This window comes from Plantactinospora sp. ZYX-F-223, from assembly GCF_039649625.1.
Classification (GTDB): domain Bacteria; phylum Actinomycetota; class Actinomycetes; order Mycobacteriales; family Micromonosporaceae; genus Plantactinospora.
Genome location: NZ_JBDJAV010000002.1, coordinates 283,833 through 329,663 on the forward strand (window position 1 = coordinate 283,833; position 45,831 = coordinate 329,663).

42 protein-coding genes (1 of these 42 cut by a window edge) are annotated in these 45,831 nt (G+C 72.8%); 28 read left to right on the plus strand and 14 right to left on the minus strand.

The annotated features are described in order from the left end of the window. Positions 1-212, plus strand: the 3' portion of a protein-coding gene (locus AAH979_RS03560) for a helix-turn-helix domain-containing protein (RefSeq protein ID WP_346256532.1). It extends 202 nt beyond the left edge of the window; 212 of the gene's 414 nt are visible here — the last part of the coding sequence; its start codon lies beyond the left edge, outside the window; the stop codon is at positions 210-212. Between the two features lie 48 nt (positions 213-260). Here AAH979_RS03560 and AAH979_RS03565 read toward each other — a convergent pair whose 3' ends face one another. Then, on the minus strand, positions 261-1,838 hold the full coding sequence (locus AAH979_RS03565) for a restriction endonuclease (RefSeq protein ID WP_346256533.1): 1,578 nt from the start codon (positions 1,836-1,838) through the stop codon (positions 261-263). A 279-nt stretch (positions 1,839-2,117) separates the two neighbouring features. Between AAH979_RS03565 and AAH979_RS03570 the strand changes: the two genes are divergently transcribed. Next, entirely contained in the window at positions 2,118-2,627 is a 510-nt protein-coding gene (locus tag AAH979_RS03570) for a hypothetical protein (RefSeq protein WP_346256534.1), read from the plus strand. 64 nt (positions 2,628-2,691) lie between these two features. On the opposite strand, the gene AAH979_RS03575 is transcribed toward AAH979_RS03570, so the two are convergent. Next, a complete protein-coding gene (locus AAH979_RS03575) occupies positions 2,692-3,573 on the minus strand; it encodes a DUF1775 domain-containing protein (RefSeq protein WP_346256535.1) in 882 nt (293 codons plus the stop codon). 192 nt (positions 3,574-3,765) lie between these two features. Here AAH979_RS03575 and AAH979_RS03580 point away from each other — a divergent pair, with 192 nt between their 5' ends. The 5 genes from AAH979_RS03580 (at position 3,766) to AAH979_RS03600 (ending at position 10,045) form a co-directional block, all read left to right on the plus strand. Further along, positions 3,766-4,962 carry a monooxygenase gene (locus AAH979_RS03580; RefSeq protein ID WP_346256536.1) on the plus strand — a complete coding sequence of 399 codons (1,197 nt, stop codon included), beginning with the start codon at positions 3,766-3,768 and terminating at the stop codon, positions 4,960-4,962. 202 nt (positions 4,963-5,164) lie between these two features. Further along, positions 5,165-6,298 carry an NAD(P)/FAD-dependent oxidoreductase gene (locus AAH979_RS03585; protein ID WP_346256537.1) on the plus strand — a complete coding sequence of 378 codons (1,134 nt, stop codon included), beginning with the start codon at positions 5,165-5,167 and terminating at the stop codon, positions 6,296-6,298. A 201-nt stretch (positions 6,299-6,499) separates the two neighbouring features. Then, positions 6,500-7,858, plus strand: a complete 1,359-nt coding sequence (locus AAH979_RS03590; RefSeq protein ID WP_346256538.1) for a ferredoxin reductase family protein — start codon at positions 6,500-6,502, stop codon at positions 7,856-7,858. Positions 7,859-8,115: 257 nt separating this feature from the next. Further along, positions 8,116-9,018 carry a DUF2726 domain-containing protein gene (locus tag AAH979_RS03595; protein WP_346256539.1) on the plus strand — a complete coding sequence of 301 codons (903 nt, stop codon included), beginning with the start codon at positions 8,116-8,118 and terminating at the stop codon, positions 9,016-9,018. Between the two features lie 100 nt (positions 9,019-9,118). After that, on the plus strand, positions 9,119-10,045 hold the full coding sequence (locus AAH979_RS03600) for a hypothetical protein (RefSeq protein WP_346256540.1): 927 nt from the start codon (positions 9,119-9,121) through the stop codon (positions 10,043-10,045). 33 nt (positions 10,046-10,078) lie between these two features. Here the strand turns inward: AAH979_RS03600 and AAH979_RS03605 are convergent, their stop codons facing one another. The 4 genes from AAH979_RS03605 to AAH979_RS03620 all read right to left on the minus strand — a co-directional run bounded on the left by AAH979_RS03605 (position 10,079) and on the right by AAH979_RS03620 (position 13,993). Further along, positions 10,079-10,495: a hypothetical protein gene (locus AAH979_RS03605; RefSeq protein WP_346256541.1), complete on the minus strand. Its 417-nt coding sequence runs from the start codon at positions 10,493-10,495 to the stop codon at positions 10,079-10,081. A 16-nt stretch (positions 10,496-10,511) separates the two neighbouring features. After that, positions 10,512-11,645: a hypothetical protein gene (locus AAH979_RS03610; RefSeq protein WP_346256542.1), complete on the minus strand. Its 1,134-nt coding sequence runs from the start codon at positions 11,643-11,645 to the stop codon at positions 10,512-10,514. A gap of 186 nt (positions 11,646-11,831) precedes the next feature. Next, positions 11,832-12,902: a lytic polysaccharide monooxygenase gene (locus tag AAH979_RS03615; RefSeq protein ID WP_346256543.1), complete on the minus strand. Its 1,071-nt coding sequence runs from the start codon at positions 12,900-12,902 to the stop codon at positions 11,832-11,834. Between the two features lie 353 nt (positions 12,903-13,255). Further along, positions 13,256-13,993, minus strand: a complete 738-nt coding sequence (locus tag AAH979_RS03620) for a hypothetical protein (RefSeq protein ID WP_346256544.1) — start codon at positions 13,991-13,993, stop codon at positions 13,256-13,258. A 128-nt stretch (positions 13,994-14,121) separates the two neighbouring features. Between AAH979_RS03620 and AAH979_RS03625 the strand changes: the two genes are divergently transcribed. From AAH979_RS03625 to AAH979_RS03645, 5 genes are all read left to right on the plus strand, one after another. Beyond that, the gene (locus tag AAH979_RS03625; RefSeq protein WP_346256545.1) at positions 14,122-14,565 is read left to right on the plus strand and encodes an Hsp20/alpha crystallin family protein; all 444 of its coding nucleotides are present in this window, start codon (positions 14,122-14,124) and stop codon (positions 14,563-14,565) included. A gap of 591 nt (positions 14,566-15,156) precedes the next feature. Then, complete coding sequence (locus AAH979_RS03630; protein WP_346256546.1) at positions 15,157-15,660, plus strand: metallophosphoesterase; 504 nt, start codon at positions 15,157-15,159, stop codon at positions 15,658-15,660. An 18-nt stretch (positions 15,661-15,678) separates the two neighbouring features. Beyond that, positions 15,679-16,533 (plus strand): phosphotransferase, encoded by an 855-nt coding sequence (locus AAH979_RS03635; RefSeq protein WP_346256547.1) that lies wholly within the window; start codon positions 15,679-15,681, stop codon positions 16,531-16,533. Positions 16,534-16,607: 74 nt separating this feature from the next. Further along, a complete protein-coding gene (gene sthA / locus AAH979_RS03640; protein ID WP_346256548.1) occupies positions 16,608-18,011 on the plus strand; it encodes a Si-specific NAD(P)(+) transhydrogenase in 1,404 nt (467 codons plus the stop codon). A gap of 124 nt (positions 18,012-18,135) precedes the next feature. Next, positions 18,136-18,702, plus strand: coding sequence for a CHRD domain-containing protein (locus AAH979_RS03645; protein ID WP_346256549.1), 567 nt, complete (start codon positions 18,136-18,138; stop codon positions 18,700-18,702). Between the two features lie 27 nt (positions 18,703-18,729). On the opposite strand, the gene AAH979_RS03650 is transcribed toward AAH979_RS03645, so the two are convergent. From AAH979_RS03650 to AAH979_RS03675, 6 genes are all read right to left on the minus strand, one after another. Then, the gene (locus AAH979_RS03650; protein ID WP_346256550.1) at positions 18,730-20,919 is read right to left on the minus strand and encodes an MMPL family transporter; all 2,190 of its coding nucleotides are present in this window, start codon (positions 20,917-20,919) and stop codon (positions 18,730-18,732) included. A gap of 232 nt (positions 20,920-21,151) precedes the next feature. Next, the gene (locus AAH979_RS03655) at positions 21,152-21,814 is read right to left on the minus strand and encodes a response regulator transcription factor (protein WP_346256551.1); all 663 of its coding nucleotides are present in this window, start codon (positions 21,812-21,814) and stop codon (positions 21,152-21,154) included. After that, entirely contained in the window at positions 21,811-23,010 is a 1,200-nt protein-coding gene (locus AAH979_RS03660) for a sensor histidine kinase (RefSeq protein WP_346256552.1), read from the minus strand. Before AAH979_RS03660 ends, AAH979_RS03655 begins: the two co-directional genes overlap by 4 nt. Before the next feature lie 192 nt (positions 23,011-23,202). Continuing rightward, entirely contained in the window at positions 23,203-23,604 is a 402-nt protein-coding gene (locus tag AAH979_RS03665; protein WP_346256553.1) for a hypothetical protein, read from the minus strand. Continuing rightward, positions 23,601-23,852: a hypothetical protein gene (locus tag AAH979_RS03670; RefSeq protein ID WP_346256554.1), complete on the minus strand. Its 252-nt coding sequence runs from the start codon at positions 23,850-23,852 to the stop codon at positions 23,601-23,603. The genes AAH979_RS03665 and AAH979_RS03670 overlap by 4 nt, the downstream gene beginning before the upstream one ends. Beyond that, a complete protein-coding gene (locus tag AAH979_RS03675; RefSeq protein ID WP_346256555.1) occupies positions 23,849-24,028 on the minus strand; it encodes a hypothetical protein in 180 nt (59 codons plus the stop codon). Before AAH979_RS03675 ends, AAH979_RS03670 begins: the two co-directional genes overlap by 4 nt. Positions 24,029-24,331: 303 nt before the next feature. Between AAH979_RS03675 and AAH979_RS03680 the strand changes: the two genes are divergently transcribed. The 8 genes from AAH979_RS03680 to AAH979_RS03715 all read left to right on the plus strand — a co-directional run bounded on the left by AAH979_RS03680 (position 24,332) and on the right by AAH979_RS03715 (position 32,979). Beyond that, positions 24,332-25,051 carry an XRE family transcriptional regulator gene (locus AAH979_RS03680; RefSeq protein ID WP_318393970.1) on the plus strand — a complete coding sequence of 240 codons (720 nt, stop codon included), beginning with the start codon at positions 24,332-24,334 and terminating at the stop codon, positions 25,049-25,051. Further along, positions 25,048-25,518, plus strand: a complete 471-nt coding sequence (locus AAH979_RS03685) for an NUDIX domain-containing protein (RefSeq protein ID WP_346256556.1) — start codon at positions 25,048-25,050, stop codon at positions 25,516-25,518. Before AAH979_RS03680 ends, AAH979_RS03685 begins: the two co-directional genes overlap by 4 nt. A 490-nt stretch (positions 25,519-26,008) precedes the next feature. Further along, positions 26,009-26,800 carry an ABC transporter ATP-binding protein gene (locus AAH979_RS03690; protein ID WP_346256557.1) on the plus strand — a complete coding sequence of 264 codons (792 nt, stop codon included), beginning with the start codon at positions 26,009-26,011 and terminating at the stop codon, positions 26,798-26,800. Further along, positions 26,797-27,678 (plus strand): ABC transporter ATP-binding protein, encoded by an 882-nt coding sequence (locus AAH979_RS03695; protein WP_346256558.1) that lies wholly within the window; start codon positions 26,797-26,799, stop codon positions 27,676-27,678. The genes AAH979_RS03690 and AAH979_RS03695 overlap by 4 nt, the downstream gene beginning before the upstream one ends. Then, positions 27,675-29,630, plus strand: coding sequence for an AMP-binding protein (locus tag AAH979_RS03700; RefSeq protein WP_346256559.1), 1,956 nt, complete (start codon positions 27,675-27,677; stop codon positions 29,628-29,630). Before AAH979_RS03695 ends, AAH979_RS03700 begins: the two co-directional genes overlap by 4 nt. Further along, a complete protein-coding gene (locus tag AAH979_RS03705) occupies positions 29,627-30,517 on the plus strand; it encodes a branched-chain amino acid ABC transporter permease (protein WP_346256560.1) in 891 nt (296 codons plus the stop codon). The genes AAH979_RS03700 and AAH979_RS03705 overlap by 4 nt, the downstream gene beginning before the upstream one ends. After that, positions 30,514-31,641 (plus strand): branched-chain amino acid ABC transporter permease, encoded by a 1,128-nt coding sequence (locus AAH979_RS03710; protein ID WP_346256561.1) that lies wholly within the window; start codon positions 30,514-30,516, stop codon positions 31,639-31,641. The genes AAH979_RS03705 and AAH979_RS03710 overlap by 4 nt, the downstream gene beginning before the upstream one ends. Before the next feature lie 21 nt (positions 31,642-31,662). Further along, complete coding sequence (locus tag AAH979_RS03715; protein WP_346256562.1) at positions 31,663-32,979, plus strand: ABC transporter substrate-binding protein; 1,317 nt, start codon at positions 31,663-31,665, stop codon at positions 32,977-32,979. Positions 32,980-33,045: 66 nt separating this feature from the next. Here AAH979_RS03715 and AAH979_RS03720 read toward each other — a convergent pair whose 3' ends face one another. Further along, positions 33,046-34,344, minus strand: a complete 1,299-nt coding sequence (locus AAH979_RS03720) for a glycosyltransferase (protein ID WP_346256563.1) — start codon at positions 34,342-34,344, stop codon at positions 33,046-33,048. A gap of 158 nt (positions 34,345-34,502) precedes the next feature. Between AAH979_RS03720 and AAH979_RS03725 the strand changes: the two genes are divergently transcribed. The 8 genes from AAH979_RS03725 to ispH all read left to right on the plus strand — a co-directional run bounded on the left by AAH979_RS03725 (position 34,503) and on the right by ispH (position 45,104). Further along, the gene (locus tag AAH979_RS03725; protein ID WP_346256564.1) at positions 34,503-36,011 is read left to right on the plus strand and encodes a glycosyltransferase; all 1,509 of its coding nucleotides are present in this window, start codon (positions 34,503-34,505) and stop codon (positions 36,009-36,011) included. Positions 36,012-36,113: 102 nt separating this feature from the next. Further along, positions 36,114-36,956 carry a DMT family transporter gene (locus AAH979_RS03730; RefSeq protein ID WP_346256565.1) on the plus strand — a complete coding sequence of 281 codons (843 nt, stop codon included), beginning with the start codon at positions 36,114-36,116 and terminating at the stop codon, positions 36,954-36,956. A 229-nt stretch (positions 36,957-37,185) separates the two neighbouring features. Further along, entirely contained in the window at positions 37,186-38,115 is a 930-nt protein-coding gene (hpnC, locus tag AAH979_RS03735; RefSeq protein WP_346256566.1) for a squalene synthase HpnC, read from the plus strand. After that, a complete protein-coding gene (hpnD, locus tag AAH979_RS03740; protein WP_346256567.1) occupies positions 38,112-38,990 on the plus strand; it encodes a presqualene diphosphate synthase HpnD in 879 nt (292 codons plus the stop codon). The genes hpnC and hpnD overlap by 4 nt, the downstream gene beginning before the upstream one ends. Then, on the plus strand, positions 38,987-40,414 hold the full coding sequence (hpnE, locus tag AAH979_RS03745) for a hydroxysqualene dehydroxylase HpnE (RefSeq protein ID WP_346256568.1): 1,428 nt from the start codon (positions 38,987-38,989) through the stop codon (positions 40,412-40,414). The genes hpnD and hpnE overlap by 4 nt, the downstream gene beginning before the upstream one ends. A gap of 150 nt (positions 40,415-40,564) precedes the next feature. Further along, positions 40,565-41,596, plus strand: a complete 1,032-nt coding sequence (locus AAH979_RS03750) for a polyprenyl synthetase family protein (protein WP_346256569.1) — start codon at positions 40,565-40,567, stop codon at positions 41,594-41,596. Then, positions 41,596-43,593 carry a squalene--hopene cyclase gene (shc, locus tag AAH979_RS03755; protein WP_346256570.1) on the plus strand — a complete coding sequence of 666 codons (1,998 nt, stop codon included), beginning with the start codon at positions 41,596-41,598 and terminating at the stop codon, positions 43,591-43,593. Before AAH979_RS03750 ends, shc begins: the two co-directional genes overlap by 1 nt. Further along, positions 43,590-45,104, plus strand: a complete 1,515-nt coding sequence (ispH, locus tag AAH979_RS03760; protein ID WP_346256571.1) for a 4-hydroxy-3-methylbut-2-enyl diphosphate reductase — start codon at positions 43,590-43,592, stop codon at positions 45,102-45,104. The genes shc and ispH overlap by 4 nt, the downstream gene beginning before the upstream one ends. A 14-nt stretch (positions 45,105-45,118) precedes the next feature. On the opposite strand, the gene AAH979_RS03765 is transcribed toward ispH, so the two are convergent. Then, positions 45,119-45,831 (minus strand): RNA-guided endonuclease TnpB family protein (locus AAH979_RS03765; RefSeq protein ID WP_346256572.1); only part of this gene is annotated, 713 nt, incomplete at its 5' end.

Consider the following 45,831-nt stretch of genomic DNA (forward strand, 5'->3'; position numbering starts at 1 on the left):
TCACCCTCACCCTGCGCAACCTCGAACGTGACGGACTGCTGGTCCGGACCACCTATCCCACCGTCCCGCCCCGGGTCGAGTACGTCGCCACCGAGATGGCCCGGGAACTCTACGATTCCCTGCTCGTGCTGACCGGCTGGGCGGAACGGCACCGGCAGGCGATCGCCGCCGCCCGGGAGGCGTACGACCGCCGCAACGCCGGCACGGACTGACTCCCGGCCGACGCTCCTACTGCTGCGGATCCGGGGCCGACGGGCGGGTCAGCGCTCGTTCGGGTCGATCCGGGCGCGAATCTCGGCGTGCTCGGCCAGCAGGTGCAGCAGGTTGGAGCCGTCGATCAGTTCCAGCGGCTTGCCGGAGGCGAACTCGAACGATTCCGGGCCGTAGCCGCTGGTCGTGACCAGGATGCCCTTGGTCGCCCCCTCGCCCAGCACCGTGCCGAAAAGGTCCCGCACCGCGGACACGTCCATGGTGCCGCGGTCCCGGCGGGCCTGGATCACCACCTTGCCGCCGAAGATCGGGCGCGGGTCGAACGCCACGCAGTCGAGGCCGCCGTCCGGCGCCGTCCGGGTCGTCCGGATCTCCAGGCCGAGCTTGCCGAAGAGGCTCCGGATCACGTCCTCGAACTCGGTCCGGCTCAACTTGTGCAGGTTGGCACGATGGTCCAGGTCGGCCAGCACGTCCACCTCGTCGACGAAGCGCTTGTCGACCACGTCGAACTCCAGCACCGGGCGTACCTCGACCAGATCCTCCGGCCGGGGCGACAGGGTGGCCCGCAGGTGCCGCAGGCAGGCCGCCGGATCGACCTTGGCCAGGTTGATGGCGGTGAAGGCGTCCCGGCTGGTCCGCAGGGTCACCAGGCAGGGCCGGACCCCCTGCCCCGTGCCGGGGTGGGTGGTCTCGACGATGCCGTTGAAGACGATCGTCTCGACCAGCCCGGTACGGTCGGCCTCGAAGAGCTCGTGCACGGTACGCAGCGCCACCTGGGTGATCACGTCGGCGTACCGCTGCCGGATCTCGTCCGCCGAGCGGGCCACCGTCTGCACCTCGTCGCCGGCCTTGACGTACCGGTATTCCCGGACCCTCGGCACCACCGCGACGGTCGGCAGCAGGTATTCCACCACGATCAGCCGGGAGTCCGGGACGTAGGCGAGCCGGTAGCGCTGCGGGAAGTCCTCCGGATAGACCGAGTTGCCGAGCACCAGCCCGAAGTACTTCACCACGGCGTTCGGCTCGGCGGCGGCCAGCGCGGCACCGAATTTGTCGATCTCGGCGTTGTGGCTGGCGACCTGGGCGTCGAGCTGCTGGCAGTGCTTGTCGTACTTGCGCCGGGCCTGGGCGAGCCGCTGCTGCCGGGCCGCCTCGCCCGCCGCGTGCTTGGCCTTGGCCTTCTCGAACGCCTGCTCCGCCTCGGTCAGTAACTGCTGGTAGCGGGCCTCGCCGCCGAACATCTTGCCGAGCGCGTTCGGCTCGGGCGGCGCGAAACGTCGCCAGTCCGGCGCCCGCAGCGGCATGCCCAGCTCGCCCGGCGTGAATTCCGGATAGCTGGCCTGCTTCTTCAGCCGTTCGAGGTCGATGTGGTCGTCGATGGCGAGGGTGGTCCGCAGCAGGGTGTCCAGCTCGTCCAACTGGGACTGGAGGTTGGCGTTGGCGGCCTTGACCCGGGCCGTCCTGGCCTCCACGTAGAGTCGTCGGCGCTCCCGCTCGTCCGCCTCCGCCGCCCGCTCGGCGGCCTGCCGGGCGCGCTCGGCCTCCCAGAGCATCTGTTGGTGCTGCTGGTACGGGGTGGTCGATGCTCGTTGCTGCGCGTGCACCTGCTGTGCGTGCGCCCGCTGCATCTGCCCCATGATGCCCATGTACGTCCCCGATCAGCTTCCAGCACCGTTCACCATCGGTGACCGGTGGCGTCCCGTCCCCCCGAGCTGACGTCCCTTCTCCCGACATGCCGTCGACCGCCATCGCTCGATGCACATTTTGGTCCTAGGGCGCCGGGTGCGTCCAGCGGGGACCCCAGGGTAGCGTGCGGGGCGAACCGCCGATCCGGGTCGGAAACGCCCCTGGTGACGGCAGGGGTGGCCGGGCTACCCGCCAGGTCGGGCGGTGCTAGGGTGCCCCGGGTGACCGACGCAGATGTGCACCTCGTCGCCCAGCCGCGCCTCGACACCGTCGTGACGGAGTTCGCCACCGACGCGCGGCGGCTGCGCAGCGACTATGCCGGGATGGCCTGGATCGGCGACCGGCCGGATCCGGAGAGCGGCCAGTTGGGGCCCGACTACCGGCAGCGGGGCGTGGACTCGCAGCTCTTCCTGCCCGACACCCACTGGTACGACGTGGACCGGCTCGACGACGTCGAGGTGCAGGTCGGCGCGGGTCTGCTCCAGGTGGCCAGCACCGCGCTGCGGACCCAGGGCCTGGTGGGGGCAATCGCCGAGCCGGTGGTCGAGTTCTTCGAGCACCCCGAAGGGCTCCCCGGGGTGGGGCTCTGCCTCGGCCTGCGCGGCCAGATCTTCTCCAACCTCGGCGTCTCCTACCGGGTGACCGTGCTCTGCGCCCCCGAAGCCGTACTCCGGCGCGGCGAGACCGCACAGCCCGACGAGCGGACCGAGGAGAGCGACACCGGCGACTGAGCCCTTCTCAACCTGAACACCGTTCAACCTGAACACCGTTCAACCTGAACGCTCGTCGGGAGTTTCACTCGCGCAGCCGCCAGGCCCGTCCACCGCTCGCCGCCCGCTCGCCGGGCGGTGCGTCCGAGGCCGCCGCCGGGTCGGCGGGACTGCCGGACGCCGGCTCCGCCGGGGAGGCGTCGCCGTCCAACCCGGCGGGCGGCGCCTCGGCCCGGTCGGTGCCGCCGGACCGGGGGCGGCGCAGATACAGCCAGGCGGCGACGGCCAGTCCGAGGACCAGCCCGGCGACCAGGCCGGTGGTCAGCGAGCCGAAGCCCTGGTCCGGGTCATCGGCCGCGGCGCCGCTCTCCGGCGCCTCCGCCCCGGCTGCCCCGGGCGCCGCCGCGGTCGGGTCGGCCGCGGCGGCCGGCGGGGCCAGGGTCAGCACCGGCGCCGGGAACTCCGGCTGCGGGACCTCGGACGAGGGTGGCTGGTTCCAGTTCGTGACATGACCGTCCGAGTACGTCTGCACCAGCTGGAACGTCATCCGGTCGGTCTGCGGCAGCGGGCCGAGCGAGACGACCAGCTCGGCCGGGCCGGCCCCCGGCGCGGGAGCGCCGGCTCGGGTCCAGACGATGCTGGCGACCACCTCGGTGACCTGTCCGTGGTGGATCCCGCCGAGCGTCTGGTCGACCTTCCGCATCGTCATCCGGGGCGCCCACTGCGGATCCGACATCGGGTACGTCTCCGCGACCGGAGCCGACTCCGGCATCAACAACTCGATCTTGGTGGTGTACGCCGGTGCCCGGTCCTCGGTGACCCGGAAGGTCAGCTTCGCCGCCGCACCCTGTACGGCCTGTCCCGGCGTCAGGGTCACGTCGGCGGCCGCGACCCCGGCACCGAGGGTCGTACCCACGACCGTGGCGGTGAGCAGGGCGACGACCCAGCACATTGCCCTGTGACGCACAGCGAAGTCCCTTCGTCCGGCCGATACTCCTGTAGTTCGGCTGTCGAGCGAAAATGGTTCAATCAACGGGCCGGTATGTTACGCCGTCCACTCGGGGTGACTTCGCGACCGCTTAAGAGTTATCCTCGGAAAGTTCCGATTTTCATCTGATAGTTGCGGATCAGCCCGGATCCTGTGCGGAGGCCCGGCGTTATGAAGAACATGCACCGACGCGTACGCCCTCTCGTCATCGTGGCCGCCTCGTTGGCCGCCACCCTCCTCACCACCTCCTGCGGGGCCGACCCGGACGCCGGCTCGGAGCCGGCGGCGGCGACCACCTCCGCCAGCGGCCACGGCGGACCGCACGGCACAGTGGATATTCCACCGGCCGCACCGCTGCGTTCCGGCGAGCGGTTCGTCAACCTGAACATGGCGCAGCCGTACCGCCCGTCGGCGCCGAACGGCGGCACCGACGAATACCGGTGCTTCCTGGTCGACCCCGGCCTGACCGAGCCCGCGTTCCTGACCGGCAGCCAGTTCCTGCCGCAGAACGGCGACATGGTGCACCATGCCATCTTCTTCCGGCTCGATCCGGCGGAGGTGGCGCCGGCCCGCAAGCTCGACGCGGAGACCCCCGGTGACGGCTGGACCTGCTTCGGCAACGCCGGGGTCGGCGACGCGGCCTGGGTGGCGCACTGGGCGCCGGGCGCGAACGAGACACTGCTGGCACCCGGCCTCGGCTACCCGATGCCGCCCGGCAGCCAACTCGTGATGCAGGTGCACTACAACCTGATGGACGTCCGGGCCGGCGGCAACGACACCGACCGGTCCGGCATCCGGCTGCGGCTCGTCGACGGCTCCGAAGAGGTGAACCCGCTCTCCACGGAGCTGCTGCCGGCCCCGGTCGAGCTGCCCTGCGCACCCGACGAGCGTGGCGAACTCTGCCAGCGCGACGCCGCGGTACGGGACGTGCGGCACCGGTTCGGCGCCGAGGCCGGTGGGCAGGTGGAACAACTCAACCAGCACTGCAACCAGGGGCGTGCCCCGGCAGCCGGCAACACGCAGCGCTGCGACCACCAGGTCAGGCAGGCCGGCGTGGTGCAGGCGGTCGCCGGTCACATGCACCTGCTGGGCAGCGCGATCAAGGTCGAGCTCAACCCCGGTACCCCGAAGGCGCGGACCCTGCTCGACATTCCGACGTACAACTTCGACGAGCAGGCCAACCGACCGCTGCCGCAACCCGTCGCGGTCAAGCCCGGCGACGTCTACCGGGTCACCTGCACCCACGACGTGACGCTGCGGCAGCGCCTGCCCCAACTGCGCAACCTGCCGCCCCGGTACGTCGTCTGGGGCGAGGGGACCAGCGACGAGATGTGCCTCGGCATCGTCATCCTGTCCCGGCCCGCCTGACACATCCCGGATCCCGCCGCACGGCGGCCGCGGCGCCCTCCCCGAACCACGGGCGGAGCGCTGGGAAACCTAGGAAGGCACCGGCGCGGCAGCAGCGACGGCACTCCTTCGGCAGAGGGAGTGTGACGACGGTGTGGAGATGCCGGGCAGATTGTGTGCACACCGCCGTACCGGCCGGGTAGCGCCCCTATCGTCGCAGGGTGTGCAGACAGTGGATGTACTGGTCGTGGGTGCGGGCCTGGCCGGTCTGCACACAGCCCGGCTGCTCGCGCAACGGGGACTGGACGTGATGGTGGTCGACCGCCGCCGGTCGCTTTCGACGGGCATCCGGACGACAGGGATCTTCGTGCGTCGTACCCTCGACGACTTCGATCTGCCGGATCATCTGCTCGGGCCCGGCATCCGGGATGTGCTGTTGTATCCGCCGTCGCGGCGGGCACCGATCCGGCTCACCAGTGACCGGGACGAATACCGGGTGGCGGACATGGCGGCCGTGTATGAGCACGCAGACCGTGCGGCGGCGTCGGCCGGGGTGCGGGTCCTGCTCGGCGTGCGGTATGTCGACGCCTCGATGGGACTCGTACGGTTCGCGGGCGCAGACCCGGTGCGGACCCGGTTCATCGTCGGCGCGGACGGCGCCCGCTCCCGGGTGGCCCGTGATCTCGGCCTCGACGTCAACCGACGCTTTATCGTCGGCGCCGAGATCGTCCACCCGATCGCGCCGGGAAACGCCACCCCGGCGTTCCACTGCGTGCTGGACCCCCGAGTTGCCCCCGGGTACCTGGGCTGGGTCATCGACGACGGCCGGCATGCCCACGTCGGCGTCGCGGGATATCCGGCCGCGATGCGTACCGGCATCCGCCACCTGCTGAATACCTTCGCCGCGGACGCTCCCGGCCGCACCGCGCCGACCGGTCCGGTCGAGCGTCGAGGTGGTCCGATCCCGGTCGGCGGTGTGCTACGGCGGTTGGCCTGTCCCGCCGGGCTGCTCGTCGGAGATGCGGCGGGTGCGGTATCGCCGCTGACCGCCGGCGGGCTGGACCCCTGCCTACGCATGTCCGAACTGGCCGCGGCGGTCGCCGCCGGATATCTGCGTACCGGCGATCCGAGTATCCTGCGTCGCTACGACGGGAACGCGCTGCGGACCCGGTTCCGCGGCCGGCTGTTGCTCCGCCGCGCGTTCGCCGGCATCCGGTACCCCGCAGCCGCAGAGGCGGCGGTCGCCGTGCTACGCCGCCGTCCCGGTCGCGTCCTGGCAGCGCGGATCCTGTTCGGCGACGGCTCGTTTCCCGATCTGGAACCACGGCTCGCGGACCCGGCGTTCGACCACCCGTAGCGGCACCGGCCAGCCAGCTCGGCCGGACAGACCAGACGCGGTCCGCGTTCTCCACGTCGTCGTCTTTCCGACAGTCCCAGTCTCCCGGGCCACCGGATCCGTGTCGGCGGTTGTACGCCGTCGCGTACGGTGCCACCGCCGGGTCCGGCGAACCGTCCCCGGTCCGTCGGGCACCGGTTTACCGGAGGAGGGATCGCCCGAGTGACCACCACCCCCGCCGTCCAGCACATCGCCATTCCCCGGGTACGCCCCGGGATGGTCGGCCGCCTCACACTGTGGTTCGTCGTCGCCGCCAACGTGGCCGTGGTGAACACGCTATTGGTGCTGTCCCCGTACCCGGGGTCGAACGTCTACTTCGTCCTCGGCCGGTTCTTCGGCCTGCATGCCGCCATGATCATGGCGTTGCAACTGCTGCTGGTCGCGCGGCTGCCGTGGCTCGACCGCCGGATCGGGATGGACCGACTCACCGCCTGGCACCGGTGGACCGGCTTCACCCTGCTCTGGACGATCCTCGTCCACGCCACGTTCACGGTGGTCGGTCTCGCCATGATGTCCGGGACGTCGATCGGCGGGCAGGTCGTCGACCTGGCGTCGACCTGGCAAGGGGTGTTGTTCGCGATGATCGCGGCCGGCCTGCTGCTGTCGATCGGACTCGTGTCGGCCCGATTCGCCCGCCGCCGGCTGGCCTACGAGACCTGGCACCTGCTGCACCTCGGCACGTACGTCGCGGTGCTCCTCGCCCTCACCCACCAGATCGCGGTGGGCACCACCTTCACGGCGTCCGCGTTCGCCACGGCGTACTGGTGGACGCTCTGGGGCGTCGCGCTCGGCGCCGTGCTGGTCGGCCGGGTGCTCCTGCCGCTGTGGCGCAACCTCCGCCACCGGTTCCGCGTCGAGCGGGTCGTACCCGAGTCCGACACCGTCTTGTCGATCTACGTCACCGGGCGCCACCTCGACCGGTTGCCGGCCCAGGCCGGCCAGTTCTTCCTGTGGCGCTTTCTCACCCGTGACCGCTGGTGGCAGGCCAATCCGTTCTCGCTCTCCACGGCGCCCGACGGTCGATCGCTGCGGCTTACCGCCAAGGCGGTCGGTGCCGGCACCACCGCGCTGCGCCGGGTCCGGGTCGGCACACGGGTGTTCGCCGAGGGACCGTACGGCGCGTTCACCGGCATGCACCGGACCCGGCCGGCAACCCTGCTCGTGGCGGGCGGGGTCGGGGTGACCCCGATCCGGTCGCTCCTGGAGAGCCTCGACGGTCACATCGTCGTGCTGTACCGGGTGCGCGCCATGGCTGACGCCGTGCTCGTGGACGAACTGCGGGCGCTGGCGGACGCCCGCGGCGCCGAGCTGCGGCTGGTCACCGGCCCGTCCCGGCCGGTACCGCCGACGGGCCCGATCTTCGGGCCGGACCACCTGCGAGAGCTGGTACCCGACATCCACGAGCGCGACGTCTTCGTCTGCGGCCCGGCCGGAATGACCGCCGCCGTGCTGCGCAGCCTCCGGCAACTGCGCGTGCCGCAGCGCCAGGTGCACACAGAGCGGTTCGGGCTGGCCGGCTGATCCGGGGGTACCGGGACGTTACGGGTACGGCAAACGGATCCAGTTCGCGGAGCAACTGCTCCGTGGGGGTGGCACGCTGATCCATTCTGCCGACCCGTCCGGTCCGCCGCGCCCGCATTTCCGGACGCCACCTTCGTCGGCCCGGGTGACCCGGACCGGCGACGCGGGGCCGGCGGCGACTTCCTAGCATGGTGGGGATCTGCCGCCGGACGGGCGGTGTCGGAGGCGGCGAGCGGATGTTACGGACCAAGGAACAGATGGCAGCGACCGGTGGCGGCGGACGCCCGTCGGCACGATCCACCCGGCTTCCGGCCGGGCCGGGGGCGTCCGGCGGGATCATCGAGCGGGCCGGTCGGATCGCCCGGCCCGACCAGCGGCTCGGCCAGCTCGTGCCGCGCCGTCCCGAGGGGATCACCGGGAACCAGTGGAACGCGGCCAGCCGGGGCCGCTTCGACTTCGTGGTCTCCGACCCGGGCGGCCAGGCGGCGCCGTTCGCGGTCGAGCTGGTCGACACCAGCGTGCAGACCGCGCAGACGCAGCGGGACGACCGGATGAAGCACGCCGTCTGCGACGCGGTCGGCCTGGAACTGCTCCGGATCGAGTCGGCGACGTTGCAGCCGGCCACGCACGGCCGGCGGATCGTCGAGTACGTCATCGACGCCCGCGCCTTCCTGTCGGCGACCGGCGACCCGGCCGAGTACGCCGAACTGGCCCCGGACGCCCCGGGTAGCTACCGCGACATCGTCGGTCGGCTGCCGGACGGCAACAGCGGGCACGTCAACGATCTCGGGGCGGTCGCCCGGGCGGCCGCGGTGGACGCGTACGTCAACCGGGAACTGGTCGACCCGATCCTGCGCAGCCTGCACCTGGACTGGAAGGACGGCCCGGCCGAGGGCTGGGCCTGGCTCCAGGTGCGGCCCGGGGCGTACCTCTTCGAACGGGTCCGGATCCGGCAGTACCGCTTCTCCTGCGGCATCGAGCCGGGCCGGCTCGCCGAGGACCTGGCCACGATGGCGGTGGGGGAGCGGCTCCGGTTGCGCGAGACCGTCGAGTTGCCGTTGACCGGCCGGGAGCGGCTGGCCGGCGAACTCGACGGGTTGCGCCGGCGCCGGGAGGAACTGCTCAACCCGTACGCCTTCGAGCACGTCTCGTTCGACTAGGCGTCCAATCCCACCCTGCCCCGACAGCGGGTGCGCCGGGACGGGGATCTTGCCGCGATTGACTACCGTGGAGTCGGGACGATCAAGAGAGGGGGCGGTCGTGGCGGAGCGGACAGGCGCCGACCAACCCACCGAGCCGGCGGAGCCGGAACCGGGGCGCGGCGGCGGTGGACGTCGTACCCGATCGGTCGCCACCGCGCTCGGCGCCGCGTTCATCGCGCTCGCCTCGGTCGCCACCGCGTACATCGACCACCGGGCCGAGTCGTTGGACGCCGAGCAGGAGGCGCGGGACCGGGCCATGTTCGCCGAGGTCTGCAACGACCCCGTCCGGGCCGCCGCGCTCGTCATGCACACCCCGTCGCTCGCCAGCACCTGTCCGACGGGCCTGCGGCACCTGCTGTCGATACCGGCGGACGAGGTCGAGCCGGGACCGGAACTCCTGGACGCCTATCTGGACCGGCTCTTCACGTTGCTGGACGCGCGGATCCCGAGTGACGTCACGCCGTACCTCCACGCGCTGCACCGTGACGGCGCCTACAGCGCCGCCCTCAACGAACTGCACCGCAACGCCCGGCGGTGCGAGGTGCTCCTGCCGACCGGCACTCCGCCGCCGGCGGCGCCCCGCCCGACCGGGAACTTCTGGGACGACTGGCAGCGGATCGAGGTCGCCCCGCAACCCCGGTCGGTACGGACGACCGAGGAGCCGGACGGGCACGTCGTCGTCACGGCCCGGGTGGTCGACACGACACCGGCGTGCCTGACCCAGCCCACCCTCGAGTCGGCCCCACCGCCCCGGTACGTCGGCACCACGGCGCTGACCCTGTCGTTCGGTACCGGCACCGGCCCGAGCGGCGAACGGGTGTGGCTGCTCGAACGCCTCGATGCCTGCCCGGTCCGACCGGACCCGCTGGCCGCGGAACCGGTGGTCAGCACGTACTCGCTGACCCGGCGCCGGTCGATCCGGAACGACGTCACCGACTCCCTCTTCCGCTACGCCGGCAGCACCTGTCCGGCGGCAACCCCCTGAGCCGGCGGCACGCAGGGCTGACGGACCAGGCGGTCACCATCGGTCCGGTCCGGGCCGCGGCTCCGCCGGACCCGGCCGGTACGGCTCGGTCCGCTCGGGACCGTCGTCCCGGCGGGCCCGCTCCCGCTCCTCCTCCTGCTCGCGGCGGCCGATCTCATCGATCTCCGCGACGACCTCGTCCAGGTCGGGGCCGTTCTCGCCGAGCCGCTGGCACCCGCTGCGCAGCGCCTCCGCGTAGCCGGGGACCGACAGCAGGTCCCGGGGGCGGGCCAGCCCGTCCCGGAGCTGCTCGCCCATCTCACGCAGCATCGGGTCCCGGCTGTCGGCCATCATCCTGAACAGCTCGTGCCGGCGTCGCTGCTCGTCGTGCAGCAACTCGCCGTAGGACGTCCTGGCAGCCGCGTCCAGCAGTTGGTCGAGGGTGGTCGAGGGGTTCCGCTCCTGCGTCATGGCACTCCTGTGCGGGTCAGGCCGGCAGCGCCGGCACGGCCGGCAGCGTGGGCAGCGGGAAGTTGCCGTCGAGGCGGCCGAACTGGTCACCGGAGGACTTGAGGCTGGAGGTGAGCGCGTCGAGCTTGCCGACGATCTGGATGATCTCCCGGCAGGCGCGTACCACCGTGTGCACCTCGCTGGCGAACCAGATGCCGAGGATCACCGCCACCGGAGCGCCGACGCCGGTGGACGCGGAGCCGGTGGCCAGGCCGGCCGCCATCGCGCCGGTTATCGCGGCGTCCGCCGCCTCGGAGATCAGGCTGCCGATGGTGTCGCTGAAGTCGAACGCTCCCTCGGCCGCGCTCGAATACTCCTTGCCCATCTGGAGCATCGCCAGGTGTGCGTCCTTCAGCGCCTTGTTGATGGTGTACATGGTGGTGACCGCCGCGTCGGCGGCGTTGCCGCTCCACGCGCTCGGCGTGCACTGCCCCGCCCAGGTGAGGTTCGACGACAGGTCCAGCAGGCAGTGGGCGGTCCGTTCGAGGGCGTAGCCGACCTTCGCCATGCCGGCCCAGTCACCGCAGACCGGCTTGAGGACGCCTTCGTACAGGTCGTAGGCGCGGTCGGAGAGACCGATCTGCCAGGCCGCCCAGGTCACCGCCCAGTAGGCGTTCCGGATCATCCCGGCCGGGGACGCCATGTCGTGCCACTTCGGTTCGAACGCCATCCGCTGGTTGAAGTCCGGCGGCTCGGTGAGGTGCACGAACGGTTCGGTCACGTCGGCGAAGCTCTCCCGTACCCTGGTCGCGGTCGAGCCGGTCGGGATCGGGTCCACGGCACGCCGTGCCGGACTGGGGTCGACGGCCGGCATGGTGCCGTCCATCCGGTCCGCGGCCGCCTGGTCGCTGTTGGCGTAGTACCTCCGGGCGGCGGCGACGCCGGCCGAGAAGCCCGGCAGCGTCTCGTTGCCCAACCTGCCGAGGAAGGCGCGGACGTCACCGTTGATCTTCTCGTGGGTGTTGTTGAACGCGTTGATGATGCCCTGCCCGCCCCAGACCATGTCGCCGTGCTTCTCGAAGTACCCCCGGGCGAGCTGGGCATCCTCGACGTGCCGGCCGGTAGCCTTCTCCAGTTCGTGCAGTCCGGCCGGATCGACATATAGCGTCACCACATACTCCAGTGCAGAAGAGTCGACGTACGCGCCGCACTGTAGGTGGGGCTCCGTTCACCGCGCTTTCAGTCGACAAACACGACCGCGCCAGGGGCGATGATGGCCGCCGGTTCCACCGGACGGATCGGGCCGGGTCCGCGCCGATACGGACCCGGCCCGATGTCTGGCCGCTGCCGGAGGGGGTCAGGCGGCGGCGCAGCTCAGGGTCGGTACGGCGTTGCTGCCGGTCTGCGACCCGAGGAACCCGAAGGTGGTGCTGGCCCCGGCGGCGAGACTGCCGTTGTAGCCGGTGTTCCGGGCGGTGACGCTGGATCCGCTGGTGGTGATCGTCGCGCCCCAGGAGTTGTCGACCTGTTGCCCGTTGGCGAACGTCCAGGTCACCGTCCAGCCGCTGATCGCGGCGCTGCCGGCGGTGACCCGTACGTCCGCCTGGAAGCCACCCGACCAGGTGCCGGTGACGGTGTACGCCGCCGAGCAGCCACCCGAGCCGCCGGCCGGCGGGGTACTCGTCGGCGGCGGGGTGGTGCGGGTCGGCGTCGGGGTGGCGGTCGGCTGGGGGTTGCCGCTGCCGCCGAAGTTGACGTCGCTGCACCAGTAGTAGTTCTGGTCGGCGTGGCTGGCCTTCCAGATCACGTAGACGATGTGCCGGCCGGACCGTCCCGGCGCGCTGACCGGGATCGTGATGGAGACGCCGTTCAGCACCGGGTCGCCGGTCTCCCGGGTGCCCTCGCCCGGCGCGTACCGGCCGGTTTCCCGGACCAGTTCGAGGTTGTTCCAGCCCAACCGCTGGGTGAGCGGGTTGAACCCCTGCCGGGTGACGTAGATCAGGAAGTAGTCCGCCCCGTGCAGCGCCTGGTCGTGGACGGTGACGTTGAAGTTGGTGCCCACGTTGGCCGCCTGCCAGTTGCCCGGGTTGTCCAGCGCGGCGTACCGGACGCCGCCGGTCTCGCCGGCACTGCAGAGTTGGCCGCTGGGCACGGCGGCCTGGTGGTTGCCGTTCACGCCCTCCCGGTAGAGGCCGTTCCAGTTCCACATGGCGTTCGGGTCGGCCTGCCAGGCTTGCCAGCACATCGGGTCCTGGGTGGCCATCGCCGGGTTCTGGAAGTCGTTGCCCCAGCGCTTCCAGCAGCCGTAGTTGCGCGAGGCCGGGTTGATCGTCGAGCCGTGCGCGTCCGCGGTGTCCCGCGAGACGGCGAGGGCGGTGGCGAGGAGGACGACCGTGGTCGCCGCGAGAGCGAGGATCCGCAGGACCATCGGGGCGCGGCGCCGGGCCGGATTCACAGGTTGGGCGAGTGAAGACATGGGATCCCCAGACGTCGGTTGCACGAGCGAGTACGCGGGAGGCTGCCCGGCGCTCCCGCACCAACCACCCGGCTCCGGCGGCGGTGTCCCTGCACAGAGATTCACATCGCCGAATGGTGCTTGTCAATAGTTTGGGATACCAACAAAGAGGGGTGTCGAGACCGGCAGCGCCTATTACCTCGACACCGACGAGTACGTCTACCACGTCAAGGGGCTGGCGGGGGAGATCGAGGTAGAGGAGGGGGAAACACACCGATAGCTGGCGGTGGCCGGGCTGGCTTCCTGACCCGTCATCCCGCCCGTGCTCAGATGCGGGGCTGGCCGCGTCGCTGCGCGGTGCGCTGGCGTACCTCGTCGAGGTGTTCGTTGATCGCGTCGACCTGGGCCGCGAGGCCCGGATGGTCGGCCCGGAGGTGTCGCTGCGCGTCGGAGAGCGGCCGGACCAGCGCGTTCGGGTCGGTGCCGCCGAGGGCGTCGTGCAGTTGGTCCAGGCTGGGGCGGGCCGCCGAACCGAGATCGGTCAGTGCGGTGATCTGCCCGGCGAGCTGGCGCAGGTCGGCACCGTTGTCCCGGGCCCAGCGGGCCGCCGCGCGGTCGCCGGCCCGGCGGTCCCGCTCGGCGCGTACCCGGTCGTCTCGGGTCTGCGGCGCCGCGTCGTCCTCGGCCGGACGCAGTCGCAGGTAGCGGCGTTCGGCGGCCTGCCGGCTCGCCACCCCGAGCGCCGGCGCCAGCTCCGCCCAACTCGCCCCGCGTTGGCGTGCGGCGGCGATGAGCCGCGGCTCCCAGGACTCGAGTTCCGCACGCAGGTGCCGGAGCAGCACGAGAGCCGTGAGCACCTGGTCGACCGTTACCTCGGCGCCGTCTGCCGCCGTGTTCGCGGCTGGAGCTGGTGGCCGGTCGGCACCCCGCCTGGGGAAGGGGGCGGCGGGGTCGCCGACCTGGGTGGTGACCGCCTGCACGCGGTCGAACGCCGCGCCGGTCGGTGTCACCGCCGCGCTGGCCCCGGTCGGCCGCCCTGGGTCGGCCTGCCCCTGCTGGTCCATCCGTCTTCCGTTCTCGACATCCCGTCATCGGTTAGATGACGAATCTTCTTGTCATCGTTTCGATGACATGCTACAACGGATGTGTCGCGCATTGACAACACTGTTGCCAGCACGAGGAGGTGGATCTGATGTTGATGCGCACCGACACCTTCCGCGAGCTCGACCGGTTCGCGCAGCAGGCCCTCGGCACACTGAGTTCGGGCACCTGGTCCCGGCCGACGGCCATTCCGATGGACTCCTACCGCAACGACGACGAGTTCGTCGTCGCGTTCGACCTACCCGGGGTCGCCCCGGACGCGATCGAGATCAACGTCGAGCGCAACCTGCTGACCGTCCGCGCCGAGCGCCGGCCGCCGAGCCTCGGCGAAGGCGCCCGCGTCCAGGTCTCCGAGCGTCCGCTCGGGGTCTTCTCCCGGCAGCTCTTCCTGGGCGACGGTCTGGACACCGACCGGATCGAGGCGAGCCACGAGAACGGTGTGCTGGCCGTGCGGATCCCGGTGAAGGAGCAGGCGAAGCCCCGCCGGGTGGCGATCACCTCCGGCGGATCACGACAGAAGGTCATCAGCGCCTGACAGGCACAGCCGAACCGGTCCGGCGGTTCGCCGGCTTCCGGTGCCGTCGGCGGTGGGGGTGACGGAGATGCGCAGCGGCGTACGACACGAGGTCTCGACGCCCCGGTCGGTCCACGAGGCATTCGTCGAGCTGGTTCAGCGGGACGACGAACTGATGCGGGCAGAGTTCGAGGCGCTCATCGACGCTTGCTGGAACCCGCCGACACCCCCTCCGCCGGCTCGACCACAACCAGGGCCACGCCCTCCACTGTGGCCCGTCGGACCGCCCGACGGCGTACGGTTCGTCGCGGTCGAGGCCGGTCCCGCAGCAAACCGATGGCGTCGGCAACGCGGTCCTCCGGGCAACCGTACGGGCCGACCAGCACGCAGAGGCAGGTGATGACTCGGCCGCATCTCTCGTCGATTTCCTCTCCCGCGGGTCCCGGCGGACGGCAGCTCCGGTGGCGCGGCGATGGTCCCAGACACCGCGCCAGGCGCGTAGGCGTGACGGCCGCGCCGGCACCCGACAACCATCGGCCCGGCCCACCTCGCGTGGGCCGGGCCGCCGCGCTTCTTCCCCGCCCGCACGCGACCGCCGGATAGGGTGGAGCCGTGCGCCTGGTGCTGATGGCGGACACCCACGTGCCCAAGCGCGCCCGGGACCTGCCGCCGCAGTTGTGGGCGGCGGTCGACGAGGCGGACGTGGTCATCCACGCCGGGGACTGGGTGCACGAGCCGCTGCTCGACACGTTGGAGTCCCGCGCCGCCCGACTGGTCGGGGTGTACGGCAACAACGACGGCCCGGAACTGCGGGCCCGGCTGCCGGAGGTCGCCCGCGTCGAGTTGGCCGGCCTGCGGGTCGCGGTGGTGCACGAGACCGGCCCGGCCGCTGGGCGGGAGCGCCGCTGCGCCGACCGGTTCGACGGCTGCGACCTGCTGGTCTTCGGCCACTCCCACATTCCCTGGGACAGCGAGGCGCCGGGCGGGCTGCGGCTGCTCAACCCCGGCTCGCCGACCGACCGGCGCCGTCAGCCGTACGCCACCTATCTGACCGCCGAGATCTCGGACGGCCGGCTCGACGGCGTCGTACTGCACCGCCTGCCGGGCCGGACCTGACCCGGAGAGGAGCCGACCATGCGTGCCGAGCTGGCCGGGTACGCGCGGCAGGTGCTCGGCGCGAGGCAGGTGGTCGCGGACCGGTCCTGGGGGCACGGTGTCGCGGGCGTGCTGGAGGTGCGGGACGGCGACGGGGCCGTCTGGTTCGTGAAGGGGCACGGCGACCCGGAGCGCTACCGGCGGGAGTTGGCGGCGTACCGGCGCTGGGTGCCCGGGCTCGGCGGGCGGGCACCGAGGCTGCGGGCGTACGACGACGAGCGGCTCGCGCTGGTGCTGTCGGCGGTGCCGGGCAAGGCCGGCCTGTCGTACGCGACGGATCCGGAGGTGCAGCGCGAGGCGGGGGTACTGCTGCGCCGGTTGCACGGCACCGAGACGCTGGCGCTCTGGACCGACCTGGTCGCCGAGAAGCTCGACGAACTGGACCGGCTCTCGGTCCGGGCGAGCCGGCTGCTCGAAGCCCGGGAGCTCGACTTTGTCCGGGCCGAGCTGCGCAACCTCTCCGGCGTTGCGGCACCGGCCCGGGTGCCGTGCCATCTCGACTACAGCCCGCGCAACTGGCTGGTCGCCGGCGCCGACCGGCAGCGCGCCGAGGGGCGGGTGCACGTCATCGACTTCGAGTGGGCCGGGCCGGAGGTCTGGGTCAACGACCTGAACCGGCTCTACTTCGGCCCCTGGCGGGACCGGCCGGACCTCGCCGACGCGTTCCTGGCCGGCTACGGGCGTACCCTCGACGATGCCGACCGGGCGGTGTTGCACGCCTGCGGGGCGCTGACCGCGGTCTTCATCGTGGTCTGGGCACACGGGCGCGGCGAACCCGGTTTCGCGCAGGCGTGGCGGCAGAACCTGCGCCGGTTGATGGACGACTGGCGGTGAACCGGTCACCGGGCGCCGGGTAACCGGCCGATCGGCCCGGCGCGTTCCGATCATCCGCCTGCCAGACTGTAGGGGTGCATGACTTCGACGTGCTCGTGGTGGGTTCGGGGCCGGGCGGTCAGAAGGCCGCGATCGCGGCGGCCAAGCTCGGCAACCGGGTGGCGGTGGTGGAGCGGCAGCACATGGTCGGCGGGGTGTGCATCAACACCGGCACGGTCCCGTCGAAGACGCTGCGCGAGGCGGTGCTCTATCTGACCGGGCTGAGTCAGCGGGAGGTGTACGGCCAGAGCTACCGGCTCAAGGACGACATCACCGTCGCCGACCTGACGGCGCGGACCCAGCACGTCATCGGCCGGGAGGTCGACGTGGTGCGCAGCCAGTTGGCGCGCAACCGGGTACGGCTGATCACCGGCACCGCCCGGTTCGCCGACCCGCACACGGTGACCGTGACCGACCCGGTCGGGCGCGAGTCGAAGGTGACCGCCGAGAAGATCATCCTTGCCGTGGGTACCCGGCCGGCGCGACCGGCCAGTGTGGACTTCGACGAGCGTACGATCATCGACTCGGACGGCATCATCAACCTGGAACGGGTGCCGAACTCGATGGTCGTGGTCGGTGCCGGGGTGATCGGCATCGAGTACGCCTCGATGTTCGCCGCGCTCGGCTCCAAGGTCACCGTGGTCGAGCGGCGGGACCGGATGCTGGAGTTCTGCGACCTGGAGATCGTGGAGGCGCTGAAGTACCACCTCCGGGACCTGGCGGTGACGTTCCGGTTCAGCGAGGCGGTGGCGGCGGTGGAGCGGCATGCCCGGGGTGCCATCGCGGTGCTGGAGAGCGGCAAGCGGATCGCCGCCGACACCGTGATGTACTCCGCCGGCCGGCAGGGGTTGGGCAGCGAACTCGACCTGGAGAACGCCGGACTGGCCGCCGACGCGCGGGGTCGGATCGAGGTCGACGCGGAGTTCCGGACGACGGTGCCGCACATCTACGCGGTCGGTGACGTGATCGGCTTTCCCGCACTTGCCTCCACCTCGATGGAGCAGGGCCGGCTGGCGGCGCACCACGCCTGCGGCGAACCGGTCCGGGCCCTGTCGGAGGTGCAGCCGATCGGCATCTACACGATCCCGGAGATCAGCTTCATCGGCCGGACCGAGGACGAACTCACCCGGGACAAGGTGCCGTTCGAGGTCGGCATCTCCCGCTACCGGGAACTGGCCCGGGGCGCGATCAGCGGCGACTCGTACGGGATGCTGAAGCTGCTGGTCGCCCCGGACACCGGTCACCTGCTCGGGGTGCACATCTTCGGCACCGGGGCCACCGAACTCGTGCACATCGGACAGGCCGTGATGGGCTGCCAGGGCACCGTCGACTATCTGGTCGACGCGGTCTTCAACTATCCGACGCTGGCCGAGGCGTACAAGGTCGCCGCGTTGGACGCGATGAACAAGATGCGGCACCTCGCCCGGCTGCGGGACTGACTGACCGCCGTCGGCAATTACTCTCTGTCCACGATCCGTCACCTGAGCGTCGTGTCCCGGCTGGTGTCCACCCTGTTGAACCGGGTGACGGGCATTGGCCGAAGCGGACCGGGGAGGCGCGACGATGATGATCCGACGATGGTATGGCGCGGTCGCCTCCGTGGTCGCCCTCCTGGCCGCCGGGGCGGGAACGGTCCGGATCGCGTACGGGAACGCCGACCGCAACGACGACGACCGGGAGCGCTGGGGCGTCGTACGGGAACGGCTGACCGGCTACCAGGAGGACCCGTTGGCGATCTCGACCAGCGGCAACGGCGGGTTCAGCCTCGCCATCGACGAACAGGAGCAGGAGCTGACCTACCGGCTCAGCTACGAGGCGTTGGAGGGGAACGTCACCCAGGCGCACATCCACGTCGGCGGCCGGGCCCAGAGCGGCGGGATCAGCGTCTTCCTCTGCACCAACCTCGGCAACGGACCGGCGGGCACCCAGTCCTGTCCGGCCGCACCGGCCACGGTCACCGGGACGATCCGACCGGTCGACGTGATCGGCCCGACCGCCCAGGGGATCGCGGCGGGACAGTTCGACGAGCTGGTCGCGGCGGTCCGAGCCGGCGCCGCGTACGTGAACGTGCACAGCTCGCTCTATCCCGGCGGCGAGATCCGGGCCCAGCTCGGCCGTCACCGGCACTGACCGGTGGGACGGGCCCACGGCACCTCGTCAGGCACGAGGCGTGCGCCGGCCCGGCAGCCACCAGTTCCGGTCGCCGAGGAGCTGCATGGCCGCTGGCACCAGTACCAGCCGGACGATCGTGGCGTCGACCAGTACGGCGGTGGCCAGCCCGATCCCCATCATCTTCAGCGACCGGTCGTCGAAGGCGGCGAACGCGACGAAGACGCAGACCATGATCGCGGCGGCTGCGGTGATCACCCGGGCCGTCGCGGCGAGCCCGTCGGCGACCGAGCCGGCGTTGTCCCGGGTGCGCAGGTACTCCTCCCGAATCCGGGAGAGCAGGAACACCTCGTAGTCCATGGAGAGCCCGAAGACCACCACGAAGAGCATCGTCGGCACCCAGGCGTCGACCGGGCCACCGTCCCCGGTACCGAGCGGCCCGGCCAACCAGCCCCACTGGAAGATCGCCACGATCACCCCGTACGCCGCGCCGACCGAGAGCAGGTTCACCAGCACCGCCTTGAGCGGTACCAGCAGGCTGCGGAACACGACGGTGAGCAGCAGGAACGAGGCGACGAGTACCGCGCCGGCCAGCCACGGCAGCCGCCGGACGCTCAGCTCGGCGAAGTCGATCCCGGCCGCGTTGGCGCCGCTGACCAGGATCGGGAATCCGGGCTCGGCGAACGGCGGCAGCACCTCGTCGCGGAGCCGGTGCACCAGCTGACCGGTCTCCGCCGCCTGCGGACCCGTGCGCGGCGTCACCACCGCCACGCTGATCCCGCCGCCCAGCGGGACCACCTCGGAGATCCCGGCGACCCCGGGTGTGCCGGCCACCGCCCTGGCGGCGGCCCGCAGTCCGGTCGTATCGGCCGCCTTGGCCGGGTCGGCGCCGCCGGCCGGGTCGGCGCCGCCGGCCGGGTCGGCGCCGCCGGCCGGGTCGGCGGCCACCAGCAGCAGCGGACCGTTCGCGCCCGGTCCGAAGCCGGCGGCGACCAGGTCGTACGCCCGGCGAGTGGTGTCGCTGGTCGGCCGGTCGCTCGCGTCCGACCAACCGAGCCGCAGCTCCAGCGCCGGCAGGGTGACCAGCACCAGCAGGCCGAGCGCGACCGAGGTGAGTAACCACGGCCGTCGCTGCACGACCCGGCTCCACCGGTACGCCGGTGCCGGGCGCACGGCGGCCACACCCGGGTGCGGTTCGACGGTCGGGTGGCCGGTCGACCGGCGGTGCGGCAGGCCGAACCGGTCGATCCGGCGGCCGACCAGGCCGAGCAGCGCGGGCAGCAGGGTGAGGGCGGCCAGCATCACCAGCAGCACGCCGCAGCCGGCGGCCAGCGCCAGCCCGCCGCCGAGTTCCGGACCGAGGAAGAGCATTCCGGAGACCGCGATGATCACGGTCGTTCCGGCGAAGAGTACCGAGCGGCCGGCGGTCTCCATCGCCTCCACCACGGCCTCCGGTACGTCGACTCCCCGGGCGAGCGCGCTCCGGTAGCGGGTCACCACCAGCAGCGCGTAGTCGATGCCGACGCCTAGCCCGATCATGACGGTCAGGTAGATCGCGAAGTCGGGCATCGTGACGACGTGCCGGAGCAGCACCAGCAGGGCGCTGCCGCAGCCGACCCCGACCACCGCGACCAGCAGCGGCAGCCCGGCCGCGATCAGCGAGCCGAACGCCACCAGCAGGATCACCGCCGCCGCCAGCAGTCCGACACCCTCGGCGAGGCCGCCGGCCGAGGAGTCCGCGAAGGCGTTCCCGGCAAGCTCCACGGTGATACCGGGCGCGTCGAAGGCGTCCCGGATCGCGCTGACCTGGGCGGCGCGTTCGGCCTGCTCCGGCGCACTCGCCCCGGGACCGAGACCGATCTCGGCGGTGCCGATCCGCCCGTCGGCCGAGACCTGCCCGCCCGGCGGCTGGTACGGGCTGCCGACCGAGACCCCGGGTACCTCGTCGAGCCGGTGCAACAGCCCGTCGAGCGCGGCCCGGACGGCCGGGTCGCGTACGCCGGCCGGGGCGGCGACCACGAGGGTGCCGTCCGGCGCGCCGAGATCACCGAACCCGGCCTCGGCCAGCAGGTCGGCGGCTCGCTGGCTCTCCGACCCGGGCATCCGGAAGTCCACCCTCGCCGTACTGGGCAGTGCGCCGGCCAGTCCGAGCAGGGCGGCGGTGAGTACCGCCCAGCCCAGCAGCACCAGCCAACGGTGCCGTACGCAGGCGCGGGCTGTCGGGGCGAGTCCGAACATGGGGTGCTCCTCGGTCGTACCGGTCGGAATGGCGGTCCCGACGCTAGGTAGGCCGACCGCGGGCGGTCATCCAACCGGCGCGGGTGTTCGGCTACCGCCCTCGGCGTAGCAGGGACGGCCGGCGGGGCGAGGGCGGGCGGGGGAGACCTGCGGGGAGCGGCGACCGGGCAGCCGGGAGGGACAGCGGCGACCGGGCAGTAGGGCGGAGAGGCTGGCCGGAAAGGCCAGCGGGTCAGAGCCAGCCGGGGCGGACCAGCCCGGTCTCGTAGCCGATCACCACGAGCTGTGCCCGGTCGTGCACCGAGAGCTTGGCCATGATCCGGTTGACGTGCGTCTTCACCGTGGCCGGGCTCATCCGCAGCCGTTCCGCGATCTCGGCGTTGCCGAGCCCCTCGGCGACCTGGCCGAGCACCTCACGCTCCCGGTCGGTCAACCCGTCCAGCCGGGCGGCGCAGGGCTGCCCGTCCGGCCGGGCGGCGAACTCGGCGATCAGCCGGCGGGTGATCCCCGGGGCCAGCAGCGCGTCGCCCCGGGCCACCACCCGGACGGCGTGCCGCAACTCGTCCGGCTCGGCGTCCTTGCCGAGGAAACCGCTGGCGCCGGCGCGAAGCGCCGCGTAGACGTACTCGTCGAGGTCGAAGGTGGTCAGCACGATCACCCGTACCCCGGAAAGCCGGTCGTCCGCGACGATCCGGCGGGTCGCGGCGAGCCCGTCCAGCTCCGGCATCCGGATGTCCATCAGCACGACGTCCGGCCGGACCTCCCGGGCCAGCCGGACCGCGACGACACCGGTGGCCGCCTCACCGACCACCGCGATGTCGGCGGCGTTCTCCAGCAGGGCCCGGACCCCGGCCCGGGCCAGCGGCTGGTCGTCGGCGAGCAGGACGCGGATCATGCCACCGGCTCCGCGTCGAGCGGCAGCCAGGCGACGACCTGGAACCCGTGCGCGGGGCCGGGGCCGGGGCCGACCCGGAGCCGACCGCCGACCGCCGCCACCCGTTCGGCCATCCCGGCCAGCCCGTGCCCGGCCGGCTCCGCACACCCGGCCGGATCGGCACCCCCGCCGTCGTCGTCCACCTGCACCACCACCCCGCCGGTCTCGAACCGCAGAGTCACCACCGCCCGGCGCGCTCGGGCATGCCGCAGCACGTTGGTCAGCGCCTCCTGCACCACCCGGTACACCGTCAGGTCGAGGGCCGGCGGCAGCGGCCGGGGGAGGCCGGTCTCGACGAACTCGACGCGTACCCCGGTGCCGTCGAGCGTGCCGGCGAGGTCCCGCAGTTGGGCGACGCCGGGCATCGGCCGCCGCAGCCCGGCGCCCCGGTCCGGTCGCAGTACGCCCAGCGCCGCCTTCATCTCGGCCATCGCCTGCCGGCTGGCCGTCCGGATCGCCCCGAGCGCCGTCCTGACCTGTTCCCGGCCGTCGGCCCGGTCGACCGCCTCGGTGGCGGCGGCCGCCTGGAGGGTGATCACCGAGATGGTGTGCGAGGTGACGTCGTGCAGTTCCCGGGCGATCCGGAGCCGTTCCTCGTGCGCCCGGCGCAACGCCTCCTCCTCCCGACCGTGCTCGGCCGCGGCCAGCCGCCGTTCCACCTCCCGGACGTACTCGCGCCGGACCCAGGACACCTCGGCCAGTTGACCGATGACCACGACGACAAGCGACCACATCAGGGACGCCACCACGTCGTCCGGATTCCGGGCCAGCAGCAGGGCCGCGCCGACCGGCACCACGACGAGGAAGCCGGCGCCCGCCCAGCCCGTGGCGCGCCGGCCCCGCCCGATCACCAGGTGGACCGCGATCAACGCGGCAAGCGGGGACAGCGCGTACGGATACTGGAGGGCGAAGTATCCGACGCTGCCCGCGACGGTGACCGCGAGGGTCCAGTCCGGGTGCCGCCGCCGTACGGCCAGCGCCAGCGCGGTACCGGCCAGGATCAGGTACGCCCATACGTCGAGCGGGCGCGCGGCGGGCTGGTTCCGGGCCGCCGCCCACGACGTGTAGACCTGCAAAATGCCCACCCCGAGCACCAGCCCGGTGTCCACGGCCCAGGCCGGTGCGGTCAGCCCCCACCACCGCTGCTCCCGGTCCACCTCCGAACCGTAGCCAGCACCGGGGCCGCCGGCATCAACCGCCCGGCGTACGGCCGCTACCGCCGCCGCGGTACGCCCCGATCCGTTGTCGTTCCCTCCGTCGGCGACAGCGTCGCCACCACCTCGTCGCACGCTCTCCGCTTGGCGCCGGCCGCCTGAACTCGATGCACCACCATCCCGGGTCTCCTCTCGTCAGTCCATTCCGGTGATCCGGCGCAACTCTTCGTCCGTCGGCGCCACCGTCGGGCGAAGGGCCCGCACGGACGGCGGCAGGTAGTCGTCCCGGACAACCTGCAACCAGGTCGCCGCGACCTGCATCCGGGTGCAGTCCGGCAGGCCGCACGGCCGGCAGCCGTCGACACCGTACGGCCAGTGGTTGGTCAGTACCTGCCGGGCCACTGTGGTCACCAGCTTCTGCCCAGCGGCACCGGGCGGCGGGAAGTGCTCGGTGACGACTACCCAGAGCGCCCACTCGGCGGTCGGGCACCAACGGGCCCGGCACTGGCCGCAGCCGCGACCCTCGGCATGGTCGGTGATGATCCGGTGCGCCCAGGTGATCGCCAGGCCCGGCGCGCTCTCCGGCACCATGCTCACCGGAGCCGCTCCAGGGCCGCCCGGACGTCGCCGGCCGTCACCGCCGCCGGCAGGGTACCGCCGAGCAGCACCCTCACCGCGTGCTCCCGCCGGTGGACCTCGGTCGCCCACGACCAGAGCGGACATCCGTCCGGCCCGCACCGGCCGCACTCCCGCAGCGCGTGCGTGCCGAGCACGAGGCGGGCGAAGGCACACTCGACCGGCACCGGCCACTCCACCGTCAGCCAACGCCGCACCATCCGGATCACCGTCCCGTCACCTCGGTTCGGCTGGCGAGCGCGGCGGCGAGGTCGGCACGCGCCTGGCGGCGGCGGATGACCCGAAGCATCCGCATACAGCCGCCCCTGGGCGCGCACTCCGCACACCGGTGCCCGGCAAGATGCTGGGCCACGATCTGCTCGTCGGTCTGTTGTTGGTCCACCATGCCGTTCACGTCCGTCCCTCTCGGTCCGTGGCGCCCCGGAGCCCTACGTCACGGAGCGCCACTCTCAACCTGATCCGGTGGCCGGCCCGGGGCACCGGGGGCGGGACCCCGAGCCGGCCGGGGCGCTCGGTTGCGACCGGTGGTTCGACGTCCCACCGCCGTGCGCCCGTGGCGCGGACGCTACGGAGGGTGGCGGGACGGCTGAACGGCGCGTAGGACGCTTCAACGGACGTTTTGACGTTCCGGAAGCGTCCCCATTGCGGTTGTACCGTCGTGGGTGTGAACGACAGGCTGCGGGCAGCCATGCTGCGCGCCGAGTTGGACTCCACCGCGCTCGGCCATCGGATTGGGGTGGACAGCAAGACCATCGATCGCTGGATCGGTGGCCGAGTGCCGCACCGCCGGAACCGGCTGGCCGTCGCCGCCGCACTCGGCGAGGAAGAGGCCGCCCTCTGGCCGACCGCCCGGCCAGACCAGGCGCCGGGGTTCGCATCGACCGGCGAGGTCGTGTCGGCGTACGCGCACCGCGCTGAGGTTCCGACGGATCTCTGGGTGGGTCTGTTGACCGGCGCCCGGGAACAGATTGACATTCTCGGGTACGCCGCTCCGTTCATCTTCGAGCTGATGCCTACGGTCCACGACCTCATCGCCGAGAAGTGCGCGGCCGGCGCCCGGGTTCGAATCGCGCTCGCCGACCCGGACTGTGACCACGTGAAGGAGCGGGACGAGTTGGAGCAGCTCGGCGGCACTTTGCCCGGCCGCATCCGCAACGCCTTCACGATGCTCGGCCGCATCGCCGACATCGACGGCGTGCAGGTTGGCACCCACACCGTTCACCTCTACAACTCGTGGTTTCGGTTCGACAACCAGGCGATCGCGACCCCGCACCTGTTCCGGTATCGCGGCTACCAGCACCCGGCGTTGCATCTCCGCCGGCTGTCTGCCTTCGGCATCTTCGAGACCTTCGCCGAGCAGTTCCTACAGGTCTGGGACACAGTGCAGATGCGGGAGGTCAGCCGGTGAGCCGGCGCGTGGACTACTTCGACGATCCGTCCGCGCCGGCGGCGAACTCGCTGGTACCCGGCGGGGCCGCGCTGGTGGTCGATGAGCAGGGCCGCATCCTGCTTCAGCGGAGGGCGGACTCCGGGAACTGGTCGCTGCCAGGCGGCACGATGAATCTCGGCGAGACCCTCGGCGACGCCGTGATCCGGGAGGTCCGGGAGGAAACCGGACTCGACGTCGAGCTGACCGGCATCCTCGGGATCTACACCGACCCCCGGCACCTGATCGCGTACGCCGACGGGGAGGTGCGACAGGAGTTCGTGGTCGCGTTCACCGCACGCCCGGCCAGCGGCACGCTCGCGGTCAGCGACGAGTCCACCGAGGTCGGCTGGTTCGCACCGGCTGCCGTCGCGGATCTCCAGATGCACGAGTCGGTCCGGCTCCGGATCGATCACTGGCTGGCTGGGGCGGCGCCGCACATCGGATGACAGGATGAGCGGCCCGACGGCCGACCGGGGAGTAGTCGGTGCGCAGGCTGTCGAGCTGGGTGCACAGACGGGGCACGGAGAGCCGGGTTGTCGAGACCGCGCGTGGGGATGCGGTTCGGTCGATCGGCCGGCGGGGGTCGGGGCTCGGACAGCCCCGGGACAGTGGGCGCACAAGCGGGGCAGCTCGACAGTGCCTCCGGCAGATACCCCCACCCCCGCACCAGCTCGCACCCGACCCGACGTCAGGAGGTCGCCAGCTCGAAAGGACCGGGAGCCACGACCACGAGCCCGTCGACCGAGAGCGGTCGCAGGTGCGGGTGACGACCGGCGTGCGAGTCCACAAGGGATATCGGCCGGGGTACGCCTCGCCTCCACCGATCCGGTGGAATACAGCGCGCGGCGCACTGGTGCTCTTGACGGAACGTTTCGCCGTGGTTAATGTCCGGTAACTTTGTGAGCCGCGCCACAACAGAGAACCGGGGGTTCCCGGATGCTGCAGGTGCGCAATCTGGAGGTCGTCTACGACGACGTGATGCTGGTGCTGCGCGGGGTGAGCCTCGCCGTACCGCCCGGCGGGATCGTCGCGCTGCTCGGCGCGAACGGCGCCGGCAAGACCACCCTGCTGCGGGCGATCAGCGGCCTGCTCGACGTACACGACGGCGCGGTCACCAAGGGCACGGTCACGCTCGACGGGGAACCGATCCACCGGCTCCGCCCGGCCGCCGTGGTCCGCCGGGGCGTCTGCCAGGTGATGGAGGGACGCCGGATCTTCGCCGAGCTGACCGTGGAGGAGAACCTGCGGCTCGGTGGCCACACGGCGCACCGGCGGATCCCGGCCCGGCTGGAGCACGTCTTCGGACTCTTCCCGGTGCTGGCCCGGCGCCGCCGGGACACCGCCGGATATCTCTCCGGCGGCGAGCAGCAGATGCTCGCGATGGGCCGGGCCCTGATGGCGCAGCCGCGCTACCTGCTGCTCGACGAACCCAGCCTCGGACTCGCCCCCCGGCTGGTCGACCAGGTCCGGGAGCTGATCGCGGCGATCAACTCGACCGGTGCCGGGGTCCTGCTGGTCGAGCAGAACGCCACCATGGCGCTCTCGCTGGCCACCCACGGCTACGTGCTGGAGACCGGCCAGGTGGTGCTGGACAAGCCGGCCGAACAGTTGCTCGCCGACGACGACATCCGGGAGTTCTATCTCGGTCTCGGTGCCGCGGCCGGTGCCGGCCGGCGGTCGTTCCGGGAGGTCAAGCACTACCGGCGGCGCAAGCGGTGGTTGTCGTGACCGCCGTGGCGGCGGCCGAGCGCGCGGCGGGGCGGGGCGGGGGCGACCCGATCCTGCGGTTCGAGGACGTCCGGCTGCACTTCGCGGGGGTACGGGCCATCGACGGGGTGACCTTCACGGTCGGCCGGCACGAACTCTTCGCCATCATCGGGCCGAACGGCTCGGGCAAGACCTCCATCTTCAACGTCCTCTCCGGGGTCTACCGGCCACAGACCGGTCGGGTCGTCTTCGACGGCGTGGACCTGGTCGGCCGCCGGCCGCACACCATCGCGGCGCTGGGCATGGCCCGGACCTTCCAGAACGTCGAACTCTTCGGCAACCTCACCGTGCTGGACAACCTGCTGCTCGGCCGGCATCACCACATCGGCTACGGACCGCTCGCCGCGATCGGCTGGCTGGGCCGGGCCCGGCGGGCCGAGATCGCCAACCGGGCCGCGGTCGAGGAGATCGTGGACTTCCTCGAACTGGAACGGTGGCGGCGGATGCCGGTCGGGCTGCTGCCGTACGGGGTGCAGAAGCGGGTCGAGCTGGGCCGGGCCCTGGCGATGGAGCCGAAACTGCTGCTGCTGGACGAGCCGGTCGCCGGGATGAACCTGGAGGAGACCGAGGACATGGCGCGGTTCGTCCTCGACATCCGCGACGAGCTGGACATCCCGATCGTACTGGTCGAACACGACATGGGTCTGGTGATGGACCTGGCCGACCGGGTGCTGGTGGTCGACTTCGGCCAGGTCGTCGCGACCGGCAGCCCGGCGGAGATCCCGCACCACCCGGACGTCGTGCGGGCCTACCTCGGCGGCAGCGCGTCCGGCACCGCCGACGGCCGGCGCGACCCCGGGCAGAGCGGCGACGATCCGCGACGGGAGGAGCGGCCATGACCGAACCCGTCGCCGACGACACCGTGCCGGCCGACGTCGCGGTGACCGCGACCACCACTGCCGGCACCGCCGACCCACTGGCCGGCGCCGTCCCGGCCAGCACCATCGCGGTACGGGTGCGCGACCGCGCCCTCGCCACCCCGGACACGGTGGCGATGCGGGAGAAGGACCGGGGCATCTGGCAGGAGGTGACCTGGGCCGGCTACTGGGACACGGTGCAGACCGTGGCGCACGGGCTGCTGGCGCTCGGCGTGCAGCCCGGCGACCGGGTGGCAATTCACGCGGAGAACCGTCGGGAGTGGCTCTTCACCGACGTGGCGACCGTGGCGCTGCGGGCGATGACGGTCGGGCTCTATCCGACCAATCCGCCGCCGGAGGTCGGCTACCTGCTGGCCCACTCCGGCGCCCGGGTGCTGATCGCCGAGGACCAGGAGCAGGTCGACAAGGCGCTGGCGGTGATCGACGCCTGCCCGGGCCTGGAGCGGATCGTCTATCTCGAACCGCGCGGCATCCGGCACCGTTACCAGCATCCCGCGCTGCTCGGCTGGGACGAGCTGCTGGCGATCGGCGCCGAGCACCGGGCCGCCGAGCCCGGGGCGGTCGCCGCCCGGATGGCGGCGGCGACTGCCGAGGACGTGGCCACCCTGATCTACACCTCCGGCACCACCGGCCCGGCCAAGGGCGCGATGCTGACCGTCGCCAACGTGGACTTCGCGATCCGGGTACTGGTCGACGGTGGCGGCTTCACCGACCCGCCGCCGGGGCCGCACGACCTGCTGCTGTCGTACCTGCCGCTCTGCCACGTCGCGGAGCGGATCTTCACCACCTGGTTCAACGCCGGTGCCGGGGTGCAGGTGGCGTTCGCCGAGTCGATCGACACCGTGCAGGCGAACCTGCGGGAGGTCCAGCCGACCATCCTGTTCGGAGTGCCCCGGATCTGGGAGAAGATCCTCGCCGGAGTGACCATCCGGCTGGCCAACGCCTCGCCGGTGAAGCGGTGGAACGCCCGGCTCTGGCTCAGGGTCGCCGACCGGATCGCCGGCACGCTGGTCCGGACCGGTGGCCGGCACACCGCCGGCACCCGGCTGGCGTACGGGATCGGCTGGCTGTTCTGCTACCGGGCGCTGCGGGTGCGGATCGGGATGCGCCGGGTCCGGTACGCCGCCTCCGGTGCCGCCCCGATCGCCCCGGACGTGCTGCGGTTCTTCATGGGCATCGGCATCCGGATGCACGAGGTGTACGGGATGACCGAGAACACCGCGGTGGCCACCGGCAACCGGCCGGGCCGGGTCCGGCTCGGCACGGTCGGCGAGCCGCACCCCGGCGTGGAGGTGCGAGTCGACGAGGAGACCGGGGAGATCCTGACCCGGCACGGGGGTGTCTTCGCCGGCTACTTCCGGGATCCGGCGGCGACGGCGGCGGTGCTGGACGCCGACGGCTGGCTGCGCACCGGCGACGTCGGCGAGTGGGTCGACGGCACCCACCTCCGGATCACCGACCGGGCCAAGGACATCATGATCACGGCGGGTGGCAAGAACGTCGGCCCCTCCGAGATCGAGAACGCGCTGAAGGCGTCGCCGTACGTCAAGGAAGCGATCCTGGTCGGCGACCGCCGGCCGTACCTGACCGCGCTGATCGGGATCGAGCTGGAGACCGTGGGCGAGTGGGCGCAGCGCCGGGGGCTGGCGTACACCACCTATCGGGACCTGGCCGGCAAACCCGAGGTCCGGGCCCTGGTCGAGGGGCTGGTCGCCGCCGTGAACGCCGGGCGGGCGCCGGTCGAGCAGGTCCGGCGGTTCGCGCTGCTGCCCAAGGAACTCGACCACGACGACGGCGAGCTGACCGCAACCCAGAAGGTACGCCGGGCCGCCGTCGCCGAACGCTTCGCGGATGTGATCGACGAGCTGTACGCGGGCAGGCCGGCGACGACCGGGCCGGGGGAGGCGGGATGACCGAGCTGGCCGAGAGCCTGCTGCGCGGCCTGGGCACCGGCAGCGTCTACGCCCTGCTGGCCCTCGGCTTCGTCATCATCTACAAGGCGACCCGGGTGATCAGCTTCGCCCAGCCCGCCTTCATGCTGGCCGGCGCGGTGCTGGTCACCTACCTGGCCGGACCGGTCGGCTTCTGGGTGGCGGTACCGGTCGCCGCCGTATTCACCGCCGGGCTGGCGCTCGGGGTGGAACGGGTGGCGGTGCGCCCGATGGTCGGCCGGCCGGCGTTCGTGGTCGCCATCATCACCCTCGGGGTGGACGTCGCCGTCCGGGTGGTGGTCAACGGGTTCATCGGGCTGGACGTCCGGCACGTCGGCGACCCGTGGGGGCTGCGTACGGTGGCGGTTCCCGGCACCGGGATCGACCTGCAACAGCGGCACCTCGCCGCGCTGCTCGCCACCACGGTGCTGATCGTCGGGCTCTTCGCCTTCTTCCGCTACACCCGGATGGGGCTGGCGATGCGGGCCGCCGCGTACGACCAGGAGGCGGCGCTGGCCCAGGGCGTCTCGGTGGGTACGGTCTTCGCCCTCTCCTGGGGGCTGGCCGGTGGGCTGGCGGCGGTGGCCGGCACCTTCGCCGCCGCCGGGGCCAGCGTCGACGCGGCGCTCTGGCTGATCGCGCTGACCGCCCTGCCGGTGATCATCCTCGGTGGACTCGACTCGCTGCCCGGCGCGGTGGTCGGCGGGTTGGCCGTGGGGACGATCCAGGAACTCACCGCCACCTACCAGCAGCACGCGCCCTGGCTCGGCGGCAACGTCTCGGTGATCAGCCCGTACGTGCTGATGCTGCTGGTCCTGCTGGTCCGCCCGTACGGGCTCTTCGGCACCCGGGAGGTCGAGCGGGTATGACGATCCTGGGACGGCGTACCCGGCTGCGCGGGCGGCCGGAACTTTCCACCTCGTACGCCAGCGAACTGGCCCTGTTCGACACGGGCCCGAAACGGGCGGCGATGGCCGGGTTGCTGGCCGTCGCCCTCGCGTGTCCGTTCCTGCTCACCGACGAGGTACTGCAACTGCTCGCCCTCTGCTGCGTCGCGGCGATCGGGGCGATCGGGCTGGGCCTGGTCACCGGGTACGCCGGCCAGGTCTCGCTGGGGCATGCGTTCTTCCTCGCGGTCGGCGCCTACACGGCGGCGGCGATCAGCGGCGACCCGGACGGCCGGGTGATCGGGTTCGGGATCACCAACATCGCGGTCTGGCTGCCCGCCGCCGGCCTGGCCGCCGGGCTGGCCGGAGTGGTCGTCGCCCCGCTGGCCACCCGGCTGCGCGGGCTCTATCTGGCGATCGTCACCCTCGGCCTGGTCTTCATCGGGCAGCACGTCTTCAGCGAGTGGTCGGCGCTGACCGGCGGTGCCGGGGTCGGCCGGCCGGCGGCCACCCTGGAGTTCTTCGGGCAGCCAATCGCCGCCACCGGCCCGCTCGGCACCCGGGACCAGAAGCTCTACTGGCTGATGCTGCTGCTCCTGCTCGGCTTCGCGCTGGCCGCCGCCAACCTGGCCCGCTCGAAGGTGGGGCGGGCGTTCACCGCGATCCGGGACCGGGACATCGCGGCCGGGGTGATCGGGGTGAACCTGGCCCGGTACAAGACGATCGCCTTCGCCGTCTCGTCGGCGTACGCCGGCTGCGCGGGGGCACTGCTCTACACCATCACCGGGTTCTTCGACCCGGGCTCGTTCAGCCTGCTGCTGTCGGTGCAGTACATCGCGATGGTGCTGATCGGCGGTGCGGGCACCATCTCCGGCGCGATCGCCGGAGCGTTCTTCATCACCCTGCTGCCCCGGTTCACCCGGGAACTGCAGGCGTGGGTGCCGTTCCTCAGCGCCCAGCCGAACGAGGTGCCGAACGTCTTCCAGGTGGAGACGATCCTCTACGGCGTACTTCTCGTCGTCTTCCTCATCTTCGAGCCCCGGGGCCTGTTCGGGATCTGGGTACGGGTCCGCAACTACTGGAAAACCTGGCCGTTCTCCTACTGAGCCGACCTGTGAGGTAGCCATATGGGAAGGAACAGACCGTCCGGTTCCGCACCGCGCCGCGTCGCCGCCGCGACCGTCGCCCTGCTGCTCTGCACCGCACTCGCCGCATGTCGCGGCGGGGACACCGAGACCGACGCGTCCGGGGTGAAGACCGACGTCGGGGTCACCGCCGAGCCGTGTCCGGAGGCGGTGGACCGGAACAAGGGCTGCATCTATCTCGGCATCATCTCCGACCTGACCGAAGGGCCGTTCCGGGCGCTGGCGGTGCCGATCACCGACGCGCAGAAGGCGTTCTGGAAGCGGGTCAACACCGCCGGCGGGATCGGCGACTACGAGGTCGACGTGACCCGCTGGATCCGGGACAACAAATACAACCCACAGACGCACAACCAGGTGTACCAGGAGATGAAGCCGAACGTGCTGGCCCTGGCCCAGACCCTCGGCTCGCCGACCACCGCCGCCATCCTGGCCGACATGTTGGCCAGCAGCGTGGTCGCGGCGCCGGCCGCCTGGACCTCGGCGTACGCCTTCGAGGACGTGATCGTCGAGTCCGGCGCCAACTACTGCCTGGAGTCGATGAACGCGCTCGACTACGCCCGCGAGGCGCACGGGGTGAAGTCGGTGCTGGCCGTACACCTGGCCGGGGACTACGGCGACGATGCGGCGGCCGGCGCCAAGCTCGCCGCGCAGAGCCTCGGGCTGGGCTTCACCGCGGTGAAGACCGACTCCGGCGCGGACAAGCAGGCCGGTGCGATCCAGGCGATCCTCTCCGGCCGGCCCGACCTGGTGATCCTGACCATGGGACCGGCCGACGCGGCGGCGATCGTGGGCCAGGCGGCGGCCCGGGGCTTCACCGGCCGGTTCATCGGTACCAGCCCGACCTGGAATCCGGCGCTGTTGCAGAGTGCCGCCGCCCCCGCCCTGCTGGCCCGGTACGAGCAGACCGCGCCGTGGGACGCGTGGGGCACCGACACACCGGGGCACCAGGCGCTGCGCCAGGCGCTGGGCCAGGTCACCCCGAACGACGGGTACACCGCCGGCTGGGTGTGGTCGTATCCGATGAAGGCCGCGCTGACCAAGGCGGTGGCCGACGGCGACCTGACCCGGGCCGGGCTGCTGGCCGCGGTCAAGTCGCTGACCTCGGTCGACTACGAGGGCATGTTGCCGGCCGGCGCCGGCAACTACGCCGCCGGGCCGAACGACGGGGCGGTCCGGGTCTCCGCGGTGTACCGGCCGGACCGGGCCGCCCCGACCGGGGTGACGCAGGTCCGGCCGCTGACCGCGGGCCCGACCGCGCAGGCGTACACCCTGGACCGGCCCTGCTACGAGAAGCTCTGACCAGCGCGGGACCGGCCACCCGGGGGATCCGGGTGGGCCGGGGTTGAGCGGGCCGCGGTCGACCGGTCAACGGGCCAGCCGGTCGACCGCGGCCACCACCGCGCCGGCACCGTCCTCGGCCGCCAGCCGGTCGCCGAGGGCCCGGGCCCGGCGCCGCAGCCCCGGCTCGGTCACCGCCGCCCGGATCGCGGCGGCCAGTCCGGTCTCGTCGAGCCGGCCGTACGGCAGCACCGCCGGGCCGACCCCGAGGGCGGTCAGCCGGGCGGCCCAGAACGGCTGGTCGGCGAGGATCGGTACCGGCACCGCCGGCACCCCGGCGCGGAGTCCGGCACCGGTGGTACCGGAACCGGCGTGGTGGACCAGCGCGGCCATCCGGGGAAAGAGCCACTCGTGCGGTACGTCCCCGACGGCGAGCAGGTCCCCGTCGGGTCCCGGCGCGGCGCCGCCCAGCCCTTGGAGAACGCCGCGTACCCCGGCCCGGCGCAGCGCACCGGCGACCAGGGCGTGCAGTCCGTCCCGGCTGTCGGCCAGGCTGCCGAAGCCGACGTAGACCGGGGGCGGGCCGGCGGCGAGGAAGTCGACCAGTTCGGCCGGTGGGCACCAGCCGGGGTGGGCCAGCGGCCACCAGTAGCCGACCACGTCCAGCCCGGCCGGCCAGTCCCGTGGCCGGGGCAGCACGGCCGGGCTGAACCCGTGCAGCACCGCCCAGCCGTCTGCGGCGGCGTGGTGCTCCAGCCGGGCGAGTCCGACCGGTGGCAGGCCGAGTTGCGCGCGCAGCCGGCGGGAGGCGTCGGCGTACACCCGGTGGGCGAGTCGCCGGCCGAGCCGGCCGGCGAGCCGGTTGCCCCAGCCGCCCAGGGACCGCAGGCCCAGCACGATCGGTGGAAACGCGCTGGTGGGAGCGGTCGGCTGGAGGAAGACGCCGAGGCTCGGGATGCCGTGGTACTGCGCCACCGAGTAGCCCAGCGGCGCGGTCGTGCTGGACAGCAGCAGTACGTCGGTGTCCGCCCCGGCCGCGTTCGCGATGCCGGTGCCGAGGTCGCCGACGAACCGGCCGCCGAGCCGGACGAAGTCGACCAGCCCGGGGGCGCCCGGCACGGTCCAGGACCGGTGTTCGCCAGCGGTGGCGGCCCGGATCGCGGAGAGGTCGCCGGCGATCGGCCGGAAGTCGAGGCCGGCCCCGGTGACCAGGTCGGCGTACGGGGCCGGGGCAGCGACCGCCACCCGGTGGCCGGCGGCCCGTAACCGGGCACCGAGGCCGGTGTATGGCGCGACATCGCCGAGGGAGCCGGCGGTGACGATCAGCACCCGCATGGCGACCTCCCGGTGGGCCGGGGCTCCGGCCAGCGGCGCGTTCTCGCGCATGGGCCGGCTGTCGCGGGGTAACTGGAGTGTACGTCCGTCTGGCATCCGGGTCGGGGCCTTCGCGGAGAAGCGCCGCCGGAAAGGGGCCCGCTCCTGCCCTGCGGAAGCCGGTGTGGCCTTCCGAGGATTCTCCGCACCTCCTGCGGGTAGATGGCCGGATGACGTTCAGATCCGGGCGGTACGAGACGAACCGCAAGGAGGCGTCCGAGCCGCTTGCCGGCGGCATCGGTGAGCGGCGTCCCCGCGTAATGATCATCTACGCCAGCGCGGGCGCCGGGCACGACGGCGCGAGCCGCGAACTGGCCAGCCGGCTGCGCGAACGCGGCCTGCTGGCGGACTGCGTGGACCTGGCCGACATCTTCCCGTGGGGACTGGGCCGGCTGCTTCGCGGCACCTACCACGGAATGCTGAGCCGGCTGCCGTGGATCTACGGGCTGCTCTTCGCGATCGGCGGCAATTTCAGCCGGGCCGCGCCGATCACCCGGGCACTGCTCCGACCGGTGTGGCCACGGGTGCTCCGGATGCTGCCTCCGGACACCCGGGCGGTGGTGTCGACGTACCCGGTGGTCAGCCAGATCGTCGGGCCGCTGCGCCGGGAGGGGCGGCTCGCCGTACCGGTGATCACCTATCTGACCGACTTCGCGGTGAACCCGATCTGGGTGTCGCCCGGCATCGACGTGCACTGCGCCGCGCACCGCACCACCCGGGCCGAGGCCCGGGCGCTCGGCGCCGGCGAGGTCCGGGTGGCCGGCCGGCTGGTCTCGGCCGGCTTCCGCCCGGGGGCGGCGGCGGAGAAGCGCCGCGCCCGCGAGCGCCTCGGCCTGCCCGCCGACGCCCGGCTGGCGCTGCTGGTCGCCGGCTCCTGGGGGGTCGGCGCGGTGGCCCGGACGGCGGCCGAGATCGCGCGTACCGGGGCGGCGGTCCCGGTGGTGGTCTGCGGCCGCAACGAGGCGCTGTTCCGCCGGCTGGAGCGGCGCCGCACCGGATATGTCTTCGGCTGGGTCGACGACATGCCGGAGTTGCTGCGCGCCGCCGACGTCCTGGTCGAGAACGCCGGCGGTCTCACCGCGCTGGAGGCGATGGCCTGCGGCCTGCCGGTCGCGACCTACCGGCCGATCCCCGGGCACGGCCGGGCGAACGCGGCCACCATGGCCCGGGCCGGGGTGGCGACCTGGGTACGCCGCGCCGCCGACCTGGGCCCCACCCTGGTCCGGCTCGCCGACGGTGCGGCCGGCGAGCGGCAGCGGGCCGCCGGGCTGGCCCTCTTCGAGACCGATCCCGCGACGGTGGTCGCCGACGTCGCCCGGGGCGGTGCCATGGCCGGACCGACGGAGGGGCCCGGACGGGAGGTGGTGTCCCCGTTCGACGCCGCCGGCCCGGCCACCACCCCGTCGTCGCTGGTCGACCAGCCGCTCGGCGCTGCCGGGCTGGTCGGCGGTGCGACGCCGCTCGACGCCCCCGCCCTGGTTGACGACGCCCCCGCCCTGGTTGACGGTGTGACGCCGGCCGACCCGGAGCTGCCGGCCGAGGTCCCGGCCGGCGTGGCCGGGGTGCCGTCCCGCCGGACGCTGACCCGCTGGGTGGGGCTGCGGGCCGGCGTGGCGAGATTGCGGATTGGCGTGGACCAGCCCCGGACCGACGGTGGGCACCCGGACCGGCAAGGCTGAGGTGGGGGCCACAGACCGTGCCGCCCGGCCTGTCCCGGGGGCGCCGGCCGGCCGGCCCGGTGCCGGGGCGGTCCGGTCGGCCCGATCCGGAGGTGCGACCCCGTGAACGGCATCGCCATCCTGCTCGGACTCGCCTCGGCCGCTTGCTTCGCGGTGAGCTCGGTACTGGAGCAGCGCGCCGCCAAACGGGAACGGCCGACCCGGACCATCGATCCGCGGCTGCTGTTACGGCTGCTGCACCGGCGGTTGTGGCTGCTCGGCTGGCTGCCGGACGCCCTCGGCACCTTCCTGCAGGCGCTGGCGCTGCGCTTCGGCGCGCTCGCCCTGGTCGAACCGCTGCTGGTCAGCGGGCTCTTCATGGCGATTCCGCTGGAGGCGGCCCTCGAGCGGCGCCGGCCGCACCGCCGGGACATGCTGGTGGTGGTGATCGGGGTGATCGGGCTGACCGGGTTCCTGCTCGCCGCGAACCCGCGCGGTGGGGTGGAGGAGCCGAAGGCGTGGGCCTGGATCGGGGTGGGTGCCGCGATCGGCGCGCTGGTCACCATCTGTCTGCTGGTGGCCTGGCGGACCCAGGACGCGACCCGGGGCCTGATGCTGGGCATCGCCACCGGACTGCTGTACGCGATGGCCGCCGCCCTGGTGAAGAGCGTGATCGAGAAGCTGCCGGACCATCCGGGCGAGGTCCTCACGGACTGGCACCTCTACGTCCTCATCCTGGTCGGCGGTACCGCGCTGACGCTGAACCAGAACGCCTTCCAGGGCGGCCCGATCGCCGCCCCGCTGACCGCGATCGCCCTGCTCGACCCCTTCACCAGCGTGCTGATCGGGGTCTTCGCCTTCGAGGAGAAACTGTCGCTGGAGGGGCCCCGGCTCTTCTTCGGCCTGGTCGCGGTCGGGGCGATGAGCATCGGCATCTGGCTGGCCCGGCGTACCCAGTCAAGCTGACACGCCGACCCGCGACCGTCGATCCGCCAGCCGACCCGCCCGGCTGGGGGTACGCCGCGGCGGGCGGGCGAACACGCCGAGAGGAATTCGCCAGGCCGCACCGCCGAGCGTGGGAATTTGGGTACTCTCGGTGAAGATTACTTAGCGCGAGTGGTGGGTTACGACCAATCCGGCGCGGCGGTCTGGCGCGGCCCCGCTGAGCCGGCTGGACCTCGCGAGAGGCGGCAGCGTGCTTCATCTGACCGACGACGCTCCCGATCATCCGTCCGCGGATCGGCCGGGTGGGCGCCGGCAGCCGGACACCGTACTGGCCGGGGAGAACTTCCCGGTCGCGCTGCGCGTCCTGCCGGCACGGATCCGCCGGCACCTGCTCGCCCTCTACTGGTACGCCCGCTACGTCGACGACCTCGGCGACGAGCCGGACGAGGCAGGCCGGGACGAGACGCCGGCCACCCGGCTCGCCAGGCTGGACCGGTTCGACCGCGAGGTACGCGCCCTCTACCACGGCCGCCTGCCCCGGCACCCGGTACTGGTCCGGCTGGCGCCCACCGTGGTCGACTGCCGGCTGCCGGTCGACCCGCTGCTCCGGTTGATCGAGGCGAACCGGCGCGACCAGGTGGTGAGCCGCTACCCGACCTTCGGCGCCCTGGTCGACTACTGCCACCTCTCCGCCGACCCGGTCGGCGAGCTGGTGCTGCACGTCTTCGACGCCGCCTCGCCGACCCGGATCCGGCTCTCCGACCGGATCTGCACCGCGTTGCAGGTGGTCGAGCATCTCCAGGACGTCGCCGAGGACCGGCGCCGGGGCCGGATCTACCTGCCGACCGAGGAGTTGGTCGCGGCCGGGGTGTCCGAGCAGGACCTCGACGCGCCCCGGGCCGGCGACCGGCTCCGTACCGTCGTCCGGCGCCAGGCGCAGCGCGCCGCCGACCTGCTCGACGCCGGTGCGCCGCTCGTCGGCGATCTGCACGGCTGGGCCCGGCTGGCCGTCGGCGGGTACGTCGCCGGTGGGCGGGCCGCGCTCGCCGCACTGGCCCGGGCCGACCACGACCCGCTGCCCGGGCCGCCCAAACCGAGCCGGGCCGGGATCGCCGCCGCCTGGATCAGGTCGTACTGGCCGCCTCGGGCCGCCCTGCGCCCGAGCGGGGTGCGCGGATGACCGCCGACGCCGGGCTGGAGCGCGCCTACCGCGAGTGCGCCCGGGTGACCCGCAGCCAGGCGCGCAACTTCTCGTACGGGATCCGGCTGCTCCGCCCCGACCGGCGCGCCGCGCTCTGCGCCGTGTACGCCGTCGCCCGGCGCATCGACGACATCGGCGACGGCGACCTGCCCGCCGCCACCAAGCTGGCCCGGCTCGACCAGGTCCGGGCGGCGCTGCACCGGCTGCCGGAGGCCGGCGGGGACCCGGTACTGATCGCCCTGGCCGACGCCGCGGCCCGGCTGCCGATTCCGGTGACCGCCTTCGACGAACTCATCGACGGCTGCGTGGCGGACGTCCGGGGCGCCCGCTACTCCACGTTCGAGGAACTGGTCGGCTACTGCCGCTGCGTCGCCGGGTCGATCGGCCGGCTCTCGCTCGGTGTCTTCGCCCTCCGGCCCTCGGCGGACCGGGCGGCCGCCGCCGAACTCGCCGACACCCTGGGCATCGCGCTGCAACTGACCAACATCCTCCGGGACATCGTGGAGGACCGGGCCGCCGGCCGGATCTACCTGCCCCGCCGCGACCTGGAGCGGTTCGGCTGCACCCTGGAACTCGGCCCGGACGGCGCGTTGACCGACCCGCCGGACCGGCTCGCCGCACTGCTCCGCTGGCAGGCGCACCGGGCCGAGCGCTATTACCAGACCGGGCTGCGGCTGCTGCCGCTGCTGGACCGGCGCAGTGCCGCCTGCGTGGCGGCGATGGCCGGGATCTACCACCGGCTGCTGGCCCGGATGGTCGCCGACCCGTTGGCGGTGACCCGGCAGCGGGTCTCGCTGCCCGGCTGGGAGAAGGCGTACGTTGCGGCGCGGGCGATGACCCGGAGCGCACCGTGACCGACGGAGGAGTCTGCGTGGTGGGCGGTGGACTGGCCGGCATCGCCTCGGCGGTGCGGCTGCTCGACGCCGGGCACCGGGTGACCCTGGTGGAGGCCCGTCCCGCGCTCGGCGGCGCGACCTACTCGTTCCGGCGCGGCGAACTGACCGTGGACACCGGACAACACGTCTTCCTCCGCTGCTACCAGCAGTACCGTGACCTGCTCGTCCGGCTCGGCAGCGCCGACCGGGCCGCCGTGCAGGACGGGTTCGCGGTGCCGATCCTGCGGGTCGGCGGGCGGCCGCACGTACTGGCCAGCAACCGCCGGCTGCCGGCCCCGGCCCACCTGCTGCCGGCCCTACTCGGCTACCGCCCGCTGCGGGTCGGGCAGCGGCTGGCGGCGGTCCGGGCCGCAGCCGCGCTGCGCCGGGTCGAGCCGGACGACCCGGCCGCCGACCGGGTCAGCTTCGGCGCCTGGTTGGCCGCGCACGGGCAGGATGCGCCGACCGTGGCCCGGCTCTGGGAGCTGATCTGCACCGCGGCCCTGAACGCCCCGCCGGACCGGGCCTCGCTGGCGCTGGCCGCCCGGGTCTTCCGGACCGGGCTGCTCGACCGGGCCGACGCCGCCGACATCGGCCGGCCGACCGCGCCACTGTCCGAGCTGCACGGCGGCCCGGCCACCGCACTGCTCCGGCAGCGCGGCGCGACGGTCCGCACCGGCGTACGGGTCCAGCGGATCCGTACCGACCAGGGGCGGTTCCAGGTCTCCGGCGACGGCATCGAGCTGACCGCCGACGCGGTGGTGTTGGCGGTGCCGCATCCGCAGGCCGCCCGGCTGGTGCCGGACGAGGCCGCTCCGGACCGGGCGCGCTGGGCCCGACTGGGTGCCGCGCCCATCGTCAACGTGCACGTGCACTACCAGCAGCGGGTCACCGACCTGGAGTTCGCCGCCGGGCTGGACACCCCGGTGCAGTGGGTCTTCGACCGGACCCCGCCCGGTGGGTCCGGCCAGTATCTGGTGGTCTCCATCTCCGCCGCCGAGCAGGTGCTGACCGTCCGGGCGAGCGAGCTGGTCCGGACCTATCTGAATGCGCTCGCGGAACTCTTCCCGGCGGCCCGGCAGGCCCGGGTCCGGGACGCGTTCGTGACCCGGGAACCCCGGGCGACGTTCCGGCAGGAGCCGGGTTCCCGCAGCGCCCGGCCACCGGCCCAGACCCGGGCGCCCGGGCTGGCCCTGGCCGGCGCCTGGACCGACACCGGGTGGCCGGACACGATGGAGGGCGCGGTACGCAGCGGCCACCGCGCCGCCGACGTGGTCCTCGCCCACCTCGGGTCGACACCGACCGAGACGCCAGGCGCCGGCATGACCGGGCGCGGCGAGGTCATCGAGAGGCTCGGTTGTCGAGGTCATGGCGATGACGAGCGTAGCGAGGAGACGGTATGACCGAGCGGAGCTCGGGCATCAGGCAGCTCAGTTGTCGAGGTCATGGCGACGACGGGCGCAGCGAGGAGACGGTATGACCGAGCGGAGCTCGGGCATCAGGCAGCTCAGTTGTCGAGGTCATGGCGACGACGAGCGCAGCGAGGAGACGACATGACCGTGATGCTGCCCAGCGTCCTCGCCCAGGTGGACGAACTCGTCCAGCCCGAGATCCGGGCGACGCTGGAACGGATCGACGAGCGCACCCGGCTGGTCGCCGGCTACCAGCTCGGCTACTGGGACACCTCCGGCGAGCCCGCCGGCCGGGGCGGCAAGGGGCTGCGCCCGGCCCTGGCGCTGCTCTCGGCCCAGGCTGCCGGCCAGCCGGTACGCCGGGGCCTGCCGGCGGCGGTCGCGGTGGAGCTGGTGCACAACTTCTCGCTGCTGCACGACGACGTCATCGATGGTGACCTGGAGCGGCGGCACCGGCCGACGGCCTGGGCGGCGTTCGGTGTCGGGCCGGCGATCCTGGCCGGGGACGCCCTGCTCGGCCTCGCCGACGAGGTGCTGGCGGACGACTCCGCCCTGGACGTACGCGCGGGACTGGCCACCATGCACACGGCGATCCGCCGGCTGATCGCCGGGCAGGCGGCGGACGTGGCGTTCGAGTCCCGGGCCGACGTCACCCTCGAGGAGTGCCTCGCGATGGCCCGGGACAAGACGGCGGCGCTGCTCTCCTGCTCCGCGACGCTCGGCGCGGTGCTCTGCGGCGCCCCGCCGGCGCTGGTGGACGGCCTGTCCCGGTACGGGGAACGCCTCGGCCTGGCCTTCCAGCTCGTGGACGACCTGCTCGGCATCTGGGGCGAACCGGCGGTCACCGGTAAGCCGGTGCTGTCGGACCTGCGGGCCCGGAAGAAGTCGGTCCCGGTGGTCCGGGCCCTCACCTCGGGCGGTCCGGCCGGCGACCAACTCGCCGAGCTGTACGCCCGGCCGGGCGACCTCTCCGACCCGGACCTGGGTCTGGCCGCCGCCCTGATCGAGGAGACCGGCGCCCGGGACTGGACCGAGAAGCAGGCCGACCGGCTGCTCACCGAGGCGCTGGCCGAGCTGGACCAGTTGGGCGAGCCCGGCTCGGCCGCGGAACGCTCCGGCGTGCACGCCGACCTGGTGGCGATCGCGCACTTCATGACGGGACGGGACCACTGATGGGCTCGACGCTCTCCACCAGCGACGGCAGCCCGACCGGGGTCGGGCCCACGCTCACCGAGCGACGGGGCACCGCCGAGACCGGCGGCGACGGGTCGCGGCACAGCGCCGAGGCGGCCCTGGACCGGGCCCGGGATCTGCTGCTGTCCCGGCAGCAGCCGGGCGGCTGGTGGCAGGGCGAGCTGGAGACCAACGTGACGATGGAGGCCGAGGACCTGCTGCTGCGGGAGTTCCTGGGCATTCGTACCGAGGTGGAGACCGCGCCGACGGCCCGGTGGATCCGGTCGAAGCAGGGCGCGGACGGCGCCTGGGCGACCTTCTACGGCGGGCCGGGCGACCTCTCCACCACCATCGAGGCGTACGCGGCGCTGCGGCTGGCCGGCGACCCGCCGGAGGCGGAGCACATGTGCCGGGCGAGGGAGTTCGTCCTCGCGCGCGGTGGCATCGAGCGCAGCCGGGTCTTCACCCGGCTCTGGCTGGCGCTGTTCGGCGAGTGGCCGTGGCACCGGCTGCCGGCGATCCCGCCCGAGGTGGTGCTGCTGCCGTCGTGGTTTCCGCTCAACGTCTACGACTTCGCCTGCTGGGCCCGGCAGACCATCGTGCCGCTGTCGATCGTCCGCTCGATGCGCCCGGTACGCCCGCTCGGGTTCTCGCTCGGCGAGCTGCGTACCGGTCTGCCGGCGGAGTCGGCGGCGCCGGGGGGCAAGGGCCGCTGGATGCGCCGGCTCGATGCGGCGCTGCGCGGCTACGAGCGCCACCCGGTCGGCCCGGTACGCCGCAACGCGCTGCGCCGGGCGGCGGAGTGGATCGTCGCCCGGCAGGAAGCCGACGGCTCGTGGGGCGGCATCCAGCCACCGTGGGTCTACTCGCTGATCGCGCTGCACCTGCTCGGCTACCCGCTCTCCCATCCGGTGCTGCGCAGCGGGCTGGCCGGGCTGGAGCGGTTCACCGTCCGGGAGGAGACCCCGGACGGCCCGGTACGCCGGCTGGAGGCGTGCCAGTCCCCGGTCTGGGACACCGCGCTGGCGATGGTCGCGCTCGCCGACGCCGGGGTGTCGGCCGACCATCCGGCGCTGACCACCGCCGCCGACTGGCTGCTGGCCGAGGAGATCCGGGTCCCCGGCGACTGGTCGGTACGCCGCCCCCGGGTCGCCCCCGGCGGCTGGGCGTTCGAGTTCGACAACGACGGCTATCCGGACACCGACGACACCGCCGAGGTGCTGCTCGCGCTGCGGCGTACCGGTCCGCCGCCGGAGCTGCGGCCGGCGATGGAGCGTGGGGTCCGGTGGCTGTGCGGGATGCAGTCCGCCGACGGCGGCTGGGCCGCGTTCGACGCGGACAACACCCGAGTGATCGCCCGTGACCTGCCGTTCTGCGATTTCGGTGAGGTGGTCGACCCGCCGAGCGCGGACGTCACCGCGCACGTGGTGGAGGCGCTCTGCGCGGAGGGGCTGGCCGGCTCGATCCCGGTCCGCCGGGGCGTGTCCTGGCTGCTGCGCCAGCAGGAGGCGGACGGATCCTGGTTCGGCCGGTGGGGTGCCAACCACGTCTACGGGACCGGGGCGGTGGTGCCGGCCCTGATCGCCGCCGGGGTACGCCGGGACGATCCGGCGGTCACCCGGGCGGTCTGCTGGCTGCACCGGCGGCAGAACGCCGACGGCGGCTGGGGCGAGGACATGCGCTCGTACCGCGATCCGGCCTGGCGCGGGCAGGGCGACTCCACCGCCTCGCAGACCGCATGGGCGCTGCTGGCCCTGCACGCCGCCCGCTCCGACGACTCGGCGTCGATCCGGCGCGGGGTGGACTGGCTGGTGCGTACCCAGCGGCCGGACGGCGGCTGGGACGAGCCGCAGTTCACCGGCACCGGTTTTCCCGGGGACTTCTACATCAACTACCACCTGTACCGGCTGGTGTTCCCGGTCAGCGCCCTCGGCCGGTTGCTGCGCGACCCGGACGACTTCGCGCGGCTGCGCACCGATCCGGGAGAGCCCAGTTGAACAACGGGAACTGGGTGCTGTTCGCACCGATGCGGGCGGAGGCCCTCGCGCTGCGGCGCGGCCTGCCGCCGGGCGCACCGCTGCGGCGTACCGGTCGGGGACCGGCCCGGGCCACCCGGGTCGCCGCCGGCTACCGCGACGCCGCCGCGCTGGCGGTGGCCGGGATCGCCGGCGGCCTGGTGCCGACGCTGCGCACCGGGGACGTGGTGGTGGCCACCGAGGTACGCCGGGCCGGCGTCGTCGGCGGCGCCCCGGTACCCTGCCCGGCCGCCCCGATGATCGCGGCGGCGCTGCGCCGGCGCGGCCTGACCGTCCACCTCGGACCGGTGGTGACCAGCCGGCGGATCGTTGACGGCGCCGACCGGACCCGGCTCGCCGGCACCGGCGCGATCGCCGTGGACACCGAGTCGGCGGCGCTGCTGGCCGGCGCCGCCGGCCGCCCGATCGCCTGCGTCCGGGTGGTCGCCGACGTGCCACCACATCCGCTGTACCGGCCGGCGACGCTCGGCCGGGTGCTCGCGGCGCTGCGGGTGCTGCCGCAGCTCGGCCCGGCCCTGTCGGAGTGGGCGGCGGCGACCACGGCCCGGCAGGTGGTGCTGGCCGCGCCCCGGTCGTTCTGTGCCGGGGTGGAACGGGCGATCAGCGTGGTGGAGCAGGCGCTGGACCGGCACGGCCCGCCGGTCTACGTCCGCAAGCAGATCGTGCACAACCTGCACGTCATCGCCGACCTGCAACGCCGGGGCGCGGTCTTCGTCGACGAGTTGACCGAGGTCCCGGACGGCGCGACCACGGTCTTCTCCGCGCACGGGGTGGCGCCGGCCGTCCGGCAGACCGCCGCCGAACGGGGTCTGCCGGTGATCGACGCGACCTGCCCACTGGTGACCAAGGTGCACAGCGAGGCCCGCCGGTTCGTCGGGCGGGGCAACACGGTGCTGCTGATCGGGCACGCCGGGCACGAGGAGACCGAGGGCACCCTCGGCGAGGCGCCCGGCCGGATCGCGCTGGTGGAGTCGGTCGGCGACGCGGAACGGATCGAGGTCGCCGACCCGGACCGGGTGTCGTACCTGGTGCAGACCACCCTGGCCGTGGACGAGGTGGCCGGGGTCCTCGACGTACTCCGGCGGCGGTTCCCCGCGCTGACCGGCCCGGCCTCCGACGACATCTGCTACGCCACCACGAACCGGCAGGCGGCGCTGCGCGAGGTGGCCGCCGTCGCCGACGTGGTACTGGTGCTCGGCTCGGCCAATTCCTCGAACTCCCGGCGCCTGGTCGAGGTGACCGAGCGCGGGGGCACCCCGGCGTACCTGATCGACGACGTCGACCAGGTCGACCTGCGCTGGCTCGCCGGGGTACGGACGGTCGGCGTGACCGCCGGTGCGTCGGCGCCGCCGTGGCTGGTCGACCAGACCGTGGCGGCACTGGCCGGGCTCGGTGCCGGCGCGGTACGGGAGCACACCACCCGTACCGAGGACGTGCATTTCACCCTTCCCAAGGAGATCCGAACGCCTTGACATCCTCCACCGTCCTAAAGGGCGGGGATTCCCTTGGTCGCCCTTGGGTTTTCCTGCTTCAACACCGACCGCCTCGTCCGGGCATCCGCCCGTTGAGGTCTTACACCGGCTCCACAGGCCGTAACGGAGAGCCCCTCCGCCAGAATGTTGCGGGCCGCGTTGACGTCACGGTCGTGGATAGTGCCACATCGGCAGGTCCACGTCCGCACGTCCAGCAGCATCCGCTCAGCGAGAACACCACACGTCGAGCAGAGCTTGGACGACGGGAACCAACGGTCGACAACGACCAGGTCCCGGCCGTGCCAGTCGGCTTTGTATTCGAGCATGGTGCGGAACTGCCGCCAGGCCGCATCGCTGATGGCGCGGGCCAGAGGGCGGTTTTTGACCATGTTACGCACGGTCACGAACCAGCGTCCCGCCGCGTCCTGCGACACCGTCACCGTGGACGGCGACGCACCCTCGGGCAACGGCCGCGACCACAGGATGTCCAACGGCTCGGCCATCTTCGCCAAGGTCAGCCGGCCGTCGCGCCAGCGGAACGCGCTGGTGGTGTACTCCGCCGACTTGCGCGACTTCTTTTTGGACTTGAAGCTCGGGTACCGGGCGCGCTTGGCGAAGAAGTTGACGAACGCGCCTTGCAGATGCCGAAGGGCCTGCTGCAATGGCACCGACGACACCTCGTTGAGGAACGCCAGTTCCTCGGTCTTCTTCCACGCCGTGAGCATCG

Excerpts from the sequence above, each read along its gene's own strand:
- AAH979_RS03565 (WP_346256533.1), bottom strand. The coding sequence starts at position 1,838 with ATGCAGCGGGCGCACGCACAGCAGGTGCACGCGCAGCAACGAGCATCG.
- AAH979_RS03580 (WP_346256536.1), top strand. The coding sequence starts at position 3,766 with ATGAAGAACATGCACCGACGCGTACGCCCTCTCGTCATCGTGGCCGCC.
- AAH979_RS03595 (WP_346256539.1), top strand. The coding sequence starts at position 8,116 with ATGGCAGCGACCGGTGGCGGCGGACGCCCGTCGGCACGATCCACCCGG.
- AAH979_RS03605 (WP_346256541.1), bottom strand. The coding sequence starts at position 10,495 with ATGACGCAGGAGCGGAACCCCTCGACCACCCTCGACCAACTGCTGGAC.
- AAH979_RS03615 (WP_346256543.1), bottom strand. The coding sequence starts at position 12,902 with ATGGTCCTGCGGATCCTCGCTCTCGCGGCGACCACGGTCGTCCTCCTC.
- AAH979_RS03620 (WP_346256544.1), bottom strand. The coding sequence starts at position 13,993 with ATGGACCAGCAGGGGCAGGCCGACCCAGGGCGGCCGACCGGGGCCAGC.
- AAH979_RS03625 (WP_346256545.1), top strand. The coding sequence starts at position 14,122 with ATGTTGATGCGCACCGACACCTTCCGCGAGCTCGACCGGTTCGCGCAG.
- AAH979_RS03635 (WP_346256547.1), top strand. The coding sequence starts at position 15,679 with ATGCGTGCCGAGCTGGCCGGGTACGCGCGGCAGGTGCTCGGCGCGAGG.
- AAH979_RS03645 (WP_346256549.1), top strand. The coding sequence starts at position 18,136 with ATGATGATCCGACGATGGTATGGCGCGGTCGCCTCCGTGGTCGCCCTC.
- AAH979_RS03650 (WP_346256550.1), bottom strand. The coding sequence starts at position 20,919 with ATGTTCGGACTCGCCCCGACAGCCCGCGCCTGCGTACGGCACCGTTGG.
- AAH979_RS03655 (WP_346256551.1), bottom strand. The coding sequence starts at position 21,814 with ATGATCCGCGTCCTGCTCGCCGACGACCAGCCGCTGGCCCGGGCCGGG.
- AAH979_RS03675 (WP_346256555.1), bottom strand. The coding sequence starts at position 24,028 with ATGGTGGACCAACAACAGACCGACGAGCAGATCGTGGCCCAGCATCTT.
- AAH979_RS03680 (WP_318393970.1), top strand. The coding sequence starts at position 24,332 with ATGCTGCGCGCCGAGTTGGACTCCACCGCGCTCGGCCATCGGATTGGG.
- AAH979_RS03690 (WP_346256557.1), top strand. The coding sequence starts at position 26,009 with ATGCTGCAGGTGCGCAATCTGGAGGTCGTCTACGACGACGTGATGCTG.
- AAH979_RS03700 (WP_346256559.1), top strand. The coding sequence starts at position 27,675 with ATGACCGAACCCGTCGCCGACGACACCGTGCCGGCCGACGTCGCGGTG.
- AAH979_RS03705 (WP_346256560.1), top strand. The coding sequence starts at position 29,627 with ATGACCGAGCTGGCCGAGAGCCTGCTGCGCGGCCTGGGCACCGGCAGC.
- AAH979_RS03710 (WP_346256561.1), top strand. The coding sequence starts at position 30,514 with ATGACGATCCTGGGACGGCGTACCCGGCTGCGCGGGCGGCCGGAACTT.
- AAH979_RS03715 (WP_346256562.1), top strand. The coding sequence starts at position 31,663 with ATGGGAAGGAACAGACCGTCCGGTTCCGCACCGCGCCGCGTCGCCGCC.
- AAH979_RS03720 (WP_346256563.1), bottom strand. The coding sequence starts at position 34,344 with ATGCGCGAGAACGCGCCGCTGGCCGGAGCCCCGGCCCACCGGGAGGTC.
- AAH979_RS03725 (WP_346256564.1), top strand. The coding sequence starts at position 34,503 with ATGACGTTCAGATCCGGGCGGTACGAGACGAACCGCAAGGAGGCGTCC.
- hpnD (WP_346256567.1), top strand. The coding sequence starts at position 38,112 with ATGACCGCCGACGCCGGGCTGGAGCGCGCCTACCGCGAGTGCGCCCGG.
- AAH979_RS03750 (WP_346256569.1), top strand. The coding sequence starts at position 40,565 with ATGACCGTGATGCTGCCCAGCGTCCTCGCCCAGGTGGACGAACTCGTC.
- shc (WP_346256570.1), top strand. The coding sequence starts at position 41,596 with ATGGGCTCGACGCTCTCCACCAGCGACGGCAGCCCGACCGGGGTCGGG.